General features: G+C 72.0%; 42 protein-coding genes and 4 pseudogenes (1 of these 46 only partly in view). 20 read left to right on the plus strand and 26 right to left on the minus strand.

Features of this window, described 5'->3' with window-relative positions; all coding sequences use genetic code 11:
* Positions 1-1107, minus strand: the 5' portion of a protein-coding gene (locus ACFYXB_RS15100) for a serine/threonine-protein kinase (protein WP_389581878.1). 429 nt of this gene lie to the left of the window's left edge; 1107 of the gene's 1536 nt are visible here — the first part of the coding sequence; the start codon lies at positions 1105-1107; its stop codon lies off the left edge, out of view.
* Between the two features lie 46 nt (positions 1108-1153).
* Between ACFYXB_RS15100 and ACFYXB_RS15105 the strand changes: the two genes are divergently transcribed.
* Entirely contained in the window at positions 1154-1702 is a 549-nt protein-coding gene (locus ACFYXB_RS15105) for an RNA polymerase sigma factor (RefSeq protein ID WP_351349334.1), read from the plus strand.
* Between the two features lie 49 nt (positions 1703-1751).
* On the opposite strand, the pseudogene ACFYXB_RS15110 reads toward ACFYXB_RS15105, so the two are convergent.
* A pseudogene (locus ACFYXB_RS15110) lies at positions 1752-2177 on the minus strand (ATP-binding protein); the annotation flags it as partial.
* Positions 2178-2198: 21 nt separating this feature from the next.
* Here ACFYXB_RS15110 and ACFYXB_RS15115 point away from each other — a divergent pair.
* Positions 2199-2408: pseudogene (locus ACFYXB_RS15115) on the plus strand (sugar-binding domain-containing protein); the annotation flags it as partial.
* A gap of 26 nt (positions 2409-2434) precedes the next feature.
* Here the strand turns inward: ACFYXB_RS15115 and ACFYXB_RS15120 are convergent.
* Positions 2435-3967: a cytochrome bc complex cytochrome b subunit gene (locus ACFYXB_RS15120; protein WP_389581881.1), complete on the minus strand. Its 1533-nt coding sequence runs from the start codon at positions 3965-3967 to the stop codon at positions 2435-2437.
* On the minus strand, positions 3964-4893 hold the full coding sequence (gene sigJ / locus ACFYXB_RS15125; RefSeq protein WP_389581883.1) for an RNA polymerase sigma factor SigJ: 930 nt from the start codon (positions 4891-4893) through the stop codon (positions 3964-3966). The genes ACFYXB_RS15120 and sigJ overlap by 4 nt, the downstream gene beginning before the upstream one ends.
* 191 nt (positions 4894-5084) lie before the next feature.
* On the opposite strand from sigJ, the gene ACFYXB_RS15130 reads away from it, so the two are divergent.
* The 4 genes from ACFYXB_RS15130 (at position 5085) to ACFYXB_RS15145 (ending at position 8503) form a co-directional block, all read left to right on the plus strand.
* The gene (locus ACFYXB_RS15130; protein ID WP_389581884.1) at positions 5085-5696 is read left to right on the plus strand and encodes a hemerythrin domain-containing protein; all 612 of its coding nucleotides are present in this window, start codon (positions 5085-5087) and stop codon (positions 5694-5696) included.
* Between the two features lie 86 nt (positions 5697-5782).
* Positions 5783-6025: a hypothetical protein gene (locus tag ACFYXB_RS15135; RefSeq protein WP_351348187.1), complete on the plus strand. Its 243-nt coding sequence runs from the start codon at positions 5783-5785 to the stop codon at positions 6023-6025.
* A 3-nt stretch (positions 6026-6028) separates the two neighbouring features.
* On the plus strand, positions 6029-6406 hold the full coding sequence (locus ACFYXB_RS15140; RefSeq protein ID WP_351348185.1) for a toxin Doc: 378 nt from the start codon (positions 6029-6031) through the stop codon (positions 6404-6406).
* 477 nt (positions 6407-6883) lie between these two features.
* On the plus strand, positions 6884-8503 hold the full coding sequence (locus ACFYXB_RS15145) for an RICIN domain-containing protein (RefSeq protein WP_389581888.1): 1620 nt from the start codon (positions 6884-6886) through the stop codon (positions 8501-8503).
* On the opposite strand, the pseudogene ACFYXB_RS15150 reads toward ACFYXB_RS15145, so the two are convergent.
* The 3 genes and pseudogenes from ACFYXB_RS15150 to ACFYXB_RS15160 all read right to left on the minus strand — a co-directional run.
* A pseudogene (locus ACFYXB_RS15150) lies at positions 8500-8619 on the minus strand (phosphoglycerate dehydrogenase); the annotation flags it as partial. The gene ACFYXB_RS15145 and the pseudogene ACFYXB_RS15150 overlap by 4 nt on opposite strands.
* Positions 8620-8642: 23 nt before the next feature.
* Positions 8643-9812, minus strand: a complete 1170-nt coding sequence (locus ACFYXB_RS15155; RefSeq protein ID WP_389581891.1) for a lactate 2-monooxygenase — start codon at positions 9810-9812, stop codon at positions 8643-8645.
* Between the two features lie 278 nt (positions 9813-10090).
* On the minus strand, positions 10091-10654 hold the full coding sequence (locus ACFYXB_RS15160; RefSeq protein ID WP_389581894.1) for a hypothetical protein: 564 nt from the start codon (positions 10652-10654) through the stop codon (positions 10091-10093).
* A 324-nt stretch (positions 10655-10978) separates the two neighbouring features.
* Between ACFYXB_RS15160 and ACFYXB_RS15165 the strand changes: the two genes are divergently transcribed.
* A complete protein-coding gene (locus tag ACFYXB_RS15165; RefSeq protein WP_389581897.1) occupies positions 10979-11413 on the plus strand; it encodes a protease inhibitor in 435 nt (144 codons plus the stop codon).
* A 206-nt stretch (positions 11414-11619) separates the two neighbouring features.
* Here the strand turns inward: ACFYXB_RS15165 and ACFYXB_RS15170 are convergent, their stop codons facing one another.
* Complete coding sequence (locus ACFYXB_RS15170; RefSeq protein ID WP_389581899.1) at positions 11620-12114, minus strand: methyltransferase family protein; 495 nt, start codon at positions 12112-12114, stop codon at positions 11620-11622.
* A 145-nt stretch (positions 12115-12259) separates the two neighbouring features.
* Here ACFYXB_RS15170 and ACFYXB_RS15175 point away from each other — a divergent pair.
* The 3 genes and pseudogenes from ACFYXB_RS15175 to ACFYXB_RS15185 form a co-directional block, all read left to right on the plus strand.
* Positions 12260-12379, plus strand: a pseudogene (locus ACFYXB_RS15175) (RNA-guided endonuclease TnpB family protein); the annotation flags it as partial.
* 166 nt (positions 12380-12545) lie between these two features.
* Complete coding sequence (locus tag ACFYXB_RS15180) at positions 12546-12887, plus strand: ArsR/SmtB family transcription factor (RefSeq protein WP_389581901.1); 342 nt, start codon at positions 12546-12548, stop codon at positions 12885-12887.
* Positions 12888-12893: 6 nt separating this feature from the next.
* On the plus strand, positions 12894-13421 hold the full coding sequence (locus ACFYXB_RS15185; protein ID WP_389581904.1) for an SRPBCC family protein: 528 nt from the start codon (positions 12894-12896) through the stop codon (positions 13419-13421).
* A gap of 4 nt (positions 13422-13425) precedes the next feature.
* Here the strand turns inward: ACFYXB_RS15185 and ACFYXB_RS15190 are convergent, their stop codons facing one another.
* The 5 genes from ACFYXB_RS15190 to ACFYXB_RS15210 form a co-directional block, all read right to left on the minus strand.
* Positions 13426-16242 carry an NHLP bacteriocin export ABC transporter permease/ATPase subunit gene (locus ACFYXB_RS15190; protein ID WP_389581906.1) on the minus strand — a complete coding sequence of 939 codons (2817 nt, stop codon included), beginning with the start codon at positions 16240-16242 and terminating at the stop codon, positions 13426-13428.
* 1 nt (position 16243) lies between these two features.
* Positions 16244-18466: an NHLP family bacteriocin export ABC transporter peptidase/permease/ATPase subunit gene (locus tag ACFYXB_RS15195; protein ID WP_389581908.1), complete on the minus strand. Its 2223-nt coding sequence runs from the start codon at positions 18464-18466 to the stop codon at positions 16244-16246.
* Complete coding sequence (locus ACFYXB_RS15200) at positions 18463-19269, minus strand: HlyD family efflux transporter periplasmic adaptor subunit (protein WP_389581910.1); 807 nt, start codon at positions 19267-19269, stop codon at positions 18463-18465. Before ACFYXB_RS15200 ends, ACFYXB_RS15195 begins: the two co-directional genes overlap by 4 nt.
* A gap of 107 nt (positions 19270-19376) precedes the next feature.
* Complete coding sequence (locus ACFYXB_RS15205) at positions 19377-19592, minus strand: type A2 lantipeptide (RefSeq protein WP_389581913.1); 216 nt, start codon at positions 19590-19592, stop codon at positions 19377-19379.
* Between the two features lie 452 nt (positions 19593-20044).
* Positions 20045-20458 carry a PaaI family thioesterase gene (locus ACFYXB_RS15210; protein ID WP_389581916.1) on the minus strand — a complete coding sequence of 138 codons (414 nt, stop codon included), beginning with the start codon at positions 20456-20458 and terminating at the stop codon, positions 20045-20047.
* Between the two features lie 186 nt (positions 20459-20644).
* On the opposite strand from ACFYXB_RS15210, the gene ACFYXB_RS15215 reads away from it, so the two are divergent.
* Positions 20645-21955, plus strand: coding sequence for a S1 family peptidase (locus ACFYXB_RS15215; RefSeq protein WP_389581918.1), 1311 nt, complete (start codon positions 20645-20647; stop codon positions 21953-21955).
* A gap of 74 nt (positions 21956-22029) precedes the next feature.
* Here ACFYXB_RS15215 and ACFYXB_RS15220 read toward each other — a convergent pair whose 3' ends face one another.
* Positions 22030-24171 (minus strand): SpoIIE family protein phosphatase, encoded by a 2142-nt coding sequence (locus ACFYXB_RS15220; RefSeq protein WP_389581920.1) that lies wholly within the window; start codon positions 24169-24171, stop codon positions 22030-22032.
* 237 nt (positions 24172-24408) lie between these two features.
* Between ACFYXB_RS15220 and ACFYXB_RS15225 the strand changes: the two genes are divergently transcribed.
* From ACFYXB_RS15225 to ACFYXB_RS15250, 6 genes are all read left to right on the plus strand, one after another.
* Positions 24409-26850 (plus strand): SpoIIE family protein phosphatase, encoded by a 2442-nt coding sequence (locus tag ACFYXB_RS15225; RefSeq protein ID WP_389581922.1) that lies wholly within the window; start codon positions 24409-24411, stop codon positions 26848-26850.
* Positions 26851-26928: 78 nt separating this feature from the next.
* Positions 26929-27222, plus strand: a complete 294-nt coding sequence (locus ACFYXB_RS15230) for a hypothetical protein (protein WP_389581924.1) — start codon at positions 26929-26931, stop codon at positions 27220-27222.
* Between the two features lie 104 nt (positions 27223-27326).
* Positions 27327-28394, plus strand: coding sequence for a glucose-1-phosphate thymidylyltransferase (locus ACFYXB_RS15235; RefSeq protein ID WP_389581926.1), 1068 nt, complete (start codon positions 27327-27329; stop codon positions 28392-28394).
* Entirely contained in the window at positions 28391-29362 is a 972-nt protein-coding gene (gene rfbB / locus ACFYXB_RS15240; RefSeq protein WP_389581928.1) for a dTDP-glucose 4,6-dehydratase, read from the plus strand. The genes ACFYXB_RS15235 and rfbB overlap by 4 nt, the downstream gene beginning before the upstream one ends.
* Complete coding sequence (rfbD, locus tag ACFYXB_RS15245) at positions 29359-30240, plus strand: dTDP-4-dehydrorhamnose reductase (protein ID WP_389581931.1); 882 nt, start codon at positions 29359-29361, stop codon at positions 30238-30240. The genes rfbB and rfbD overlap by 4 nt, the downstream gene beginning before the upstream one ends.
* Complete coding sequence (locus ACFYXB_RS15250; RefSeq protein WP_351348145.1) at positions 30237-31040, plus strand: class I SAM-dependent methyltransferase; 804 nt, start codon at positions 30237-30239, stop codon at positions 31038-31040. Before rfbD ends, ACFYXB_RS15250 begins: the two co-directional genes overlap by 4 nt.
* Position 31041: 1 nt before the next feature.
* Here ACFYXB_RS15250 and rfbC read toward each other — a convergent pair whose 3' ends face one another.
* From rfbC to ACFYXB_RS15275, 5 genes are all read right to left on the minus strand, one after another.
* Positions 31042-31638 (minus strand): dTDP-4-dehydrorhamnose 3,5-epimerase, encoded by a 597-nt coding sequence (gene rfbC, locus ACFYXB_RS15255; RefSeq protein ID WP_389581934.1) that lies wholly within the window; start codon positions 31636-31638, stop codon positions 31042-31044.
* Between the two features lie 4 nt (positions 31639-31642).
* The gene (locus ACFYXB_RS15260) at positions 31643-33601 is read right to left on the minus strand and encodes a glycosyltransferase family 2 protein (protein WP_389581937.1); all 1959 of its coding nucleotides are present in this window, start codon (positions 33599-33601) and stop codon (positions 31643-31645) included.
* A 143-nt stretch (positions 33602-33744) separates the two neighbouring features.
* A complete protein-coding gene (locus tag ACFYXB_RS15265; protein WP_389581939.1) occupies positions 33745-34329 on the minus strand; it encodes a hydrolase in 585 nt (194 codons plus the stop codon).
* A gap of 4 nt (positions 34330-34333) precedes the next feature.
* The gene (locus ACFYXB_RS15270) at positions 34334-34987 is read right to left on the minus strand and encodes an MFS transporter (protein ID WP_389581942.1); all 654 of its coding nucleotides are present in this window, start codon (positions 34985-34987) and stop codon (positions 34334-34336) included.
* Positions 34984-35421 (minus strand): MarR family winged helix-turn-helix transcriptional regulator, encoded by a 438-nt coding sequence (locus ACFYXB_RS15275; protein ID WP_389581944.1) that lies wholly within the window; start codon positions 35419-35421, stop codon positions 34984-34986. The genes ACFYXB_RS15270 and ACFYXB_RS15275 overlap by 4 nt, the downstream gene beginning before the upstream one ends.
* A 119-nt stretch (positions 35422-35540) precedes the next feature.
* Between ACFYXB_RS15275 and ACFYXB_RS15280 the strand changes: the two genes are divergently transcribed.
* Both ACFYXB_RS15280 and ACFYXB_RS15285 read left to right on the plus strand, forming a co-directional pair.
* Positions 35541-36044, plus strand: a complete 504-nt coding sequence (locus ACFYXB_RS15280; protein ID WP_389581947.1) for a metallophosphoesterase family protein — start codon at positions 35541-35543, stop codon at positions 36042-36044.
* Between the two features lie 20 nt (positions 36045-36064).
* On the plus strand, positions 36065-36601 hold the full coding sequence (locus ACFYXB_RS15285; RefSeq protein WP_389581950.1) for a GNAT family N-acetyltransferase: 537 nt from the start codon (positions 36065-36067) through the stop codon (positions 36599-36601).
* Between the two features lie 8 nt (positions 36602-36609).
* Here the strand turns inward: ACFYXB_RS15285 and ACFYXB_RS15290 are convergent, their stop codons facing one another.
* From ACFYXB_RS15290 to ACFYXB_RS15320, 7 genes are read right to left on the minus strand one after another with little or no spacing between them, the layout of a single operon-like run.
* On the minus strand, positions 36610-37242 hold the full coding sequence (locus tag ACFYXB_RS15290; RefSeq protein WP_351348131.1) for an SRPBCC family protein: 633 nt from the start codon (positions 37240-37242) through the stop codon (positions 36610-36612).
* A gap of 16 nt (positions 37243-37258) precedes the next feature.
* Positions 37259-38365 carry an XdhC family protein gene (locus ACFYXB_RS15295; protein WP_389581953.1) on the minus strand — a complete coding sequence of 369 codons (1107 nt, stop codon included), beginning with the start codon at positions 38363-38365 and terminating at the stop codon, positions 37259-37261.
* Positions 38358-39557 carry a VWA domain-containing protein gene (locus ACFYXB_RS15300; RefSeq protein ID WP_389581955.1) on the minus strand — a complete coding sequence of 400 codons (1200 nt, stop codon included), beginning with the start codon at positions 39555-39557 and terminating at the stop codon, positions 38358-38360. Before ACFYXB_RS15300 ends, ACFYXB_RS15295 begins: the two co-directional genes overlap by 8 nt.
* Positions 39558-39565: 8 nt before the next feature.
* A complete protein-coding gene (locus tag ACFYXB_RS15305) occupies positions 39566-40441 on the minus strand; it encodes an AAA family ATPase (RefSeq protein WP_389581958.1) in 876 nt (291 codons plus the stop codon).
* 15 nt (positions 40442-40456) lie between these two features.
* A complete protein-coding gene (locus tag ACFYXB_RS15310; RefSeq protein ID WP_389581960.1) occupies positions 40457-41311 on the minus strand; it encodes an FAD binding domain-containing protein in 855 nt (284 codons plus the stop codon).
* Positions 41308-43683 (minus strand): xanthine dehydrogenase family protein molybdopterin-binding subunit, encoded by a 2376-nt coding sequence (locus tag ACFYXB_RS15315; RefSeq protein ID WP_389581963.1) that lies wholly within the window; start codon positions 43681-43683, stop codon positions 41308-41310. Before ACFYXB_RS15315 ends, ACFYXB_RS15310 begins: the two co-directional genes overlap by 4 nt.
* Positions 43680-44171, minus strand: a complete 492-nt coding sequence (locus ACFYXB_RS15320; RefSeq protein ID WP_389581964.1) for a (2Fe-2S)-binding protein — start codon at positions 44169-44171, stop codon at positions 43680-43682. Before ACFYXB_RS15320 ends, ACFYXB_RS15315 begins: the two co-directional genes overlap by 4 nt.
* A gap of 253 nt (positions 44172-44424) precedes the next feature.
* On the opposite strand from ACFYXB_RS15320, the gene ACFYXB_RS15325 reads away from it, so the two are divergent.
* On the plus strand, positions 44425-46416 hold the full coding sequence (locus ACFYXB_RS15325; protein ID WP_389581967.1) for a GTP-binding protein: 1992 nt from the start codon (positions 44425-44427) through the stop codon (positions 46414-46416).
* Positions 46417-46549: the final 133 nt, after the last annotated feature.

Raw genomic sequence — 46549 nt, forward strand, 5'->3', positions numbered from 1 at the left:
GGCGACGATCCGTCCGGTGGAGTCGGCGACCCGCACCTCGCCCGCCGGCGACTGCCGGTTCACCAGCGTGACGATGAGGGCAGCGGCACCGGCGGCGAGGACCGCGGCCACCGTGAGGGTGACCACGCCGAGCCGCTTGCGGACGCCGTCGAGTCTGCGTCCGGCCAGAGCCACCGAGGGCTGCCCGCCGCCGTCGATGCTGTGGCCGGCCGGGCCCGCGGATACCTGTCCGCCGCTGTCGATGCGACGGCCCGGGTGGTGACCCGCGGACGCCCGCCGGTCGCCGTCGGGCCCGCGGTCGGCCGGGGCCGGCGGCGCCTGCCCGGCCAGCCGGTCCAGCTCGTCCGCGAAATCCCGCGCGCTGGGCCAGCGCCGCTCACGGTCCGGCTCCAACGCCCGCATCAGCGCCCGTACGACGTCCTCGCCCAGGTCCGGACGCAGCCGGTCGGGCCGTACGACCCGGCCCGGCGCGCCCGGCACCGCGTCGGTGACCAACTCGTAGCCCACCGCGCCCAGGCTGTAGACGTCGGCGCGCGCGTCTATGCCCGCGCCGGGTTCGGCCTGCTCGGGCGGCTGATAGCCGGCCGAACCGGCGGCCAGCGTGAGCCCCGAGGCCTGGGCCAGGCTCTTGGCCAGCCCGAGGTCGGCCAGCAGCACCCGCCGGGTGCCGTCCGGTGCGGTGCGCAGCAGCACGTTGCTCGGCTTGATGTCGCGGTGCACGATCCCCGCCTCGTGCAGCGCGGCCGCGCTCCGAGCGGCCTGCGCCGTCAGCCGCAGCGCCTCGGGCAGCGGGAGAGGCCCTGCGGCGAGGAGGTCGGCGAGGGTGCCGGCGTCGGCGTACTCCATCACGAAGTACGGCCTGCCGTCGGGCAGCTCACCGATGTCGTAGACCTGCACCACCCGGTTCGAGTCGGCCCGGCGCAGCAGCCGTGCCTCGGACAGGAAGCGGTCCCGGACGTCGAGGCGGTGCGACCAGTTCTCGGCGAGGACCTTCACTGCCACCGGGGCCTCGAGCTGGTCGTCGTGGGCGAGCCACACCGTGCCGAAGGCGCCCGTGCCCAGGCGCCGTTCAAGTCGGTAGCGGCCGATCCGCTCGAGGGATTGCATGCGACTATCATGCCTGGCCTGAGATCGACTCCGAGGGGGACCTCCTGTGCACGACCCGGCGCTGACCGAAGACCTCGCCCGGCGCGCCGCCGCGGGCGACCCGGCGGCCCTGGAGCAGCTGCTGACCGAGGTCCGGCCCGAGGTCCTACGGCGCTGCGGTCGCTTCCTGCCGTGCCGGGAGGACGCCGAGGAGGCGGCGCAGGACGTGCTGCTGCAGATCGCCCGGAAGATCACCTCCTTCGAGGGCCGCAGCCGCTTCAGCACCTGGCTCTACACCGTCGTCGCCAACTGCTCCCGCCAGAAGTACCGCGAGCTCAAGCGGCGCGCCGCCGAACAGCCCGAGGCGATCGAACCGTCCCACTACGTCGACCCGCGCACCACCAGCGTCATCGCGGGCTCCCGCGTGGATCTGCTGGAGGCGCTGGACCGGCTGGAGCGCGAGCACCCGCACCTGGTCGCGCCGCTCGTCTACCGCGACATCTGCCAGCTGGACTACGCCGAGGTCGCCGAGCGCATCGGCATCCCCCTCGGCACCCTCAAGTCCCGACTCCACGAGGCCCGCAAACAGGTACGGCCCTGGCTCACCGCGAACTGAGCGCCAGGGGGTGTCCCCCGCGTCGCCGGAGTGATCCAGATGACACCCTCTAGTCCTCCTCGACCAGGCTCACCTCAGCCCAGATCGTCTTGCCCTCGGCCGTGTGCCGGCTGCCCCAGCGCTGGGTGAGCTGGGCGACCAGCAGCAGACCGCGGCCGCCCTCGTCCCAAGTCTTGGCACGGCGCAGATGCGGGGCGGTGTGGCTGGTGTCGGACACCTCGCAGATCAGCGTGGTGGCGTCGTGGATCAGCCGCAGCCGGATGGGGCGCGAGCCGCACCGGATGGCATTGGTGACCAGCTCGCTCACCACCAGCTCCGCCGCGAACGCGGCCTCGCTCAGCGACCACACGTCCAGCTGCTCCACGACCTGCTTGCAGACCGGGGCGACCAGCGCCGGATCGGCGGGGATGTCCCAGGTCGCCCCCTGGGAGGCGGGCAGGCACCGGGTGCGCGCGAGCAGCAGGGCCACGTCGGCGTCCCAGCTCAGCAGTTCTGAACCCCCACTACCGAACACGGCACCACGAGCGGCACCGGCTTCTTCCCCGGCGGCCTCGGCTGGTACCGCCTGGCCTTCACTCTGCCTCCCGCCTTCGCCGGCAAGCGGATCTCGGTGGAGTTCGGCGGCATCTACATGGACTCGCACGTCCACTGCAACGGCACCGAGGTTGGCCACCACCCCTACGGCTACGCGGGTTTCGCCTTCGACCGCCTGGTCGACGAACGAAACGGCCGTCAACCGGAACGCGGCCCTGGCCTGGATGGCGTCCTTCGTGGTTGATCAGGATTGGCGCTTCCGGTCCGCTCGACGAGTTCCCCAGGCCGTTCGTGCGCCGTCAGGGTGTGCAGTTCGGCCTGGGTGAGGGGCTGGTGGATCTCGACGTACTCGCCGTTCGGGAGCCGTTTGATCACGCCCGTCTCCCTGCCGTGCTCGACCAGTTCGCGGTCCCGGAGCTGCAGGCCCAGGCAGATGCGGCGGGTCACGACAAAGACCACGGCCGGGACCGCGAAGACCGCGGCGCGGATCGACCATGTCACCGCGTTGATCGACAGATGGAGGCGGGTCGACAGGATGTCGTTGCCGCCGCCCGCCAGCAGGACGAGGTACGCGCTGGTCCAGGCCGCTCCGATCGCCGTGCGGACGGGGCGGTTGCGGGGGCGGTCCAGGATGTGGTGTTCGCGGCGGTCGCCCGTCAGCCAGGACTCCAGGAACGGGTAGACGCCGATGAACAGGAGGAGCAGGGGGAACACCACGATCGGTATCAGGACGCCCAGGACCAGCGTGTGCCCCCACAGCGTGATCTCCCAGCCCGGCATGATCCGTACCAGGCCCTCCGCGAAACCCAGGTACCAGTCCGGCTGCGCGCCCGTGGAGACCTGGTCCGCCCGGAAGGGGCCGTACTGCCACACCGGGTTGATCGTCGCCACCGCGGCCATCAGCGTGAGGAAACCGAACACCAGGAAGAAGAACCCGCCCGCCTTCGCCAGGTACACCGGCATGAACGGCGAGCCCACGACGTTGCGTTCGGTCCGCCCGGGACCCGCGAACTGGGTGTGCTTGTGGTAGACGACCAGCAGGACGTGCGTCACGACCAGGGCCGTCATGACCCCGGGAATCAGCAGGATGTGCAGTGAGTAGAATCGGGCCACGATGTCATGGCCGGGGAACTCGCCGCCCAGCAGGAACATCGAGAGGTACGTCCCCACGATCGGGACCGACAGCAGGGCCCCGTTGACGAACCGCAGCCCCGTCCCGGACAGCAGGTCGTCCGGCAGCGAGTACCCGAAGAGGCCCTCGAACAGGCCCAGGAACAACAGCGTCCAGCCGAACAGCCAGTTGACCTCGCGCGGCTTGCGGAACGACCCGGTGAAAAAGTGCCGCATCATGTGCGTCAGCATCGCCGCGACGAACACCAGCGCCGCCCAGTGGTGCAGTTGCCGCACCAGCAGTCCGCCACGCACGTCGAAGCTGATGTGCAGGGTCGAGGCGTACGCCTCCGACATGCGGATGCCGTTGAGCGGGACGTAACTGCCGTGGTACGTCACCTCGTTCATCGACGGATGGAAGAACAGGGTGAGGTACACGCCCGTCAGGATCAGCACGACGAAGCTGTAGAGACAGATCTCCCCGAGCAGGAACGACCAGTGGTCCGGGAAGACCTTGCGCAGATACTGTCGGCCCAGGGAGTAGATGCCGAGGCGCCCATCGGCCCAGTCGGCGACCCGCTCGCCCCGCGACGCCTGCCGGGTGTTCCGCTCGCCGCTCATCCCTCCTCCTTGCGCACATGCGTGAGCTTCTCGGGGTTCGTCACGATGTAGACACCGGACACCCGGTCGCCCTCGGGCGTGAGGTCCATGACCATCACGGCGTACGGCTCGTCGCCCGCGAACAGCACCACCGCGTCGTCGCCGTTGACCCGGCGGTGACGCAGGTCGAGGTTGTGCTGACCCTGCCGTGCCGCGTGCGAGGTGATGAGGCGCACCGCCTTGTCCCGGCCGTGCACCGGACGCAGCCCGGCCCGGCTGCGGTTGCCGCCCCCGTCCGTCCACACCGTCACGTCCGGCGCGAGGATCTCCATCAGCGCGCCTATGTCCCCGCCGAGCGCGGCCTTCACGAACCGCTCGGTCGCCTCCCGGCGCACCCGGGGATGCGCCTCGTACAGCGGCCGCCGTGCGTGCACATGGGCCCGCGCACGGTGCGCGAGCTGCCGTACGGCCGCCGGGGTGCGGTCGATGATCTCCGCGATCTCGGTGTGCGCGTACGCGAACACCTCGTGCAGCACGAACACCGCCCGCTCCAGCGGGGTCAGCGACTCCAGCACGACCAGCATCGCGAGCGACACGGACTCCCTGCGCAGCGCGGGGTCCTCGCTGTCCGTGGCGGCCCTGTCCACCAGCGGCTCGGGCAGCCACGGGCCGACGTACGTCTCCCGTCGGCGGCTGATGGCCGCGCGGCGCTGCACCGCGTGGTTCACCGCGATGCGCACCAGGTACGCCCGTGGATGGGCGATCCCGTCCAGCGGGTCGCCGCCGCCGCGGGACGTCCACGACAGCCATGTCTCCTGCAGGACGTCCTCGGTGTCGGCGACGCTGCCGAGCATGTTGTAGACGAGGCCGAACAGCAGCTCGCGGTGCGCGACGAACACGTCGGTCGCCTCGTCTGTGCGGTCGTCGGCGGCAAGGTTCTGGGACATTGCGTGGGCCTCCCGTGGTGCGCTCACTAGTGCGAGGCCTCGGAGGGGCCCGAATGTGACGTCCACGCGGCGATATGTGACGTACCTCTCAGCCAGGGAGCCTCGTGTCACAGCGGCCCGGTGTCCTGCCCTCTTGAACGCGAGTCCGACGACACCGGACTCAAGGACCCCGGACCGGAGGACACCGCACCATGACCATCGACTTCACCGGCATGTACGCCTCGCACGACGCCTTCCGCCGCGACCTGGCCCGGCTCGCCAACGCCGTCACGGACGGCAGGGCAGGCACCGAGCAGGTCCGGGCCGGCTGGGAGAACTTCAAGCGCCAGCTGCACATCCACCACACCACCGAGGACACCGACCTGTGGCCGCGGGTCAGGGAGCGGGCCGTGGGCCGGCCGCGCGACCTCGCCCTCCTCGACGAGATGGAGGAGGAGCACGCCCGGATCGACCCCCTGCTCGCCGCCGTCGACACCGCGATGACCGACCAGGCACCCGAACTCCCGGACCTCGTACGGGCGTTGACCAGCACCCTCGACGATCATCTGGGGCACGAGGAGGACAGCGCGCTCCCGTTGATGCAGGACGTGCTGACCGACGCGGACTGGGCCGCCTTCACCGGCAGCATCCGCCGTACCCAGGGCCTGCGCGGCGCCGCGCTGTTCGTGCCCTGGATCGTCGACGGCGCCCCGCCCGCCGACCGGGCCACTTTCCTCGGCACCCTGCCCCCACCGGTCCGGGTCCTCAACCGGCTGTTCTGGGAGGGAAGCTACCGGCGCCGCGGCATCTGGGCCCGCGCCTAGCGGGGCCACCTGGCCCGGGTACCGTTTGGCGTACGTCCTGACCTGCGCTTATTTACGGGTAAGTACCCGCGCGGTACCGTAAACGCATGCCAGCTCTCAATGTGGAGTTCAGCGAACGTGAGCTAGAGGATCTCCGGGAGATCGCCAAGGAGCGGGGTACGTCGATGAAGGCGCTCGTACGCGAGGCCGCGGCGGCCGACATCGCCCGGCACCGGGCCCTGCAGGAGGGCGCGGAGGCCTTCCGCCGCTTCTTCGCCGCGCACGCCGACGAGTTCGCCGCCGCCTTCCCCGACGACGAACAGCGTCCCGCCAAGGGCGAGGCCGCCTGACCGATGCCACCGGTCCTTCACATCGACGTGCCCTGGCTGCTTCAGCGCCATGAGGAAGTGCTGCCGGAGCAGCCCACGATCAACGACTTCTCCGCCCTGGTCGCCGCCGTCGCCCGGCACCGCGTCGACCCGCCCCGCCTCGGCGTGGACTCCGACCCCGCCTGGCGGGCCGCCGCCCTGCTGCACACCCTCGCCCTGCTCAAACCGCTGCCCTCGGCCAACGCCCGCTTCGCCTGCGCCACGGCCGTGGCCTATATGTTCGTCAGCGGCGTCGGCATCGACCCGCCCTACGGCGCGCTCGTCGACCTCGCGCGCGACCTGATCTCCGGCAAGACGGACGTGTACGGCGCGGCCGACCGGCTCCGCTCCTGGCAGATATAGCCCTGGGCAGATACAGGGGACGCGGGCTTCTCGGGGCCGCCGGCCGAGGGCGGGAGGAACGGGGCCGGCGGCCGGTTTCGCGTGGGAGAGCCGCCGTCCCGCGCGGGGCCTCCGAGAAGGGCCGCCTCCCAGTGGACTCCCCGGCCGTGAGTGCCGGGAGCGTGCGTGACGTACCGGCGTGTGCGCGTGCTTCACACGGGGCGCGGGGTGGCCCGGAATGCGTGTGCGAAGTACCGGCGCCCACAGGCTTTCTGACTTTCTTTCAAAGCTGTCGATGTGACACGAGTGCCTTGTTGGCCGTGTGGGACCTGTGCGAGGCTGAAACGTCCGTGCGGGGGTAATGGCCGGGTCTCATTGAATGGTTGAGGAACCGGCGCCGACGCGGCGCCGGTGAATTCCGCTTCCCCGTACGCGCACCGAAAAGGTACGCACCACAGCGCACCGCTCCGCACCACACGCCCCAAAGGAATCCGCTCCGTGCACACCCCCCACCCCCCTCGTCCTCCCTATCCACCGCCCGTCGGCGTGACGGGAGAATCGGACGAGTCCCTCGTCGCCCCGCTGCGCGCCGGCTCGGACGCAGAGGCCTCCCGGTCCGCCGCGCTGCTGATGGCGCGGCACTGGCAGTCCGCCCAGGACTATGCGGCCATCTGCCTGGCCACGCCGGGTACCCTGGCCCACCTCGTCACCGCCGCTGCCTTCCACCAGATCCTCGACCGGCTGGTGCTGGGCGAGTCGGCCGACGCGCTGCGCCCCCGGCTGCTGGTCGCCGTCCGGGACGCCGTCGCGAACTGGTCGGCGGAGGACCGGATATCGGAGATTTTCCCCGACCTCCAGAAACCGGCCGGGGCCCGCGGTATGCGCGCGGCGAAGTCGATGACCCCCGAAAACCGCAAACTCGCCGAGCGCTCATTCCAGGGCCTTACGCCGATGGCCCAGTGTCTGCTGTGGCACACCGGCGTCGAGGCGGAGTCGATAAACGTCCCGGCCGCCCTGCTCGGCATGGACGCCGACACGGCGTCGGTCGCCCTTGAAGGGGCCCTGGAGAAATTCCGCGAGGGTCTTGTACGCGCCCACCGGGAACTCGCGCCGAGCAAGGACTGCCGCCACTACAACCGCCTCCTCGACGTGCCGATCCGGCGTGGTGGGGCACTGCTGCCCGACGTCCAGCGGCATCTGACGGAGTGCCGGTACTGCCGCCACGCCGCCGAACAACTCGGCAACGTCGAGGCCGGACTCGGCATGCTGCTGGCCGAAGCGGTCCTCGGCTGGGGCGGCCGCCGCTACCTCGACTCGCGTCCGGGCCGAAGACGCCCGGCGGGAGCACGCGGCCGCGGCGCCTCCCGGCACGGCGGCGGACACACGCACGGGGGAGGGCGGCACCGCCTCCTGGCCCGCATCCCGCTCCCGGCGCGCCGTGCCCCCGGAGCGCTCCGGTCGTCGAGGGCGCTGCTCACCGGCGTCGGCATCGCCGGTGCCGGCCTGCTCGCGACCATCCTCGCGGTCGGCGTGTGGCCGGACGGGGGCGGCAGCGCCCCGGTCGCCTCCGCCAGCGCGTCCGGCGCCCGTGGCGCGCTGCCCGGCACCGACTCCCAGTCCCCGCCTGCCTCGGGGCAGCCCACCACGAACCGGCAGACACGGCTGCGCAACGCGGAGGCCGGCCTGTGTCTCGACATCAAGGGCAGGCCGGAGCCCGGGGCGGGCGTGGTCCTCGCGGTGTGTTCCTCCGCGTGGACGCAGCAGTGGACGTACGAGGACGACGGGCTGCTGCGCAGCGTGGCCGACGCGGACCTGTGCCTGGACTCGCACGCGGACGCCGGGGTCGTCATCCTCGGCGGCTGCGCGGACGCGTCGGCGCGGCGTGGCGACGACGTGCGCTACGACCTCACCGTCCACGGCGAGTTGCTGCCCCGCTGGGACGAGACCCTCGCGCTCGCCGCCACCGGCCGCGACCCCGGCGCCGACCTCGTCGTCAAGGTCCGCGACCGCTCCGCCGGCCAGCGCTGGCTCACCGACCCGCCCCCGGCCACCCCGGGTTCCCTGTCGATCACCGGCACCGGCGAACCAGCGGCACGAGCCGTGGTGGCAGGGGGTTAGTCCACGACGTCGCGCGGCGCGTTCCCCGCGAGATACCCGGTGACGTTCCGGACGGCGGCCAGGGCGATCCGGACCACGGTCTCGCGGGTGACGCCGCCGACGTGCGGCGAGACGACGGCGAGGATGTTCTTCGGGCCGGTCATGTGGACTCCTCCACCAGGTCGGCCGCGCCGATCGAGCCGGGCGTGGCGTGTCCGGACAGGGCGAGGGTGAGGTCGAACTCGGCGAGCAGACAGCGGATCACGTGCTCGACGCCGGGCTGTCCGTCCAGGCCGAGCCCGTACACGTACGGCCGCCCCAGCAGGACCGCCCGCGCGCCGAGGGCGAGGGCCTTGAAGACGTCGTCGCCGGTGCGGACCCCGCTGTCGAACAGCACGGTGAGCCGGTCGCCGACCGCCTCGGCGACCCGGGGCAGCGCATCGGCCGCCGCGACGGAACCGGCCACCTGCCGGCCGCCGTGGTTGGACACCACCACCCCGTCCATGCCAGAGTCGGCGGCCAGCCGGGCGTCGTCCGGGTGCAGGATGCCCTTGAGGACGATCGGGCCGTCCCAGTTCTCCCGTAGGAACGCCAGGTCCGGCCAGGTCTTGCCGGGGTCCGCGAACATGCCGACGAAGTGCAGCACCGCCGCGTTCGGATCCTCGTGCACCGGCTTGGCCAGGCCCGCCTGAAACGCCGGGTCGGAGAAGTAGTTGGCGGTGCCCACCCCGTGCAGGAACGGCAGATAGGCCTGGTCGAGATCGCGCGGCCGCCATGCCAGCAGCGGGGTGTCCAGCGTGACGACCAGTACCGAGAACCCGGACGTCTTCGCCCGGTTCAGAAAACTCCGCGTCACCTCACGGTCCTTGGCCCAGTACAGCTGGAACCACCGCTCGGCGTCCCCCATCGCCTCCGCGACCTGCTCCATGGGTGTGCTGGACGCCGAGGACAGGACGAACGGCACACCCTGCGCGGCGGCGGCCCGGGCGGCGGCGGTCTCCGCCTCCGGGTGCATGATCGACAGCACGCCGACGGGCGCGAGCGCCAGCGGTGCGGGCAGTGCGCGGCCCAGCACCTCGACCGACAGATCCCGCTCGTGCACGTCACGCAGCATGCGCGGCACGATCCGGCGCCGATCGAGGGCGACCCGGTTGGCGCGCGCGGTGCTGCCGTCCCCGGCGCTGCCCGCGACGTACCCCACCGGACCGGGCCCGAGGCGTTGCTCGGTCAGCTCCTCCAGCCGGCTGAGATCGGTGGGCAGCCGCGGTACGGCCCCGGACATCCCATTGAGATAGATCTCGTACTGGAAGTCCGCCCAGTGCTTCGCCATCCGTACGTCCCGCCCCTCGTCGTCGAGCCTGCGTCCCGCCGACGATACTCGCGGGTAAGTGCGGGTCCGTCCACCGAGGATGCGCCGCGGACCTCGTCAGAGCACCCCGGCGACCGCCCGCACGGGAAGTCGGCGGGGGACCGGCGGTGGAGCGCGTGGTGACGCGGTGGCGGTGAACGGCTGCCCTGGCCGCGGGGGTCGCGCGGGGCGGCCGGAGGACGTGCTGGCGGGGTCTGGCGACGATACGGCGCAGGTCAAGACCCCGGCCAGCGGACGTTTCATCCATCTTCCGCGTCAGTACTGGACGAATCAGCCACCTCCTCGGTGTCCGGTCCCTGGGCCCGCACCCGCTGGACGTGCTCCAGGGACTCGCGCAGTTCGGTGAGCCAGTCGTCGGTGTGGCGCTGGACCAGGCGCACGCACCAGGCCAGGGCGTCACTGCGGCTGCGCGCCACGCCCCCGGCGATCAACGTGTCGAGGACCTGGCGTTCCGGCTGCCGCAGCCGGGTCATCACGGGCGCCGCGATGTGCGTGAACAGGGCCCGCTCCGTCCCGCACACCACGCCCCAGGACACCTTCCGCCCGAACTGGTGCTCGGCCTCGCGGGCCACGGCCATCCGGGCCTCCCGGGTGCGCTCCCGGAACTCCTGGATCCGGCTCTGTACGGCCGCCTCCCGCTCGGCGTCCGAGGCGTCCTCGGCGAGCCGGGGCTCGGGAATGCGGCCGATCACGGTGATCTCCTCGCGGTCGGCCGTCACTTCGGCCAGTTCCTCGAAGAGGTCGTCGGGCACGCGGCCGGCGAACCAGCCGCGCAGCTTCTCTAGCTGCTCTGTCGTAATCATGTAATGACGATTACTCCGTCGCTGCATGAATGCAAGGGATCGCGAAGAGGTCTGCCGAGAGCTGAACCGGAATGTTTCAGGACTATTAACGAGGCGCCGAAAACCGGCCAACCGACCCCATTCGCTGATCAAGAACCGCACCGTTCCGGGGTTGGAACGTTCGAATTCTGTGACTTCACGCCACTGATTCAACACGCAAGGTTACTGAAAGCCGTGGGTCGAAGGTGAGTTTCGGCGGCGGACTCGGCAGACTCGCGCTCGCCGCTCCGGGACCCACCCGTCCGGAGCCGGCACACCCTCGAATCGAGCGGAAGGATGCACACAATGCGAACCACCGCGCGCTGGGCAGCGACCCTCGGCCTCACGGCCACCGCCGTCTGTGGACCCCTGACCGGGGCCGCCGTCGCCTCTCCGGGCGCCGCACCCGCGTCGCTGTACGCCCCCTCGGCCCTGGTGCTCACCACCGGCCACGGCGACGACGCGGCCACCGTCACCCCGGAGCGCGCCGTCACCCTGACCTGCGCCCCGACGGCGTCCGGCAGTCATCCGGCGGCGGCCGAGGCCTGTGCCGAACTACGCGGCGCCGGCGGCGACTTGGACGCCCTGACGGCCAGAGACGACGTGCAGTGCACGAAGGAGTACAACCCCGTGATCGTCACCGTCCAGGGCGTCTGGCAGGGCAAGCGCGTCTCCTACGAGCGCACCTTCGGAAACGAGTGCGTGAAGAACTCCTACGGGACGAGCGTCTTCACGTTCTGAGAGACCGGGATCGCCGGGTTCCCGCGTTTTACGGAACGGGCTCGTAGCTGGGGAGTGCGAGCCCCGGTCGCGGGGACCGGCGCGATCTCGCACCGGGGGCCGGCAGGGCGGAGTGGGGCCGCCCGCCGGCCCCCGGGATCACGACCGCCGCTCCTCGGCCACACCGGGGAGCGGCGCAGCGCTTTCGAGTGGCTGGAGGCATTCCGTCAGCCGCCGGTCCAGGGCCGCCGCATGGGCCACCAGCCCGGCACCGCCCGCCGGTAGCGCTCGTAGTCGGTGCCGAACCGCCGGGTGAGGCCCGGCTCCTCGTACCAGTGGACGAACGCCCACATCGCCACCGCCGCGCACCCGGCGTACCCGAACACCACCGGCCGGGCCAGCAGCAGCCCCTGCCCGCCGAGCACCGCGAGCACGGCCAGGTAGATCGGATTGCGGACGTGGCGGTACGGCCCGGTCACCACCAGCCGCCGGGGCGGGGCGAACGGCGCCGGAGTGCCGAGCCCTTCGAGCGCGAATCGTCCGAACGCCGCCAGGATCACCGCGGCGCCGGCCGCGAGCGGCACCAGACCGAGCAGCCGCAGCGGCAGCCACCAGTCACCGGCCCGCCATCCGGTCAGCCACCACGGCACCAGGACGGCCGCGGTGCCGGAGACGAGGATCAGGAAGAGCGCACTGCCCAGTGCCGCCGACGACTTGCGCATACCGCCACCATGACAGCGAAGAGGGGCCGCCGTCTCCCTGCGGACGGCGGCCCCCTCGGACCGGTCGGCTCCGAACAGCGGCTCTGCGGAGCCCTGGTGGCCGTCACCGGCATTCCCGAAGGAGCCCCGGTGTTCAGGTCGGGGCGGAGCCGTGTCCTCCAGGGACAAGAACTCCGCCCGCGTGATGCTCGTCCGGGCTGGTCTGGACCCGGCTGGTGCCGAGGGCGTAAGACCCCCGGGAGCGCTGCTCCCGGAGGCGGCCTGAGCCGGGAATCCCCTCCCCCCAAGGGAAGGGAGCAGTCAAACGTGGACGACCTGTGCGGCGGCGCGGCGGCGGCCGCGTCCCGCTCGGGCCAGGAGGCTCGCGTAGGACCTCTCGTGGCTACCTGTATTCCTTGACGGGCATATAACCGTCGGGGCATATTGGGCGCATGTCCGACTCCGCGCTCTGGACCGCCCTCGCCGATCCCCACCGCCGGGCCATCGTCGCGCTGCTCCTGGAGCGGCCCCGGCCCGTCGGGGAGATCGTGGAGGCGTGCGGGCTGAGCCAGCCGAGTACCTCCAAGCACCTGAAGGTGCTGCGGGAGGCGGGGATCGTGCGTGTGCGACAGGACGCGCAACGTCGGGTCTACACCCTCGACCCGGCACCGATCGCCGCGCTCGACGCCTGGCTCGCCCCGTACCGCAAGCTGTGGAACCGCAGCCTGGACGCGCTGGGGCGCCGCCTCGCCGAGGCGCCGGACGACCCGAAGGACCCCACTCCGAAGGACTGATCCGCCATGACCGCCGAACTCACCGGCACCTACCTGACGTTGGACGACGGCCGCCCGGCCGTCCGCTTCAGCCGCACCTACGACCACCCCGTCGAGCGCGTCTGGCGGTTCGTCACCGACCCGGACGAGCTGGCCCACTGGTTCCCGACCCGCGTGGAGCTGGAACTGGCCTCCGGCAGCACGATCAGGTTCACCGGCGACCCCGTGCAGGAGGACACGACCGGCACGGTCCTCGCCGTCGACGCGCCCCGGCACCTCTCCTTCTCCTGGGGAGGCGACGAACTGCGCTTCGACCTGGAGGCACTGGACGACAAGCGCACCCGCTTCACGCTCACCAACGTCCTGAGCGAGGGGAACACCGCGGCTCGCAACGGCGCGGGCTGGGAGGTGTGCCTGGCCGCCCTCGACGCGCAGGTGGCAGGCCGGCCGTACGACGGCCCGCACGCCGGGCTCACCCCGGGCTGGCAGGAGTACTACTCCGCCTACCTCGAAGCCGGGGTTCCCTCCGGCGCCGTCGTCCCCGGCCTCGACTGACCCGTCACGCCAGCTGACGCCGCACCAGCTCGTGCAGTCGGCCCCCTGTGTCGGCCAACAGCTGTGCGGGCGGCCCCTGCTGGGCGACCTTGCCGTCCTCCATCACGATGACGCGGTCGGCGTCCAGCACCGTCGACAGGCGGTGCGCGATGACGATGCGTGTGGCGTTGAGCTTGCGGGTGCTCTCGATGACCGTGCGCTGGGTGTCGTTGTCCAGGGCGCTGGTCGCCTCGTCGAAGAACAGGATGCGCGGGCGGCGGATCAGCGCCTGGGCGATCATCAGCCGCTGCCGCTGCCCGCCCGAGATCGCGCCGCTCCCGGAGACGATCGTGTGCAGGCCCATCGGCATGCGCTTGATGTCCTCGGCGAGCCCCGCCAGCTCGGCTGCCGCCAGGGCCTCCTCGGGCGTGTACGGCTCGGTGCCGCAGATGACGTCCAGGATCGAACCGGTGAACGGCTGCGCGTGCTGGAGCACCACCCCGCACTGGCGTCGCACCGCCGACTGGTCGAGGGCCGCCAGGTCCTGACCGTCGTACAGCACGCTCCCCGAGACCGGCCGGTCGAAGCCGATCAGCAGTCTGAGCAGCGTGGACTTGCCGCAGCCGCTGGGGCCGACGATCGCCACGAACTCGCCCGGCCGGACCTCGAACGACACGTCGTCCAGGACCAGCGGACCGTCGTCCGCGTACCGGAACGACAGCCGACGGGCCTCCAGGGCCCCGGACAGCGGACCGGGGCGGGTGCTCGCCGTGCGGACCTCGGGCGTCGCCTCCAGGACCGGCCTGATCTCCTCGAACAGCGGCAGCGCGCCCACCAGCGACACGAACGAACCCGTCAGCTGGGTCACCGCGGTCAGCAGCATCGTCACCGACGTGTTGAAGGTGAGGAACCCGGCCGCCGACATCGCGCCCTTCGCCGGACCCGCCAGCAGCATGAACATCAGCAGCGTGCACACCGGCAGATAGACCGAACCCAGCACCGTGGTGAGGTTCTTGATCCGGCCCACCTTCTGCTGGAGTTCCCGGCTGCGCGCGAACTCGCCCGCCCAGGCCGCGTACGCATAGTTCTCGGCGGCCGCCACCCGCAGCTTCGGCAGGCCCCGCAGCGTCTGGAACGCCTGGTTGTTCAGCTTGTTGCCGAGCACCACGAGCCGCCGCTGCCAGCGCACCTGCCAGAGGCCGAGGCCGAGGAACACGGCGCCGATGACCACGAGCATGCCGATCGCCGCGAGCGCCATCGACGCGCTGTACCAGAACAGCAGGGCCAGGTTCATCACGCCGACGGTCACCGACTGGGCGACCACCGGGCCGACGCCCGCCAGCAGCCGCCGGATCGCGCTGATGCCCATGGCCGCGCTCGCCAGCTCGCCGGTCGAACGCTCGGTGAAGAACTTCGTCGGCAGCCGCAGCAGCCGGTCCCAGACGGCCGGCTGCAGCGTCGCCTCCACACGCCCCTCCAGGCGGAGCATCGTCAGGTTCTCGAGCAGCATGAACGCGGCCGCCACGACACCGCTGATCATCACGGCCAGACAGACCTGCACGATGAGACCCTGCTGCGCCTTCGGCACGTACTCGCCGAGCACCTTGCCCGTCGCGATCGGCACCAGCGCGCCGATCGCCACCGTCACCAGACCGGCGAGCAGGAGGCCCAGCAGATCGCCGCGGGTGCCGCGCATGCTGAACCGCAGCAGGCCGAGCGGGCCCAGTTTCCGGTCCGGCAGCGGCCGGTAGAACATCACCGCGCGCGGCTCGAACTCCTCCGCGTTCGCCTTCTCGATCGGCGTCTCCCGGCCGGTCGCCGGATGGACGGCCACATAGCCGCCGCGCCGCCACAGCAGCGCGACCGGCGCCCCCGACAGCGCCCGGTGCCCGACCAGCGGACCGACGTTGTCCCGCCACCAGGAACCGTCGAGGCGTACGGCCCGGGTGCGCACCCGGGAGGCGAGGGCGACCCGTTCGACCGGGTCGAGGCGCTCGCTCTCGGTGCCGCCCTGCGCGGCTTCGGCCAGGGTGATCCCGGCGGCCCGGGCCACCAACTTGCAGGCGGCGTAGCTCGCGTCCGCGTCGGCGGCCGTGGTGCGCTTCGCCGACGCCTTGCCGATGGAGGCGAGCAGCGTCCGGTCGGCCTGTGCGCGGACCGCCTCACCGGCCTTGATACCGGCGGCCGTACGGGTCTCGTGGGTGCGCTCCAGCTGCTCGATCCAGCGGTCCAGGGCGGTCAGCAGCCGGTACTGCTGGTCGACCATGCTCTGCCACAGCGCCGGGTCCATCAGCAGATCGGCGGCCGCCTCCGCGCCGTAGAGCGAGCCGTACTGCACGCTGCCCGGCGGCACCTGCATCCAGAACACGTCGTCGTCGGTCACCTCCGCCGGGCGCTCACCGGCCATCGGTGCCTGGAAGAGGACGGACAGGCCGCGTCCCACGCCGAGTGCGAGGGCGTACTCCAGCGGGCTCGTCGTCGGCGGCACGTACTGGGGGTTCCCGTACTCGTCGTACGACCAGGTCTGGGTCTGCGGCGGCTGGTACAGCTCGCGCAGCCCGATCCGGTGCACGACGCAGTCGCGCAACGGGCGTGCGACGAGCGTGTGCTGGGGGCCGGCGACCGGGCCGAGCAGCAGGGCGCCCGCCTCGAGCCGGCCGAGGTGGTGCCAGTGGCCCTGGTGCACCGCGTCCACCGCGAACAGGTCCAGGGCGCCCGCCGCGACCAGCCACAGCACCTGCGGTCCTTCGAGGTCGAGGCGGTTGAAACCGCTGCAGTCGATCGGTGTGCCCAGCGAACCGAGCGCACCGAGGACCAGGTCGCCATCGTGCACGGAGGTCATCTCACCGCTCCCTGACCAGCACGGCGTACGCTCCGCCGCGCGCCACCAGCTCGTCGTGCCGCCCGCGTTCCACGATCGTGCCGTGCTGGAGCACGACGATCTCGTCGCTGTCGCGCACGGTGCTCAGCCGGTGGGCGATCACCACGCAGGCGCAGCCGCGCCGGCGCAGATTGTCCATGACGACCAGCTCGGTCTCCGCGTCGAGCGCGCTGGTCACCTCGTCCAGGACGAGGATGCTCGGCCGGCGCACCAACGCCCGTGCGATCTCAAGGCGTTGACGCTGCCCGCCGGAGAAGTTACGGCCGTCCTGCTCGACCTTGCTGTGGATGCCGCCCGGCCGGCGCATCACGACGTCGTAGAGGGCCGCGTCGCGCAGCGCCTCCACCACGGCTTCGTCTGGGATCGACGGGTCCCACAGCGCCACGTTGTCCCGCACCGAGCCCTCGAAGAGGAACACGTCCTGGTCGACGAAGGAGACCGAGGCCGCGAGAGAGCCGCGCGGGATGTCCTCAAGGCGCTGCCCGTCGATGCGGATCACGCCCTCCCACGGCGCGTACAGCCCCGAAATCAGCCGGGACACCGTGGACTTGCCGCTGCCCGACCCGCCGACCAGCGCCACCTGCTGCCCGGGGCCGACGGTCAGGTCGAAGCCGGTGAGCAGCGGCTTGTCGAGCGGGCTGTAGCCGAACGAGATGTTCTGCAGCTCCACGTGTCCGTGCAGCCGGCGGGTCGAGTCGCCCGCGCCGGGGCGGGCGTACAGCGGGTCCGCCTGGAAGTTCTCGACGTCCTTGAGCCGGGCCACATCGGCCGCGAAGTCCTGGATGCGGCCCGCCACACCGTTGAGCCGGGTGAGCGGTGCGGTGAAGCGCGCCACCAGCGCCTGGAAGGCCACCAGCAGACCGATGGAGATGTGCCCCTCGACCGCGCGCATACCGCCGATCCACAGGATCAGTCCGCTGTTCAGGGTGGCGAGGGTCGGCGCGACCACCCCGAGCCAGGCGCTCGGCACCCCGAGACGCTGCTGCTCCTCCAAGGTGCTCGCGTGCTGTCCGGCCCACCTGCGGAAGTAGCCGTCCTCGCCGCCGGTCGCCTTCATCGTCTCGATCAACTGCAGCCCGGTGTACGACGTGTTGGTGAGCCGGGCGGTGTCCGCGCGCAGTTTCGCCGTACGTGTCGCGCGCAGCCGGACGACCAGCCGCATCGCCACGATGTTGAGCAGCGCCACACCGATACCGACGAAGGTGAGCTGCGGGTCGTACGTGTACAGCAGCACCGCGTACAGCACGACCACGACCGCGTCCACGCCCGCCGCCGCCAGGTCCCGGGCCAGGGTCTCGGCGACCTGGTCGTTGGACTGGAGGCGCTGCACCAGGTCGGCCGGGCTGCGTTGGGCGAAGAACGTCACCGGCAGCCGCAGCAGATGGCGCAGGAAGCGGGCGCTGGAGAGGGTGGAGGAGATGATGCGGCCGTGCAGCAGGTTGGCCTGCTGCAGCCAGGTCAGCATCAGGGTGAGCAGCACACAGGCGCCCATCGACGCGAACAGCACGCCCAGCAGGGACGTCTGGCCGCCGATGAGGAACATGTCGATGTAGGTGCGGCTGAGCGCGGGCAGCGCGGCGCCGACCGCCACCAGCAGGAGGCTGGCCAGCACCGCGGCGGGCATCGTGCCCGCGGTGCCGCGCAGCCTGGCGGGCATCGCGCCGAGGATGCCGGGCTTGCGCCCGCCCTTCTCGAAGCCGTCGCCCGGCTCCATCACCAGGACGACCCCGGTGAAGCTGCCGTCGAACTCCTCCATGGGCACGAAACGGCGGCCCTTGGCGGGGTCGTTGATGTACACCCCGCGCCGCCCGAAGCGGCGCCCCATGCCGTCGTAGACGACGTAGTGGTTGAACTCCCAGAACAGGACCGCCGGTGCCGCCACCTCGGCGAGGGCGGCCAGGTCCATCTGCATGCCCTTGGCCGTCAGGCCGTAACTGCGGGCCGCCTTCAGCAGGTTGCTGGCACGCGAGCCGTCGCGGGAGACACCGCACGCGATGCGCAGCTCCTCCAGCGGGACGTGCCGGCCGTAGTGTCCGAGGACCATGGCGAGGGAGGCGGCGCCGCACTCGACGGCCTCCATCTGCAGCACGCTGGGCGTGCGGACCGTCTTCGTGGAGCTCTTGGGTACCGGCCGCTTGGGCGGGGCGGCGCGACGCCGGCCGCGGGTTTCCTGGGCGGTGGTCACGGCAGCAGCCAATCGACGGGACGCTGGTCGGCCAGCCGGATCGAGGCCGTGGCCAGGGTCATGGAGTCGAGGCCGTACGGCGGTCCCTCGGCCGAGCTCCACTTGTAACCGCTCTTCGTGGCCCGGGACTTGTCGAGCCTGACCAGCACGGCCACCGGCCGCCCCTTCTTGGTGAACTGCTCGCCCAGCTGGCCGTCCCCGAGGAACGCGGCGATCGACTGCGCCGACTGGGCCGTGCGGTCCACCGACTTCACATGGCCGCGCAGCACGCCGTACTCCTGGGTGGACACCGACGACACGGTCAGGTCGACGGCGGCGTCGGCGGGGATCGAGGCGGCGTTCTCGACCGGGACGTACACGGTCGCGTACAACGGGTCGGAGGTGTGGGCGACCTTTTCCACCGCGGCGACGTTGGTACCGGTCTGGATAATCTGCCCGATGGTGGCGGCGAGTCCGGTGATCCGGCCCGCGGCGACGGTGCGCACGACCGAGTCGCCCTGGCTCGTACGGACCTTCAGGACCGGTGAGTCGGCGGGGAGCCGCTCGCCCTGCTTGGCGAGGACGGCGGTGACCTGGCCGGCGACCGGGCTCTGCAGGATGTAACTGCCCTGCCCGTGCGTCAGGATCGCGGGCGCGCCGACCGTGGAGGAGACCGAGCCGGTCACCGCCCACACGGAGGCGGCGGCCATGGCGACGACCGTGACGGACAGCGCCAGCCAGCCCTGGGGGCGGGCGAGACGCACCGGGAGGTCGAGCTCTTCCGGCGACTGGAGCTTGGCGAGGGCCTGTTGGCGGAACTGCACGGAACTTCCCTCACCTGTGGGAGAGACTTCGCTACGACGTGGTTGCGGGCATCCGAGAGTCCCGGAGCCGGGGTTCGGCTCCGGGACTCAGGGGTGACCAGGCGCGATCAGAGACCGGCGACCAGGTTGGTGACCGGGGCGGTGCTCAGGCCGGTGACACCCTCGAGGGTGCTGACGCCGGTGCCGATGAGGCCGGAAACCGGGGCGACGCCGTCCACCAGGCCGGTGACGGAGCCAACGGCGTTCAGGGACAGGCCGCCGGAGACGTTGTCGAGCTCGGCGTCGGAGATCTCGACGGTCTCAACCTGGGGGGTGGAGTTCATGATGGAACTTCCCTTCATATGGATATCTCATAAGGGGGGAGCGGCCCCCTCTGGGGACAGACGACGGCCGCGGCCGCGGGCACCGGGCACTCGTTTCCAGGAGCCCTGCGTGGCCCCCGCGGTGCGATGGATCAAAGCACGCACGCCGCTTACGCTTCCAATCAATCACCGGTCCCACCTGGGCACTTGAGCCTCACAAGGGCTCAACCGTGCAGGTGTGCGCACGCCGTGTCGGCGACTCCTTCACATGCCGCACGGCATCGGCGCACACCATCGCTTGCCCCCGGAGCGGCGAATCCGACACTCGGCATTAAAGGCGCGCGAGGGGGCGCGCGCATGTGCAGATCCGCCGAACTCGGTGACCTGCTTGGGTAATGGATGTGCAGATTCCCTGAAACCAGGGTTCCGGCCCGCGTTCGCGACGGAGGGTCGCCGACCGGTCGCCGAACGTGTCAGCCCAGGATCGCGTAGACCGTGCTCGCGCGGGCGGCGATCGTGCCCGAACTCCCGTCGGTCAGCGTGATGTCCGCGAACGCCATACGCCGGCCCAGCTTGGTGAGCACCGCCTCGATCAGGACGTCCGCACCCGTCACCGCCCGCTGGAACGACGTGGACTGCTGCACCGTCGTCATCGGTACGAACCCGCCCCGCGCCGCCGATATGGCGATCACGGTCGCGGTGTCGGCGGCGGCCATCAGCGCCTGCCCGGACAGCGCGCCCCCCTCCCGGGCCAGTCGGTGCGACCAGGGCAGGCGCAGCACCGCCCGGTCCTCGCCCACCCCCTCGACCGACAGCCCGAGATCGAGCACCCAGGGCGCGAAGTTGGCGGAGAGGATCTTGTCGGCTTCGGCGGTGGTCAGCGTCATATGGGCGATTGTTCCCGGCCCCGCCCCACGACACGCGGAGCATGGCCGATTCGCCCTCGCACACGGCCAGTTGTCGGATGGCGATGAACGCATCACCCGGCCCGTGCGTACCTACAGCCATCCAGGCGCCCCCGAATCGACTGCCGCCACGGCGGCACAGACCCCGTCCCCAGGAGGTCGAGAAGTTTGAGGCACAAGCGAATTCCGAAGCGCAAGGCCGTGATAGCGGTGGGTGGTGTCGCGGCGCTCGGAGCGGCCGCACTCCTGCTGCCGAACGCCAACGCGTCCCAGGACGACGCGGCGGGCGACGCCACCCCCAGGACCTTCAAGGCGACGGACGCCTCGGATCTCGCCACACGGCTGCAAGGCCTGCTGGGCGAGACCTTCGCCGGCTCTTACTACGACAGCGGCAGGCAGCAGCTCGTCGTCAACGTGGCCGACGGCGACGACAACGCGATCGCGCAGGCCGAGAAGGCGGGCGCGGTCGTCCGCCAGGTGGCGAACAGCACCGCCGAACTCAAGTCCGCCGCGCAGACCCTGCGGACGAAGGCCACCATTCCCGGCACCTCCTGGGCCGTCGACCCACGAACGAACAAGATCCTGGTCACGGCCGACAGCACGGTCACCGGTACCAACTGGGACAAGGTTGAGTCGACCGTACGGAGCCTCGGCTCCGGCACGGCGACCGTCAAGAAGTCCGCGGGCACCTTCAAGACCTTCGTGTCGGGCGGCGACGCCATCTTCTCCCAGGTGCAGGGCGGCACCGTCCGCTGCTCCCTCGGCTTCAACGTCACCGGGTCCGACGGCAGCCCCGCCTTCCTGACGGCCGGTCACTGCGGCGTCGCCGCCAAGCAGTGGTCCGACTCCGAGACCGGCCAGCCCATCGCCACCGTCGACCAGGCCACGTTCCCCGGCGAGGGCGACTTCTCACTCGTGAAGTACGACGACCCCGCCACCCAGGCGCCGAGCGAGGTCAACGTCGGCAACGGTCAGACCGTCCAGATCACCCAGGCCGCGGACGCCACCGTCGGCGAGACCGTGTTCCGCATGGGCAGCACCACGGGACTGCACGACGGCACGGTCACCGGCCTCGACGCCACCGTCAACTTCCAGAGCGAGACCGACCCGGGCGGCGTCGACACCGTCACCGGCCTCATCCAGACCGACGTCTGCGCCGAGCCGGGCGACAGCGGCGGCTCCCTGTTCACCCAGGACGGCGGCGCGGTCGGCCTCACCTCCGGCGGCAGCGGCGACTGCACGAACGGCGGCGAGACCTTCTTCCAGCCGGTGACCACGGCACTCCAGGCGACAGGCGCGACACTGGGCGACGCAGGGGCCGGTACCGGCGCGGGAGGCGGCGACCAGCAGGCGGGCGGTGAAGGGGTCGGCGGTACGGCCGATCCCTCGGCCACGGGCGGAGAGCAGTCCGGGACCGGCACCGGAGACCCATCGGGGACCGGCGCCGACGACGGCTCGTCGCTCACGCAGACCCGCTGACCGGCCGGCAGCGGACGGCCCGGCCCTCCGGCGGGAGGGCCGGGCCGCGTCGCTCGGCACAAGGCAGTTGGGTCTCAGCCGTCCCCGCGAGCCCGCAGCAACAGCACCGCGACATCGTCGGCCCGCTCCCGCGTGGCCAAGCTGTGCCGGACCAGTTCGTCGGCCAGGTACTCCAGGGGCTGGTCCCCCATCGTCGTGAGCAGCTCGCCGAGCTGGGCCAGGGCGTCCTCGATGTCGACGCCGGGGGATTCGATGAGCCCGTCGGTGTAGAGCACGAGGAGCGAGCCCGGCGTGAACTCGACCTCCGTGGTCGGATACGTCGCCGCCGCGTCGATGCCGAGAAGCGGACCGCCCGCCAGATCCAGGACGCGCACCCGCCCGTCGGGCCGTCTCAGCAGCGGCGGCGGATGCCCGGCACGCGCCATCACGGCCCGCCCGTTCGCCGGATCGAGCTGTAGATACAGACAGCTCGCGAACAGCTCGGAACCGAGGTCGACGAGCAGCCGGTTGGTGCTGCGCATGACGTCGTGCGGCGGCTGACCACCGGTCGTGAACGCCCGTACCCCGGTACGGATCTGCCCCATCAGCCCGGCCGCCGTCACGTTGTGCCCCTGGACGTCCCCGATCACCGCCGCCGACAGGGGCCGTGTCGGCACCAGGTCGTAGAAGTCGCCGCCGATCTCCATGCCCTGAGTGGCCGGCAGATAGCGCGCCGCCGCCTCGATGCCGGGCAGCGTGGCCAGCGAGTGCGGCAGCAGGGCCGCCTGGAGCCCGTGTGCCAGCTGGTTCTTGGCGTCGTAGAGCAGGGCCCGCTCCAGGGCCTGCGCGATCAACCCGCCGAGGCTCGTCAGTACGGCCCGCTCGTCCGCGGGGAAGACGTGCGGCTGCGCGTAGGCGAGCAGACAGGTGCCGACCGGCCGCCCCGACGCGATCAGCGGCAGATACGCCCAGGCGGCGAACCCGTCCGGTGTCCACTCGCGGGCCGGGTACAGGCGATCCAACTGCTCCCGTGAGTCGAAGAACGCGGGCACCCCGGTGCCCAGGACGTGCGTGCCGGGCGTCCGCTCCGTCAGCGGCATCCCGTTGAACTGCTCGATCATGCGCGGGTCCGCATACCCCCGGTGCCCGAGCATGAGCATGCGCCCGGCCCGCGCGCCGAGGATGGCCAGCGCCTGGCTGCCGACGGCCGGACAGACCTCGTCCGCGACCAGCTGCACCACGTCCTGCACATCGACCGCCTCGGTCAGCGCGCCCGCCAGACTGAGCACCTGCGAGATCGTCACCAGCCGGGCGGGACCGTCCCCGGTCTCCGGCGCGCCGTGCGCCATCTGCGCCACCGCCCGGGCCCGCGAGACGCGCACACTCAGTCCGGTCGTGCTCGGGTACAGCCGGAACGACAACCAGTCGTCCGGCGGGCGCAGCGCCACGAACGACGTGACGTGCTGACTGATCAGCGCGGCCCGGTAGCGGTCCTCGTACATCGGGTCGTTCAGCCACGGCGCCGACGCCCACAGCTGGGTGCCGAGCAGTTCGTCGGCCGCCGTGCCGAGCAGTTCGGCCGCGGCCGCGTTGGCGAAGCCGATCCGGCCGTGCACGTCCAGCGAGAGCAGCCCGTACGGCAGCCGGGCCACCATCCGCGCCGCCTCCAGCGACCCGAGCGTGCTCGCCAGGTCCGGCACGGGGGCCGCCGGCAGATCGGGCTCGCGGGGCAGCGGGCGGTTGAGCCGCGCCGTCCGCTGCAGCCGCAGCGCGAGCCGTTCGCAGGCCGCGGTCAGGTGCGCGCGCTCCCGCTCCGACAGCTTCGGCGGATGGGAGCCGGGCCAGGTCACGAAGACCGCCCCGAAGGCCCTGTCCGCCGTGGCCACGGGCAGCGCGGCCAGCGCGAAGGGGTACGGCAGGACGACCGCGATGCGCGGGTACCGGCGCGCCATCTCCTCCTCGCCACCCACCCAGACCAGCCGCCGCTCGCGCAACGCCTCCGCCACAGGGATCGGCGCGCTCAGCCCCACCCGCTCCCACGGCGCCGCGAACGCCCGGGGCAGCCCCGCCATCACCGCCATCTCGAGCACCGGCTCGCCAGGCGCCAGCAGATACACCGCCCCGGAGTGCGCGTGGACGTCGTCCATCATCGCGGCCAGCGACAACGACAGCAGCGGCCGGCCGAGGTGCGCCCTGGTGGCCGCCGGTGCCTGCGTGGGGGGCTGCCTCTCGGACAAGGCGACCACCTCCTCGCACGACCGCGAGTCACACCCCAGCCACAAGACTCCCTCTTACGGGGTCCAGGCGCACGGCGAGCGCACGCCGGGGCCCACTGTCACGACCGTCACCGCGTCACCACGCGAAACTCACCCATGACGTCATGTTCGGTACGTTTCGAGCGTCGTCCGCCCCCTGAACTCCACGGAACGGTCACAGGGGCTGCGCAGGCGCCCCATAAGCGCTGTAATGGCGACGTGGTGAGTGAGGGCGCTGCGGTACGCAGAACGAGAACGGAACGTGCCGAAGTTGCCCTCGAAACGCTCTCAGCCGACCCGCACTCACCGGAACGGCTGCGTCGCGTCCTCGAACAGGCCCTCGTCTTCGCCGGTGCGGCCTTCGCGGGCGTGTACACCCCGTGCGACGACCGCACCCTGCTCTGCCTGACCGAGTCGGCCGGACTCCCGCGCACGCTCTACGGGCTGCGCGACACCTACCCTGTGTCGGACCGGTCCCCGCTCGCCGAGGCCCACGGCACCGGGCGGCCGGTGTGGCTCGGCCCCGAGGAACTGGCCGTCGGCCCCGAGGCCCGCCGCACTCCGTCCGCGGACTTCTCCGTCGCCGTCCTGCCGGTGCACGCGGGCGACGGCTGCCTCGTCGCCGTGACCGAGAGTCCCGGCGGCTTCGACACCGAGGACCGCGACTGCCTCGACCGGATCGCCGAGGCGGTCGTCTACCGCACGCCGGCGGAGGCCGTCGACACAGGTGAGCTGCCCGCCGACGCCTTCAGCCTGGCCATGGACACCGGGCACGTGACGGTCGGGGACGAGATCCTGGAGCTGTTCGGCATCCCCCGCGACGATTTCGACGGCAAGGTCGAGACCCTGCTCGGCCGCACTGTGCCCGAGGACCTGCCCGCGCTGATGTCCGTCGTCGAGGCCGACCACATGTCCATCGGCGACCGGGAACTGGAGTTCCGCATCCTGCAGCCCTCAGGCCCGCCGAAGTGGCTCAGGCTGCGCGGCCGGCTGCTGCCAGGGGGCGAGGGTCGGGCCGCCCGCCTCGTCGGCACCGTCGCGGACGCCTCCACGCTGCGCTCCGACGTCACCGACGTGGCCCGGGTCCAGCGCCTGGCCGCCGCACTCGCCACCGCCGGAACCGTCAAGGACGTCAGCCAGGCCGTCGTGACCGCCCTGCGCAAGCCGCTGCAGGCCGACCGGATCGCCCTCGCCGAACTGGAGAACGAGCGCCTCGTCGTCACCTTCCTCGACCCGCCCGAACCCGAGTGCTGGCCCGAGCTGTGGCGCACGGAGTGGCGCACCGAGTGGCCGGACGCGCCGGTGCGCGCCATGCCCAGCCTCGCCCTGGCCCTGCGTGAGGGCCGCGCCCAGATCTGGCCCGCCGGCAGCACCCTCGAACCGGCCCTCGCCGAGGTCGGCCCCGGCGGCCTCGCCGTCCTGCCGCTGCCCGCCGGCGGCCGCATGGCCGGCGCCTGTCTCATCGGCTGGGACCGCCCGCACGAGTTCGGCCCCGACGAGCGCGCCCTGCTCACCGCCGCGGCCGGCCTCGCCGGACAGGCCCTGGTACGCGCCCACGCCTTCGACGCCGAGCACGAACTCGTCGGCATGCTCCAGCGCACCCTCCTGCCCCGCCGCCTCCCCAAGCTGCCCGGCGCGGTCGCCGTCGCCCGCTATCTGCCCGCCACCGCCGGGCTCCAGGTCGGCGGAGACTGGTACGACGTGATCCCGCTGCCCGACAACCACGTGGCCCTCATCATCGGCGACGTCCAGGGCCACAACGCCGGCGCCGCCACCCTGATGGGCCAGATGCGCACCGCCCTGCGCGCCTACGCGGCCGAGGGCCACCCGCCGGACGTGGTCGTCTCGCACGCCAACCGCCTCCTGATGGAGATGGAGACCGACCTTTTCGCCACGTGCTGCTACGTCGACGTCGACATGGAGGAGGGCACCGCCCTGTGCGTGCGCGCCGGCCACGTCCAGCCGGTGCTGCGTCACCCGGACGGCGGCGCCGAGATCGTCGAGGCCGAGGGCGGCCCGCCGCTCGGTGTGGTCCTGCAGGCGGAGTTCCCCATGACCCCGCTGCGCCTGCAGCCCGGCACCGTGCTCGCGCTGACCACCGACGGCCTGGTGGAGTCCGCCGAGTCCGACCTCGAGGAGGGCATGGACCGGCTCGCCCGCGACCTGGCCGCCGCCGACCCCGCCCACCTCGGCCTGGTCGCCGACGCCGTGCTCGGCGACGCCCACCGGGGCGACGACGTCGCCCTCCTCCTGGTCCGCTACGACGGCATGGACGTACGCCCGCTGCGCGAGACCTGGACGGTGTGGCGGGTACCGGAGGCCGTCCGGCACGCCCGCCGCTTCACCCGTCGTACCCTGCGCTCCTGGGGTGTGCCCGACGACCACATGGACGCCGTCCAGCTCGTCGTCTCCGAGCTGGTCACCAACGCCCTCGTGCACACCGGCGGGCAGGTCCGCCTCGACCTGACCCTCGTCAACCACCGGTTCCGCGTCGCCGTCGCCGACTCCTCGCCCCGTACGCCCGTCAAGCCGACCAGCCTCGGCTGGGAAGCCACCGGCGGCCGCGGCATCGTCCTCGTGGAGGCCATGTCGGCGGCGTGGGGGACGGTGCCGGTGAGCGGCGGCAAGCAGGTGTGGGCCGACATCGTCCTCGACGACTGACGGCCACTCGGGTGCGGGGCGGGCCGCCCCCGGCAGGTCGTGGGGGCTGCCGCGGCCGCCGTGCCTAGGGTCCTTGGCGTGTCTCACACCATCGAAGAGCTCGTGGCCAAGCAGCGCGCGGCGGAGGCTGCCCACAACCAGGTCCAGGAACTGCGGGACACCTACGGCCCCCCGGCCGAGGGCCAGCTGACCGGGACCCAGCGCGAGACCTACGAGACGGCCCTGCGGGCCTGGCGCGACCTGGACCGGGACCTGCAGAGCGCGGTGAGCGAGTACGCCCGTGACGAGGGCCGTTCCCTGGCCGAGGTGGAGGCGGAGCTGGCCCGGGCGGCCGGGAAGCCCCCGGAGAACCCGGAGCTCCACGCGAACTGACATCCCCCCGCCAGCTGCTCGTAGGACCGGGGACGTACTGTCGTAACCAATCAGCGAGACAAAGAAAGGTTTCCATTCCGGCGATCGCAGATAAGGTGTGGCAGATGAAGGCACTCGTGCTCTCCGGCGGCGCCGGCACCCGGCTGCGGCCGATCACGCACACGTCGGCGAAACAGCTCGTACCGGTGGCCAACAAACCCGTGTTGTTCTACGGGCTGGAATCCATCGCCGCGGCCGGGATCACCGACGTCGGGATGATCGTCGGGGACACCGCCGCCGAGATCGAGGAGGCGGTCGGCGACGGGTCGAAGTTCGGCCTGGAGGTGACCTACATACCCCAGGAGCGTCCCCTCGGACTCGCCCACGCGGTGCTGATCGCGCGGGACTTCCTCGGGGACGACGACTTCGTGATGTACCTCGGTGACAACTTCATCGTGGGCGGCATCAGCGACCTCGTCGAAGAGTTCCGCACCACCCGCCCCGACGCCCAGATCCTGCTCACCCGCGTCCCCGACCCCCGCTCCTTCGGCGTCGCCGAACTCGGTCCTTCGGGGCAGGTGGTGGGCCTGGAGGAGAAGCCGGAGCTTCCCAAGAGCGACCTCGCGCTCGTCGGCGTGTACCTGTTCACCCCGGCGGTCCACGAGGCGGTACGGGCGATCAAGCCGTCCTGGCGGGGCGAGTTGGAGATCACCCACGCGCTCCAGCACCTCATCGACGAGCGCGCCGACGTCCGTTCCACGGTCATCCGGGGCTACTGGAAGGACACCGGCAACGTCGGCGACATGCTGGAGGTAAACCGCACCGTGCTGGAGGGCGTGGAACGGCGCATCGACGGCGAGGTCGACGAGGCGTCCCAGATCCTGGGCCGGGTGGTGATCGAGGAGGGGGCGCGGATCACCAACTCCCGGATCGTCGGCCCGGTCGTCATCGGAGCCGGGACCGTCGTCAGCGACTCCTACGTCGGTCCCTTCACCTCCGTCGCGGAGAACTGCCGGATCACGGAGAGTGAGCTGGAGTTCTCCATAGTGCTGCGGGACTCCTCCATCGACGGGGTGGGCCGGATCGAGTCCTCGCTGATCGGCCGGCATGTCGAGGTGACCCCGGCGCCCGGAGTGCCCAGTGCCCACCGCCTCGTCCTCGGAGACCACAGCAAGGTGCAGATCCGTTCATGAATCTCCTCGTCACCGGCGCCGCCGGGTTCATCGGCTCGACGTACGTCCGCACACTCCTCGCCGACGACTCCCCGGACGCGCCGCGCGTCACCGTGCTCGACAAGCTCACCTACGCGGGCACGCTCACCAACCTCCCCGCAGGCCATCCCCGCCTGGAGTTCGTCCAGGGCGACATATGCGACGCCGACCTGGTCGACAAGCTCATGGCCGACGCCGACCAGCTGGTGCACTTCGCCGCCGAGTCGCACGTCGACCGGTCGATCGACGGCGCCGGCGAGTTCGTGCGCACCAACGTGGTCGGCACCCAGACCCTCCTGGACGCGGCTCTGCGGCACGGCGTCGGCCCGTTCGTGCACATATCCACCGACGAGGTGTACGGCTCCATCGACTCCGGGTCCTGGCCGGAGACCCACCCGCTCGCGCCCAACTCCCCTTACTCCGCCTCCAAGGCCTCCTCCGACCTCCTCGCCCTGGCCCACCACCGCACCCACGGCCTGGACGTGCGCGTCACCCGCTGCTCCAACAACTACGGCCCGCACCAGTTCCCCGAGAAGGTCATCCCGCTCTTCGTCACCAACCTGCTGGACGGCCACAAGGTCCCGCTGTACGGCGACGGCCGCAACGTCCGCGACTGGCTCCACGTCGACGACCACTGCCACGGCATCGAACTGGTCCGCACGAAGGGCCGCCCCGGCGAGGTCTACAACATCGGCGGCGGCACCGAGTTGAGCAACAAGGAACTCACCGGCCTGCTGCTCGAGGCCTGCGGCGCGGACTGGGACCGGGTCGAGTACGTCACCGACCGCAAGGGCCACGATCTGCGCTACTCCGTCGACTGGAGCAAGGCCCACGACGAACTCGGCTACCGGCCGCGCCGCGACTTCGCCACCGGCCTCGCCGAGACGGTCGCCTGGTATCGCGACAACCGCGCCTGGTGGGAGCCGCTCAAGCAGCGGGGGTCCCGATGAGGTGGCTCGTCACCGGCGCGGGCGGCATGCTCGGCCGCGACACCGTCGAGGAACTGCACCGGCGCGGCGCCGACGTGACCGGCCTGGACCGCGCGACCCTCGACATCACCCAACCCGGCGCCGTACGGCGGGCGTTCGAGGAGCACCGCCCCGATGTCGTCGTCAACTGCGCGGCCTACACGGCTGTCGACGACGCCGAGACCGACGAGGCACGCGCGCTCACGATCAACGGCGGAGGCCCGCGCCTGCTCGCCCGCGCCTGCGCCGCGTCCGGCGCGCGCCTGGTCCACGTCTCCACCGACTACGTCTTCGACGGCGAGGCCCGCGCCACCCCGTACCCGGAGAACCACCCCCCGGCCCCGCGCACCGCCTACGGCCGCACCAAACTCGCCGGCGAACAAGCGGTGTCGGAGGAACTCCCGGGTGCGAGCGCGATCGTACGCACGGCCTGGCTGTACGGCGCCCACGGCCGCAGTTTCGTCCGTACGATGCTCGAACTCGAAGCCCGCCGCGACACCCTCGACGTCGTCGACGACCAGCGGGGCCAGCCCACCTGGAGCGCCGACGTCGCCGCCCGCATCGCGGACCTCGGCACCAGGCTCTCCCCGGACGGCGGTGCGCGAGGTGTCTTCCACGCCACCAGTTCCGGCGAGGCCACCTGGCACGAACTGGCCCGCGAGGTGTTCCTGCTCGTCGGCGCGGACCCGGACCGGGTGCGCCCCACCGACAGCCAGGCCTTCCCCCGGCCCGCCCCGCGCCCCGCATACAGCGCCCTCGGGCACGCCCGTTGGCGCGAGATCGGCCTGGAACCCCCGAGGGACTGGCGATCCGCCCTGCACGAAGCACTGCCCCACATCCGCAAGGAGATGTCTCAGTGAAACGGCACGAGTTCCTTCGGGAGCTCCACAAGGTCAGCGCGAACCGCAACTACCTGGAGATCGGCGTCAACGACGGCCGCAGCCTGACGTTGTCACGGGTGCCCAGCATCGCGGTCGACCCCGCGTTCAAGGTGGTCGCGGAGATCCGCTGCGACGTGCACCTCGCGAAGGCGACCAGCGACGACTTCTTCGCCCGCGAGAACCCCCTCGCGCATCTGCGGGGCGGCCGGCACCCGCTGCGCAACCTCGCCCGCAACCGCAGCCCGTTCGGCTACTGGAAGCGCACCACGCTGGACCTGTCGTTCATCGACGGCATGCACCTGTTCGAGTACGCGCTGCGCGACTTCATCAACGTCGAGAAGCACTCGGACTGGGCCAGCGTGATCGTCTTCGACGACATGCTGCCGCGCAACGTCGACGAGGCGGCCCGCGACCGGCACACCAACGCCTGGACCGGGGACGTCTACAAGGTCGTCGAGATCCTCAACCGCTACCGTCCCGACCTGGTGACGGTCCTGGCCGACACCGCGCCCACCGGCCAGCTCCTGGTCTTCGGCGCCGACCCGGACAACACGGTGCTGAAGGACAAGTACGACGAGATCATCGCGGAGTTCGAGGTTCCCGACCCGCAGAAGGTGCCCGAGTCGATCCTGGAGCGGACCACGGCCGTGAAGCCCGAGGACCTGGTGTCCGCGGGCTTCTGGAAGGCACTGGAGTCGTCCCGCAACCGCGGCACCAAGCGCTCCCGCGGCTGGGAACCCCTGCGCCGCGCGCTGGAGCCGTTCAGCAGCATCCGCTGAACTACCGCCCCCGCAGCCGCTCGTAGTGGGCGGAGCAGTCCGGGTAGCTGGGCAGCAGCCCGGACCGCTCCGCCTCGGCCAGCGAGGGCGCCTCGGCGTCCTTGGCCGACAGCACCGGCTCGATGCCCTCGGGCCAGGCGATGCCCAGGGCCGGGTCGAGTGGATGGATCCCGTGTTCGCGCCCCGGCGCGTACCCCGTCGAGCACAGGTAGACCACCGTGGCGTCGTCGGTGAGCGCCATGAAGGCGTGTCCGAGGCCCTCCGCGAGGAACATGGCGTGGTGGGTGTCGTCGTCGAGCCGTACGGCCTCCCACCGGCCGAAGGTGGGCGAGCCGACGCGGATGTCCACGACGACGTCCAGCACCGCCCCGCGCACGCACGTCACATACTTGGCCTGGCCGGGCGGCACGTCCGCGAAGTGGATCCCGCGCACGACACCGCGCCGGGACACCGAGTAGTTGGCCTGGGCGAGGCTCAGGCCGTAGCCCGTGGCCTCCTTGAACTCCTCGCCGCGGTACCACTCGTGGAAGCTGCCCCGGTCGTCCGGGAACACCTTGGGCTCGAGCACCCAGGCGTCGGCGATCTCCAGTTGGCGCAATGCGTCAGGCCTCCCGTGTCGTGGATCGGTTCGTCGTCGGGGCGACGCCCAGGCCGCGCCGCGCCTTGCGCACCAGCCGTTGCAGGAGGCCTGGCGGCACGGGCCGGGTGAGGCGGACGGCGCCGCTGCGGCCCACGTGCGCGACGAGCGGCAGACCAAGGTGGCGCGGAGTCCCGGACTCCGGGGCCAGGCACAGCTCCAGCCGCCAGGTCGCGCGCTTCATGTCGGGCAGGGGCAGCGACGCGTCCAGCAGCGAGCCGGCCGCGTGGGCGGGCGTGAGCGTCCCGGTCTGCCGCAGGGACCGGCCCGACCCGGTGTCGGTGAGCCGCACCAGGACGTCGGTGCGGTCCGGGACGTACACGGGCAGCGCGAGGTTCAGCCGCTCGGTGTCGGACATCGTGGCGTCCTCGGGCGTGAGCCGGCCGAGGCCCAGGGACTTGCTCGCCTTGTCGACGTCCAGGGAGAGGTTGTCGTGCTGCTTCGTCCAGTACGGCAGCACCACGCGGCCCGCGACGACCCCGGCGACGGGCCTGGGCCGGCCCTGCTTCGGGGCCGGGCCCAGACGGCACTCCTTGGTCCAGGAGCCGAGGCCGACCCGGACGTACAGGTCCCACAGGCCGCCGTGCAGCGGGGCGCCGCCCGCGGCGGTGCCCGGGTCGACGGTGGCCGTGGCGTGCAGCACGAGGCGGATACGGCCGTCGTCGGCGGGAACCCGCTCGCGGGTGACCTCGACCGGCTGGAAGAAAGAGGCTGCGCTGGCGCGGTCGCGCACGATCAGGTCGACGGTCGCCTTCTCGAATCCGTCGACGGCCGCCGTGCCCAGCCGGGCGATCGCCTCGTCGAGGTCGGCGGGCGGGGTGTCGGAGGGCCCGGCGCACCCGTCGGCCGGGAAGGTGAGCGGCTTGCCCTTGGACTTGAACTCGGTCGTGAAGCCGACGCGCAGCGTGCCGCCCTGCCACTCGACACCCGTCGGCGCAGCCTTGGGACCGATGCCGGCCTCGAACTCGGCGAAGGCGACGAGGTCGTCGTAGCGGTCGTCCCTGAGGAAGGCGGCGACGACGCGCTGTCCCGGGCGCAGGCCGGGCGCGACACCGGGGCCGAAGCGTTCGACGATTACGCCGCGCATCTCCCGGAACAGCTCGCGCCGGTAGTCGTCCGGCAGGGCCAGCAGCCGGCGGCCGCTCATCCGGTCGACGATCTCCACGCGCAGCCAGCGGCGCAGCAGCCGGTCGCGCAGCGGGCCCGGCTCGGTGTACCGCTCGACGACGTCCAGGGCCTCACGGAGGTTCTTGTAGTAGCCGACGGGGTCGAAGCGCTGGAAGCCCGCGTTCGAGGCGTCGTCCCGTTTGACGTGGTAGTAGCAGACGTAGTCGCTGAGCACCGAGACGTTGTCCGCGCGCAGATACGCCTCGGTGACGAAGACGTGGTCCTCGAGGCGGCGCCGGCCCTCGGGGAACCGCAGCCCGGTGCGCTCCAGGAACGCCCGCCGCAGCATCTTGTGCGGGGTGAGGCTGTCGATCAGCGGCGCGTTCTCGACCGTGGCGTGCGGATGGTTCCTGCGGAACAGCTCCACCGGCACCGGGCGGCCCTTCCCGGCCATCTTGCCGACGATCACGTCGGCCTTGTTCGCCACCCCGTACTCGTACATGCGCTCCAGGGCCTCGTCGCCGAGATAGTCGTCGTTGTCGACGAACATCACGAACTCGCCCCGCGACTCGGCGATCCCGACGTTGCGCGGCTTGCCCGACCAGCCGGAGTTCGGCTGGTGGATCACCCGGACATGGGCGTGTTCGGCCGCCAGCTCGTCCAGCCTGGCCGGGGTCTCGTCGGTGGAGCCGTCGTCGACGAAGACCACCTCGAACTCGTCGGGAGGCAGCGACTGCCGCAGCAGCGAGGCGACGCAGTCCTCGATGTACGGCCCGGGGTTGTACACGGGGACGATGACGCTGACTTTGACCGGCATCCGGCTTCCCAGCCCCCTCGGTTCGCTGTCCGTTGTCTCGGTGACACGGTGCGCGTGGCCGAATGCTAACCCGGCCCCTTCTGAAGGCGAACGCCCACCCTCCAAAAGATGAACGTCCTCCCCACAAGGGGCCGGGCCGGCCGTCAGGCGTGGGTCTTGGCGAGAAGTTCGAGGATCTCCGCCGTCGTACCGGTCTCGCCGAGCCGCGGGAAGATCCGCTCGACGCTGTTGGCGTGCGCCTCGGGCGTGAGGTCGGCGATCGCGTCGGTGGCGACGGTGACATGGTAGCCGTGCTCGTACGCGGCGCGGGCGGTGGACTCGACGCCGATGCTGGTGGCGATGCCGGTCAGCACGATCTGGGTGACACCGCGGCGGCGCAGCTGAACATCGAGGTCGGTGCCGTGGAAGGCGCCCCAGTTGTGCTTGGTGACGCGGATGTCGCCGGGGTGCCCGGAGAGCTCGTCGACGATCACGTCCCAGCCCTCCGGGTAGGCCCCGCCGGCGCCCTGCTCCTCGGTGCGGCCGGGGACGCGGTCCGCCCAGTCGGCGGCGAAGGACACCCGGACCAGGACCACGGGCAGGTCCCGGGCCCGGAAGGCGTCGGCGAGCTCGACGGAACGGGCCACCACCTCGGGGCCGCTGTACGGCTGGGTGGGCGCGGCGGCGATGCCGTTCTGCAGGTCGATCACGACGAGGGCGGTACGGGGGTCGAGGGCGGTGAGCGCCATGGGGTCAGGCCTTTCCGGGGGTGTTTCGGGAGGTGCTTCGAGCCGAGGCTCGGGCGGTTGTCCGGGTGGTTTCCCGGGGCGTGAGGGAACCGAGGGATCGGTCCACGAGGGTCGTCGCCAGCAGCAGGGCCGAGCCGGCGACCAGGAACAGGGCCAGGCCGTGCAGCCCGGCCGTGTCGGCGCGATGCGGGAAGAACGCCGCGGTCGCGGCGGAGGCGCCCAGCGCGCCGAGGTACATGAAGGTGCGCAGCAGCCCGGCGGCGGAGGCGATGCGGGCCGGGTCGGCCTGGCGGTACAGGGCGGTCTGGGCGGCGAGGCCGATCAGACCCTGCGGGACGCCGAGGACGGCGAGCAGCAGCCAGACCGGGCTGCCGGAGTGGACGAGGTAGAGCCTGCGCGGCCCGTACATGTCCACGAGCCGCCCGATGACCGGCTGCCCCACGGCGGTGGCGAGATACAGCGCCGAGACCAGCCAGACCGTCTCGGCGGGCGGCGCCCCGAAGGCGATCCCGATCGGCACCAGCGCCACGGCGATCATCGAGGAGTTGATCGGGTTCAGTACGGAGCCCAGGATCATCGGCGCGATGAGGCGCCGGTCGAAGGCCGTGGCGGAGGGCTGAGTGTCCCGCCCGGGACGCTCCAGGAGCTTCGACGTCACTGCTGCGACAGCCGCTCCATCAGTGCCAGCGCCGCCAGCACCGCCTGCCGCTCGTCCTCGGTGAACCGGTCCTGGAAGGCGCGGGCCAGCCACTCCTCGCGGGCCTGCCGGTTGCCCTCGACGCGGGCCAGGCCGGGCTCGGTCAGGGTGACCAGTTGCCGGCGGCCGTCGTCGGGGTCGGGGGAGCGCCGGATCAGGCCGTGCTGGTCGAGGGCGGCGAGCGTGGCCGCCATCGACTGCGGCCGTACGCCCTCGGCGGCGGCCAGGGCGCTGGCCGTGGCGGCGCCGTGCTTGCCGACCAGGGTGAGCGCCGACTCCTGGGACGGGGTGAGGTCGGCGTCCTGCGCGACCTCCCGTATACGGCGCCGCAGCCGGCTGAAGACGACGCGCAGGTCGCGTGCGGCGCGTGCGGCGGAGTCGGAGATGTGGGCCACGCCGCCACCGTAGAACCATCAGTTCAAACTGTCCAGTCAAGACTGTCTAATTTCCCACCCGATGCCGTGCCCCAACGCGTTGCCCCGCGCCCCGACCCGCCCTGCCCTACGCTGACCGTGTGCGCCTGCTGCTGATGTCCGACACCCACGTCCCCCGGCGCGCCAAGGAGCTCCCGGGCGAGCTCCTCGCCGAACTCCTGCACGCCGACGTGGTGTTCCACGCCGGTGACTGGGTGGACACCGCCACCCTCGACCTGCTGGCCGAGCGGAGCCGGCGGCTGATCGCGGTGTACGGCAACAACGACGGCCCCGGCCTGCGCGCCCGCCTCCCCGAGGTGGCCCGCGCCGAGCTGGGCGGCCTGCGTTTCGGCGTCGTCCACGAGACCGGTCCCGCCGAGGGCCGCGAGGCACGCTGCGCCGCTCGCTACCCCGACCTCGACGTCCTGGTCTTCGGCCACAGCCACATCCCCTGGGACACCACCACCGCCACCGGCCTGCGCCTGCTCAACCCCGGCTCCCCGACCGACCGGCGCCGCGAGCCCCACTGCACATATCTCACGGCCACCGTCACCGACGGCACGCTCACGGACGTGACCCTGCACCGCCTGCCGCAGCGCCGCTGACCCTGTGGCAGCATGCCGGGATGATCTGCCAGCCCGTACTGCCCCTGCCGAACGGCCTGGAGTTGCGCCCCTGGAGCCCCGACAACGCGGGAGCCCTGCTGGCCGCCGGACAGGACCCGGCGATCCGCCGCTGGAATCTGTTCACCGTGGCCGACCGGGCGGAGGCGGTCCGCCGGATCGAGCGCATGCACGAGCGCCGGCGAGCCGAGACGGGTGTCGTCTGGGCCATCGCCCAGCCCGACGGCGAGGCTCTGGGACTCATAGGCTGGAACGACATGGACCTCGCGGGCGGCAGCGCCGAGATCGTCTACTGGGTCCTGCCCGCGGCCCGCGGCGGCGGCATCGTCGTCGAAGCCACCCGTACGGTGAGCCGCTGGGCCCTCGACGACCTCGGCCTGCACCGCCTCAGGCTGTGCCACTCGGTCGCCAACCCGGCGTCCTGCCGCGTGGCCGAGAAAGCGGGCTACACCCTGGAGGGCACGATGCGCGGCGCGCTCCTGCACGCGGACGGCCGGCACGACCAGCACCTGCACGCCCTGATCAAGGGCGACCTCTGAAGCGTGAGCTACCGCCCTGCGCGCGGGTGGCCGAGCCGCCAGTGCCGCCGTACACGGCCAAGGAGCACCAGCACCGCGGCCGCCGCCACCACGACCGCCGCGCGCTTCGCCACCGGCACCCCGGCCGTCCGGAACAGATCGAGCGGCTCGGCCTCCTGCGGAACCGGCGGCAGGGGCTCCTCGCCCGCGACCGGTGCCGGCTCGCTCAGCCGCTCTGCCAGGCACGCCGCGAACTGTCCGATCAGCCGGTCGCCGACCTCGGCCATCACCCCGCGACCGAACTGCGCCGGACGCCCGGTCACCGTCAGATCCGTCCGCACCGACACCGCCGTACCGCCGTCGCGCTCGCTCAGCGTGCCGGTGACCGTGGCCCTGGCCGTGCCCTGCCCGCGCGTCTCCCGGCCGTTGGCGCTGAGCACCATCCGGTGCGCCGTCTCGTCCTGCTCCTCGAAGACGGCGGTGCCCTTGTAGGTGATGGTGACCGGGCCGACCTTTACCTTCACCGAGCCCGTCACTGTCTTGCCGTCGTAGTCGTCCACCGTCGCCCCGGGCAGACAGGGCGCGATGCGTTCGATGTCGAGGAGCGCGCGCCAGGCGTCGTCGACCGGGACGGGGACGGTGAACTCGTGGTGCAGTTCCATGACTTCCTCCTCGTGCTCAGGACACGCCCGCCGGGTGGATGGCCCCGGCGGTCGCGGTGAGAGGCGCGCCGGTGCCGCCCCAGCGCAGGGCGACGATCTCGGCGGCGACGGACACGGCGACCTCCTCGGGTGTACGGGCACCGAGGTCGAGCCCGAGCGGGGAGCGCAGCCGGGCCAGTTCGTCCCCCGTGAGTCCGGACTCGGCCAGCCGCTTGCGCCTCTCGTCGTGGGTACGGCGGCTGCCCATCGCCCCGATGTAGGCGGCAGGCCGGCGCAGCGCCTCCTCCAGCAACGGCACGTCGAACTTCGGGTCGTGGGTGAGCACGCAGATCACCGTGCGCTCGTCCGTGTCGGTGCCGGCGAGATAGCGGTGCGGCCAGTCGACGACGACCTCCACGCCCGCCGGGAAGCGCTTGGGCGTGGCGAAGACCGGGCGGGCGTCGCACACGGTCACCCGGTAGCCGAGGAAGTTCCCGATCCGAGCCACCGCGGCCGCGTAGTCGATCGCCCCGAACACCAGCATCCGCGGGGGAGGAGCGAACGAGTGCAGGAACACCGTCACGTTGTCCTCGCGGCGTTCACCGTGCGGCCCGTAGTGCCGCAATCCCGTGGCGCCGAGGGCGAGTTCACCGCGGGCGTCGGCGGTGACGGCCGCGTCCAGACCGGTCGTGCCGAGCGTCCCGGAGACCGCGCCGGGCCACACCGCGAGGGTGGCTCCGCGGGGGGCGGGCCCATCCACCACTGTGGCCACGGTCACCGGCTCACCCGCGGCGACCGAGGCCGCGACCTCGCTGAACGTGGGGTCGGACTCGGGCGTCACGGGCCGTACCAGCAGGGTGATCTCGCCGCCGCAGGTGAGGCCGACCGCGAACGCGTCCTCGTCGCTGTACCCGAACGTCTCCAGCCGGGCCTCGCCGCTCGCCACGACATCCTGCGCGAGCTCGAACACCGCGCCCTCGACGCAGCCCCCGGACACGCTCCCCAGGACCTCGTCGTCGGGCCCCACCGCCATGGCCGCGCCGGGCCCGCGCGGCGCGCTGCGGCTGACCGCGACGACCGTGGCGAGCCCGAAGGGGGCGCCGGCCGTGTACCAGCGCTCCAGGGCCGGCAACATCTCACGCACGATCCGCTCCTTCCAGACCTGTGACCCCCGTCGGGGGCACCGCTTCAGCCGCTTCCGCCCCGCGCACCACCGCCGCCAGCCGCTCCAGCGCCGCCAGGCTGTGCCCCTCGACGAAGGCGTCCACGTACGGCAGCGCCGCCGCCATTCCGGCGGCCACGGGCGCATAACCCGGCCGCGCCTTGCGCGGGTTGGCCCAGACGACCCGGTGCGCCAGCCCGTGCAGCCGGCGCATCTGCGCGCCCAGCAGCTCCGGGTCGCCGCGCTCCCAGCCGTCCGAGAGCAGCACCACGACCGCGCCGCGCGCCATACCGCGCTGACCCCAGCGGTTCAGGAACTCGCGCAGCAGCTCCCCGAGCCGGGTGCCCCCGCGCCAGTCCGGTACGGCCGCCCCGAGTGCCGCCATCGCCAAGTCGGGGTCGCGGTGGGAGAGTTCACGGGTGACCCGGGTCAGCCGGGTGCCGATCGTGAACACCTCCGTACGGCCCCCGCGCACGGCCGCGTGCGCGAACCGCAGCAGCGCGTCGGCGTACAGCGCCATCGAGCCGCTCACGTCGACCAGCAGCACGACCCGGCGCGGCCGGTCCACGCGCGCGTGCCGCCGCAGCCGTGCCGGTTCACCGCCGCGTCGGAGCAACTCCCGTACGGTACGGCGCGGATCGACGTCCCCGCGCCGGGACGGCCGTCGGCGTGCCGAGCGCCGGGTCTGCCCGTTCAGGGCGAACACGGCCAGCAGCCGGTTGAGTTGGGCCCGTTCGGCGGCGTCCAGCTCGGCGACGTCCCGGTGCCGCAGCACCTCGACGGAGCTGGCGAGACTTGCCGTGGGCGGCCCCAGCGGCTCGTTGTCGCCCGGTGCGCGGGCGCCGGGCGGCGCGTCCCGCAGGACGAGCCGCACCCGGGGCGGGACGGCGGCGCCCACCGGCTGCCGCGGGACCTCGCCGGCCGCCCCGAAGTAGGCTGCGAACACCCGCTCGTACCGCTCCAGATCGTCGTGCCCGCCGCACAAAGTAGCCCGCCCCGCCCAGTACACGTCACCGCGCATCCCCGGCCGCAGGACGTCGACAGCGCGCAGGAAGGCGTACACCCGCTCGGTGCTCGCGTCGACGCCGGCCGCCCGCAGCGCGCGCACGAACCCCAGCAGGACGGCGTCGGCAGCGGCAGGCCCGTCCCTCCGCGCTGTGTCGTCCGTTCCCATCACGCCGCTCACGCCTCCCGCGCGGCCAGCACCGCGGCGAGGTCGAGGCCACGGGCCCGGTCCGTGTCCTCCCGGTACTTCAGGACCGAGCCCAGCGTCGCCACGGCCAGATCGGCGTCCAGCTCGTTCGCCCCCAGCAGGTCGAGGGCCTGAGCCCAGTCGATCGTCTCGGCCACCCCCGGCGGCTTGACCAGGTCGGCGGCCCGCAGCGCCTGCACCAACGCCGTGACCTGCTCGGCCAGTCGCGCCGACACCTTCGGCAACCGGCTGCGCACGATGGCGAGTTCGCGGGCGAAGGAGGGATGGTCGAACCAGTGGTACAGACACCGCCGCTTCAGTGCGTCGTGCACCTCCCGGGTCCGGTTCGAGGTCAGGACGACCACGGGCGGCACCTCGGCCCGCAGCGTGCCCAGCTCCGGGATCGTCACCGAGTACTCCGACAGCAGCTCGAGCAGGAACGCCTCGAACTCGTCGTCCGCCCGGTCGATCTCGTCGACCAGCAGCACCGCCGGCTGGGTCTGCAGGGCGCGCAGCAGCGGCCGGGCGATGAGGAAACGCCGGTCGTACAGTTCGCTCTCCAGCCGGTCCGCGTCCCTCACCCCGGCCGCCTCGGCAGCCCGCAGATGCAGCAACTGGCGCGGGAAGTCCCAGTCGTACAGGGCCTGCGAGGCGTCGATGCCCTCGTGGCACTGCAACCGGATCAGCGGCGCGCCGAGCGCCTCGGCGAGGGCGGTCGCGAGCGCGGTCTTGCCCACGCCCGCGTCGCCCTCGCAGAAGAGCGGCCGGTGCAGCCTGAGGGCCAGGAAGCAGGCGATGGCCAGCCCGTCGTCGACGAGGTATCCCGTCTCCTCCAGGCGGGCCCGCACCTGCTCCGGGTCGTCCATCCGGGTGATCAGCGCTCACCCCATCCCGGCGGCGGTCAGGACCGCCCGCTTGGTCAGCACCCGTGCCAGATGCGCCCGGTACTCGGGCGAACCCGACGGGTCCTGCGACGGCCGGGTGCCCTCGGCCGCCGACTCCGTGGCCCGTGCCACGGCGTCCTGGTCCCCGGCACCGGCCAGCGCCTGCTCGACCGCGGCGGCCCGCAGCGGTGTGCTGCCCATGTTGCTGAGCCCGATGCGCGCCTCGGCGATGTTCCCGTTGTCCCGCCGGACGAGGGCGGCCACGCCGACGATCGGCCAGGCCTGCGCGACGCGGTGGAACTTCTCGTAGTGGAAGCCCCAGCCGTCCGTCTTCGGCACACGTACCTCCACCAGGAGTTCGTCGGGTGCCAGCGCGGTCTGGAGGTAGTCGACGAAGAACTCGCGGGCCGGGACGGTGCGCCGCCCGTTCGGGCCGACGGCGACCAGTTCGGCGTCGAGCGCCAGCGCCACCGCGGGCAGATCCCCGGCCGGGTCGGCGTGGGCGAGCGAGCCGCCGAGGGTGCCCCGGTGCCGTACGGCCGGATCGGCGACGGTCTCCGTGGCCGCCGCCAGCAGACCGGCGTGCCGGCGCACCAGCGGGTCGTGCATCACGTCGTGGTGGGTGGTCAGCGCGCCGATGACGAGCGTGTCGCCGTCCTCGCGGACCCCGCGCAGCTCGGGGATCCGGCCGACGTCCACGACCAGATCGGGGAACGCCAGCCGCAGCCTGAGCAGCGGCAGCAGGCTCTGCCCGCCGGCCAGCACCTTGGCATCCTCGCCCGCGTCGGCGAGCGCGCGCACCGCCTCGTCGACGCTCGCCGGACGGACGTAGTCGAATGAGGGAGGAATCATGCCGAGGCCTCCTTGCCGGAGTCGGCGGACCGTACGGCCTGCCAGACCCGCTCGGGCGTACAGGGCATCCGCACGTCGTTCACGCCCAGCGGGCGCAGCGCGTCCACGATCGCGTTCACCACGGCGGGGGTCGAGGCGATCGTCCCCGCCTCTCCGACTCCCTTGACGCCGAGCGAGTTCGCGGCAGGGGTCTCGGTGCGGTCGGTCACGAAGTGCGGCAGGTCCGCCGCCGACGGCACGAGGTAGTCGGCCATGGTCCCGGAGACGAGGTTGCCCTCGTCGTCGTACACGGCCTCCTCGTACAGCGCCTGCGCGATGCCCTGCGCCAGGCCGCCGTGCACCTGCCCCTCGACGATCATCGGGTTGACGACGCGGCCGACGTCGTCGACGCAGACGTACGACCTGATCCGCGTCCGTCCGGTCTCCGTGTCGACCTCGACGGCGCACAGGTGGGTGCCGTGCGGGTAGGAGAAGTTCTCCGGGTCGACGAGGTGTTCGGCGTTGATGGTGGGTTCCATGCCGTCGGGCAGGTCGTGCGAGGAGAACGTCTCGAAGGCGATCTCCTGGATCGACTTGCGCGCCTCGGGCGAGCCCTTCACGGAGAACACGCCGTTGGTGAACTCCAGGTCCCGCTCGCTCGCCTCCAGCAGGTGCGCGGCCACCTTCCGGGCCTTCTCCACGACCTTCTGCGCCGCCTTGTGCACGGCCTCGCCGCCCACGACCAGGGACCGCGAGCCGTAGGTGTCCATGCCCTGCGGGGCCGCCTTGGTGTCGCCGTGGATCACTTCGACGTCCTCGAACGGCACGCCCAGCGCGTCGGCGGCGATCTGGCTCCAGCACGTCACATGGCCCTGCCCGTGCGGGCTGGTGCCGGTGACGACCTCGACCTTGCCGGTGGGCAGCATACGGATGCTCGCCGCCTCCCAGCCGCCGGCCGCATACCGCAGGTCGCGCAGCACCCGGCTCGGCGCGAGCCCGCACATCTCGGTGTACGTCGACACGCCGATGCCGAGTCGGACGGCGTCCCCGCGCTCGTTGCGCTTCTGCTGCTCGGCCCGCAGGTCGTCGTACCCGAACAGCGCCAGGGCCTTCTCGGTCGCGGCCTCGTAGTTGCCGCTGTCGTAGGTCAGCCCGGCGATCGAGGTGAACGGGAACTCCTCGTGCCGGATCCAGTTACGGCGACGCAACTCGACCGGGTCCAGGCCGAGTTCGGCGGCGAGTTCGTCCATGACGCGCTCGATGGCGAAGGTCGCCTCCGGCCGTCCGGCGCCGCGGTAGGCGTCGGTGGGGGTACGGGTGGTGAAGACGCCGGTGCAGTTGAATTCGTACGCGTCCATCTTGTAGATGGCCGGGTACATGAACGCGCCGAGGATCGGGATGCCCGGCGTGACGAGCATCAGGTACGCGCCCATGTCGGCGATCAGGTCCACCTTCAGGCCCAGCAGCTTGCCCTCGCGCGTCGCGGCGACCTCGATGTCCTGGATCATGCCGCGGCCGTGGTGGGTCGCGAGGTAGCCCTCGGAGCGGGACTCGGTCCACTTGACCGGGCGGCCGAGCTTGCGCGCGACGGTGAGTGCGATGGCCTCCTCGCCGTACACCTGGAGCTTGGAGCCGAAGCCGCCGCCCACGTCGGGGGCGATCACCCGGAGCTTGTGCTCGGGCACGCCGGTGACCATGGCCAGCATGATCCGCAGGATGTGCGGGATCTGGGTGGACGAGTAGACGGTGTACTCGCCGGAGGCGGCGAGCGGGGTGACGACGACCGCGCGCGGCTCCATGGCGTTGGGGATCAGGCGCTGCTGGTGGTAGCGGCGCTTGACCGTCACCTCGGCGCGCTCGCGCACCGCCTCGAAGCTGTCACCGGTCGCCAGCGGCCAGAGGTAGCTGCGGTTGGTGCCCTTGTCGGAGTGGACCAGCGGGGCGTTCTCGGCGAGGGCGGCCTCCAGGTCGAGGACCGGGGGCAGTGGCTCGTAGTCGACCTCGATCGCCTCCAGCGCGTCGGCCGCCGCGTACCGGTCCCGGGCCACGACCACGGCGACCGGGTCGCCGGCGTAGCGGACCTCGTCGAGGGCGATCGGCGGGTGGTCGGGCAGCACGATGTCCTCGGTCACCGGCCAGGCGCAGGGCAGCGAGCCCATCCCGTCGGCGAGGTCGGCGCCGCTGAACGCCGCGACGACACCGGGGCGTTCGAGGGCCGGAGAGACGTCCACCCGCGTGACACGGGCGTGGGCCATCGGGCTGCGCAGGATCGCGAGGTGCAGCAGGCCGGTGACCTGGATGTTGTCGGTCCAGTTGGTCTGCCCGGTGATCAGCCGGGCATCCTCCTTGCGCAGCCTGGAGCGTCCGACCTCGCGTTCGACGGCCTCGGTCATGCCGTGACCTCCTCGGCGACCTCGGGAGCCTCTTGCCCGGAGGCGGCGAGGACCGCGCGGACGATGTTCTGGTAACCGGTGCAGCGGCAGAGGTTGCCCTCCAGGGCCTGGCGGACCTCGTCGGAGGTCGGCTGCGGGTTCTCGCGCAGCAGATCGCGCGCCGCCATGATCATCCCGGGGGTGCAGTAGCCGCACTGGAGCGCGTGCCGCTCGTGGAACGCGCGCTGCAGCGCCGTCCACTCGCCGTCCCGGGCCAGACCCTGGACGGTCGTCACCTCGGAACCGTCGGCCTGGACGGCGAGGACCGAGCAGCTCTTGACGGTCGCGCCGTCGAGGTCGACCGTGCACGCCCCGCAGTTCGAGGTGTCGCAGCCGATCGGGGTGCCGGTCAGACCGAGGCGGTCGCGCAGGTAGTGGGCGAGCAGCAGACGGGGTTGCACTTCGTCCTCGTACGTCGTGCCGTCCACGTTCACCTTGATGTGGGTCATGTGCCCTCCAGACCATGCGGGCGTGAGCGAGGGGGATCAGCGACCGGGCGTGATGTAGGTCACTCTATGACCGTGCCTTGGCGACGGCGAGTGCTGCGACAAGGGTTTGTTGACGGTTAATCCATTGCTGTCGGGACCCGGTTCCTGCTCCACTGCACGGGATCCGTCGTCACCCAGAGAGGACCAGAGATGCGCGCTGCGTGCATGTCCACCCAGGTCGGAATCCCACCCATGCCGAAGGACATCACGCTCAGTGCATCTGCTCAATCTCGGAATCCTCGCCCATGTCGACGCCGGTAAGACCAGCCTGACCGAGCGGCTGCTGCACTCGGTCGGCGTGATCGACGAGGTCGGCAGCGTCGACGCCGGAAGCACGACGACCGACACCCTCGCGCTCGAGCGGCAGCGCGGCATCACCATCAAGTCCGCCGTCGTCTCCTTCCCGCTCGACGGTGTGACCGTCAACCTCATCGACACCCCCGGCCACCCGGACTTCATCGCCGAGGTGGAGCGCGTGCTCGGCGTGCTCGACGGCGCCGTCCTGGTCGTCTCGGCCGTGGAGGGCGTCCAGGCGCAGACCCGCGTCCTGATGCGGACGCTGCGGCGGCTGCGCATCCCCACGCTGGTCTTCGTCAACAAGATCGACCGGCGCGGAGCGCGGGACGAGGACGTCCTGCGGGCGATGGCCCACCGCCTCACTCCCTCGCTCGTCCCGATGGGGACCGCCACCGGACTCGGTACCCGCGCCGCCCGCTTCGTCCCCGGGCTCGCCCCGGCCGCGCTCGACGTCCTCGCCGAGCACGACGAGGAACTGCTCGCCGCGTACGTCGAGGACACCGTCTCGCACGACCGGCTGCGCACCGCCCTCACCGCCCAGACCCGTCGGGCACGCGTCCATCCGGTCTACTTCGGCTCGGCGATCACCGGCGCCGGTGTGCCCGAGTTGATCGACGGCATCGAGGAACTGCTGCCCACGGCCGGGGGAGACCCCGACGGACCCCTGTCGGGCACGGTCTTCAAGGTCGAGCGGGGGCCGGCGGGCGAGAAGGTCGCCTACGCGCGGATCTTCTCCGGCACCCTCCGCACCCGCGACCGGATCCCGTTCGGGAACGGCCGCGAGGAGTCCCGGGGCGCGCGCCCGGAAGGCAAGGTCACCGCGGTCAGCGTTTTCGACCACGGCACGGACGTACGGGAGGAGAGCGTCGGCGCGGGCCGCATCGGCAAGCTGTGGGGCCTCGGCGGCATCCGGATCGGCGACGCGATCGGGGTCCCGAGGACCGCGTACGAGCACCACTTCGCGCCGCCGACCCTCGAGACCGTGATCGTCCCGGGGCCGGCCGCGGACCGGCGGTCCCTGCACGTCGCGCTCACCCAGCTCGCCGAACAGGACCCGCTGATCGACGTACGCCACGACGAGGTGCGCCAGGAGACCTCGGTCTCCCTCTACGGCGAGGTGCAGAAGGAGGTCATCCAGGCCACCCTCGCCGACGAGTACGGGCTCCACGTCACGTTCCGGGAGTCGTCCACCATCTGCGTCGAGCGCCCGGTCGGCTCGGGAGCGGCCGTCGAGTTCAACAAGAAGGACGAGAACCCGTTCCTCGCGACCGTCGGCCTGCGCGTCGACGCCGCTCCGGTCGGCGCGGGCGTGGACTTCCGGCTCGAGGTCGAGCTGGGCTCGATGCCGTACGCCTTCTTCAAGGCCGTCGAGGACACGGTGCGCGAGACGCTCGGCCAGGGGCTGCACGGCTGGCAGGTCACCGACTGCACGGTGACCATGACGCACTCCGGCTACTCGCCCCGGCAGAGCCATGCCCACCAGGGCTTCGACAAGAGCATGTCGAGCACGGGGTACGACTTCCGGGGCCTGACCCCGCTCGTCCTGACCGAGGCGCTGCGGCGCGCGGGCACCCGGGTCCACGAGCCCATGCACCGCTTCCGCGTCGAGGCCCCGGCGGACATGCTGGGCGCGCTGCTGCCGGTGCTGGCCAAGCTGGACGCGGCGCCGCGGACGACCACGACGCACGGCTCGCTCTGTGTACTTGAGGGTGCGGTGCCGGCCGCCCAGGTGCACGAGCTGGAACAGCGGCTGCCCGGTCTGACCCGGGGCGAGGGTGAGCTGGAGAGCGCCTTCGACCACTACGCGCCGGTCATCCGCGCCACGGTCCCCGAGCGGCCGCGCACCGACCACAACCCGCTGAACCGGAAGGAGTACCTCTTGAACGTGACGAGCAGGGTGGGTGGTTGAGGAAACGGCTGCCAAAACCCGGACGGGGGGGGGGGGGGGGGGGGGGCCCCCCCCCCCCCCGGGGGCGGGCGAGCAAGGGGGAGGGGTCCCGGGTTGGAGGGCCCGGGCCCGGGGGTGGGAACAAGAATAAAAA

The sequence above is a fragment of the Streptomyces sp. NPDC002619 genome (assembly GCF_042889305.1).
GTDB lineage: Bacteria > Actinomycetota > Actinomycetes > Streptomycetales > Streptomycetaceae > Streptomyces.

Bases quoted from the DNA above. Each gene is read 5' to 3' on its own strand.
- ACFYXB_RS15155 (WP_389581891.1), bottom strand. From the start codon at position 9,812: ATGGCGAAGCACTGGGCGGACTTCCAGTACGAGATCTATCTCAATGGG.
- ACFYXB_RS15300 (WP_389581955.1), bottom strand. From the start codon at position 39,557: ATGGGAACGGACGACACAGCGCGGAGGGACGGGCCTGCCGCTGCCGAC.
- ACFYXB_RS15130 (WP_389581884.1), top strand. From the start codon at position 5,085: ATGACCATCGACTTCACCGGCATGTACGCCTCGCACGACGCCTTCCGC.
- ACFYXB_RS15305 (WP_389581958.1), bottom strand. From the start codon at position 40,441: ATGGACGACCCGGAGCAGGTGCGGGCCCGCCTGGAGGAGACGGGATAC.
- rfbD (WP_389581931.1), top strand. From the start codon at position 29,359: ATGAGGTGGCTCGTCACCGGCGCGGGCGGCATGCTCGGCCGCGACACC.
- ACFYXB_RS15190 (WP_389581906.1), bottom strand. From the start codon at position 16,242: ATGACCTCCGTGCACGATGGCGACCTGGTCCTCGGTGCGCTCGGTTCG.
- ACFYXB_RS15290 (WP_351348131.1), bottom strand. From the start codon at position 37,242: ATGGAACTGCACCACGAGTTCACCGTCCCCGTCCCGGTCGACGACGCC.
- ACFYXB_RS15140 (WP_351348185.1), top strand. From the start codon at position 6,029: ATGCCACCGGTCCTTCACATCGACGTGCCCTGGCTGCTTCAGCGCCAT.
- ACFYXB_RS15135 (WP_351348187.1), top strand. From the start codon at position 5,783: ATGCCAGCTCTCAATGTGGAGTTCAGCGAACGTGAGCTAGAGGATCTC.
- ACFYXB_RS15310 (WP_389581960.1), bottom strand. From the start codon at position 41,311: ATGATTCCTCCCTCATTCGACTACGTCCGTCCGGCGAGCGTCGACGAG.
- ACFYXB_RS15315 (WP_389581963.1), bottom strand. From the start codon at position 43,683: ATGACCGAGGCCGTCGAACGCGAGGTCGGACGCTCCAGGCTGCGCAAG.
- ACFYXB_RS15260 (WP_389581937.1), bottom strand. From the start codon at position 33,601: ATGCCGGTCAAAGTCAGCGTCATCGTCCCCGTGTACAACCCCGGGCCG.
- ACFYXB_RS15205 (WP_389581913.1), bottom strand. From the start codon at position 19,592: ATGAACTCCACCCCCCAGGTTGAGACCGTCGAGATCTCCGACGCCGAG.
- ACFYXB_RS15235 (WP_389581926.1), top strand. From the start codon at position 27,327: ATGAAGGCACTCGTGCTCTCCGGCGGCGCCGGCACCCGGCTGCGGCCG.
- ACFYXB_RS15320 (WP_389581964.1), bottom strand. From the start codon at position 44,171: ATGACCCACATCAAGGTGAACGTGGACGGCACGACGTACGAGGACGAA.
- ACFYXB_RS15165 (WP_389581897.1), top strand. From the start codon at position 10,979: ATGCGAACCACCGCGCGCTGGGCAGCGACCCTCGGCCTCACGGCCACC.
- ACFYXB_RS15185 (WP_389581904.1), top strand. From the start codon at position 12,894: ATGACCGCCGAACTCACCGGCACCTACCTGACGTTGGACGACGGCCGC.
- sigJ (WP_389581883.1), bottom strand. From the start codon at position 4,893: ATGTCCCAGAACCTTGCCGCCGACGACCGCACAGACGAGGCGACCGAC.
- ACFYXB_RS15160 (WP_389581894.1), bottom strand. From the start codon at position 10,654: ATGATTACGACAGAGCAGCTAGAGAAGCTGCGCGGCTGGTTCGCCGGC.
- ACFYXB_RS15285 (WP_389581950.1), top strand. From the start codon at position 36,065: ATGATCTGCCAGCCCGTACTGCCCCTGCCGAACGGCCTGGAGTTGCGC.
- ACFYXB_RS15120 (WP_389581881.1), bottom strand. From the start codon at position 3,967: ATGAGCGGCGAGCGGAACACCCGGCAGGCGTCGCGGGGCGAGCGGGTC.
- ACFYXB_RS15170 (WP_389581899.1), bottom strand. From the start codon at position 12,114: ATGCGCAAGTCGTCGGCGGCACTGGGCAGTGCGCTCTTCCTGATCCTC.
- ACFYXB_RS15180 (WP_389581901.1), top strand. From the start codon at position 12,546: ATGTCCGACTCCGCGCTCTGGACCGCCCTCGCCGATCCCCACCGCCGG.
- rfbB (WP_389581928.1), top strand. From the start codon at position 28,391: ATGAATCTCCTCGTCACCGGCGCCGCCGGGTTCATCGGCTCGACGTAC.
- ACFYXB_RS15210 (WP_389581916.1), bottom strand. From the start codon at position 20,458: ATGACGCTGACCACCGCCGAAGCCGACAAGATCCTCTCCGCCAACTTC.
- ACFYXB_RS15265 (WP_389581939.1), bottom strand. From the start codon at position 34,329: ATGGCGCTCACCGCCCTCGACCCCCGTACCGCCCTCGTCGTGATCGAC.